The 54543-nt window shown below is 69.3% G+C and carries 55 protein-coding genes and 1 tRNA gene; 30 read left to right on the forward strand and 26 right to left on the reverse strand.

Annotated elements, in window-relative coordinates; translation table 11 throughout:
• The 5 genes from ACFQ27_RS11940 to xth form a co-directional block, all read left to right on the forward strand.
• On the forward strand, positions 1-1738 hold a 1738-nt coding region (locus tag ACFQ27_RS11940), incomplete at its 5' end, for a DNA translocase FtsK (protein ID WP_377353745.1).
• A gap of 136 nt (positions 1739-1874) precedes the next feature.
• A complete protein-coding gene (locus ACFQ27_RS11945; RefSeq protein ID WP_377353747.1) occupies positions 1875-3983 on the forward strand; it encodes a hybrid sensor histidine kinase/response regulator in 2109 nt (702 codons plus the stop codon).
• Positions 3984-4068: 85 nt separating this feature from the next.
• Positions 4069-5787, forward strand: coding sequence for an N-acyl-D-amino-acid deacylase family protein (locus tag ACFQ27_RS11950; protein WP_377353748.1), 1719 nt, complete (start codon positions 4069-4071; stop codon positions 5785-5787).
• A 115-nt stretch (positions 5788-5902) separates the two neighbouring features.
• Positions 5903-6562: a LolA family protein gene (locus ACFQ27_RS11955; protein ID WP_374343939.1), complete on the forward strand. Its 660-nt coding sequence runs from the start codon at positions 5903-5905 to the stop codon at positions 6560-6562.
• 201 nt (positions 6563-6763) lie between these two features.
• Positions 6764-7570: an exodeoxyribonuclease III gene (gene xth, locus ACFQ27_RS11960; RefSeq protein WP_374343941.1), complete on the forward strand. Its 807-nt coding sequence runs from the start codon at positions 6764-6766 to the stop codon at positions 7568-7570.
• Here the strand turns inward: xth and ACFQ27_RS11965 are convergent.
• Both ACFQ27_RS11965 and ACFQ27_RS11970 read right to left on the reverse strand, forming a co-directional pair.
• Entirely contained in the window at positions 7563-7751 is a 189-nt protein-coding gene (locus ACFQ27_RS11965; protein WP_374343943.1) for a hypothetical protein, read from the reverse strand. The genes xth and ACFQ27_RS11965 overlap by 8 nt on opposite strands.
• A gap of 107 nt (positions 7752-7858) precedes the next feature.
• Positions 7859-8545 carry a response regulator transcription factor gene (locus ACFQ27_RS11970; protein ID WP_377353749.1) on the reverse strand — a complete coding sequence of 229 codons (687 nt, stop codon included), beginning with the start codon at positions 8543-8545 and terminating at the stop codon, positions 7859-7861.
• Between the two features lie 72 nt (positions 8546-8617).
• On the opposite strand from ACFQ27_RS11970, the gene ACFQ27_RS11975 reads away from it, so the two are divergent.
• Positions 8618-9109, forward strand: coding sequence for a L,D-transpeptidase family protein (locus tag ACFQ27_RS11975; RefSeq protein WP_374344546.1), 492 nt, complete (start codon positions 8618-8620; stop codon positions 9107-9109).
• Here the strand turns inward: ACFQ27_RS11975 and ACFQ27_RS11980 are convergent.
• The gene (locus ACFQ27_RS11980; protein WP_374343947.1) at positions 9100-9762 is read right to left on the reverse strand and encodes a YggS family pyridoxal phosphate-dependent enzyme; all 663 of its coding nucleotides are present in this window, start codon (positions 9760-9762) and stop codon (positions 9100-9102) included. The two genes, ACFQ27_RS11975 and ACFQ27_RS11980, sit on opposite strands and share 10 nt — an antisense overlap.
• A 55-nt stretch (positions 9763-9817) precedes the next feature.
• On the opposite strand from ACFQ27_RS11980, the gene ACFQ27_RS11985 reads away from it, so the two are divergent.
• Positions 9818-10360 carry a thiamine phosphate synthase gene (locus ACFQ27_RS11985; protein ID WP_374343949.1) on the forward strand — a complete coding sequence of 181 codons (543 nt, stop codon included), beginning with the start codon at positions 9818-9820 and terminating at the stop codon, positions 10358-10360.
• On the opposite strand, the gene ACFQ27_RS11990 is transcribed toward ACFQ27_RS11985, so the two are convergent.
• Positions 10350-10733 (reverse strand): NtrZ family periplasmic regulatory protein, encoded by a 384-nt coding sequence (locus ACFQ27_RS11990; protein WP_377353750.1) that lies wholly within the window; start codon positions 10731-10733, stop codon positions 10350-10352. The two genes, ACFQ27_RS11985 and ACFQ27_RS11990, sit on opposite strands and share 11 nt — an antisense overlap.
• 262 nt (positions 10734-10995) lie before the next feature.
• Here ACFQ27_RS11990 and ACFQ27_RS11995 point away from each other — a divergent pair, with 262 nt between their 5' ends.
• The 4 genes from ACFQ27_RS11995 to holA all read left to right on the forward strand — a co-directional run bounded on the left by ACFQ27_RS11995 (position 10996) and on the right by holA (position 15786).
• Positions 10996-11499: a DUF3576 domain-containing protein gene (locus ACFQ27_RS11995; protein ID WP_374344548.1), complete on the forward strand. Its 504-nt coding sequence runs from the start codon at positions 10996-10998 to the stop codon at positions 11497-11499.
• Positions 11500-11618: 119 nt separating this feature from the next.
• Positions 11619-14207 (forward strand): leucine--tRNA ligase, encoded by a 2589-nt coding sequence (gene leuS, locus ACFQ27_RS12000; protein ID WP_377353751.1) that lies wholly within the window; start codon positions 11619-11621, stop codon positions 14205-14207.
• 4 nt (positions 14208-14211) lie between these two features.
• On the forward strand, positions 14212-14724 hold the full coding sequence (gene lptE, locus ACFQ27_RS12005) for an LPS assembly lipoprotein LptE (RefSeq protein WP_374343955.1): 513 nt from the start codon (positions 14212-14214) through the stop codon (positions 14722-14724).
• A 9-nt stretch (positions 14725-14733) separates the two neighbouring features.
• Entirely contained in the window at positions 14734-15786 is a 1053-nt protein-coding gene (gene holA / locus ACFQ27_RS12010) for a DNA polymerase III subunit delta (protein WP_377353752.1), read from the forward strand.
• 184 nt (positions 15787-15970) lie between these two features.
• Here the strand turns inward: holA and ACFQ27_RS12015 are convergent, their stop codons facing one another.
• From ACFQ27_RS12015 to ACFQ27_RS12040, 6 genes are all read right to left on the reverse strand, one after another.
• Positions 15971-16852 (reverse strand): ParB/RepB/Spo0J family partition protein, encoded by an 882-nt coding sequence (locus ACFQ27_RS12015; protein ID WP_377353753.1) that lies wholly within the window; start codon positions 16850-16852, stop codon positions 15971-15973.
• Between the two features lie 8 nt (positions 16853-16860).
• Positions 16861-17649 carry a ParA family protein gene (locus tag ACFQ27_RS12020; protein ID WP_374344550.1) on the reverse strand — a complete coding sequence of 263 codons (789 nt, stop codon included), beginning with the start codon at positions 17647-17649 and terminating at the stop codon, positions 16861-16863.
• A 16-nt stretch (positions 17650-17665) separates the two neighbouring features.
• The gene (gene rsmG / locus ACFQ27_RS12025; protein ID WP_377353754.1) at positions 17666-18307 is read right to left on the reverse strand and encodes a 16S rRNA (guanine(527)-N(7))-methyltransferase RsmG; all 642 of its coding nucleotides are present in this window, start codon (positions 18305-18307) and stop codon (positions 17666-17668) included.
• Positions 18308-18311: 4 nt separating this feature from the next.
• Positions 18312-20165, reverse strand: a complete 1854-nt coding sequence (gene mnmG, locus ACFQ27_RS12030) for a tRNA uridine-5-carboxymethylaminomethyl(34) synthesis enzyme MnmG (protein ID WP_374343963.1) — start codon at positions 20163-20165, stop codon at positions 18312-18314.
• Positions 20166-20333: 168 nt separating this feature from the next.
• Positions 20334-21671, reverse strand: coding sequence for a tRNA uridine-5-carboxymethylaminomethyl(34) synthesis GTPase MnmE (gene mnmE, locus ACFQ27_RS12035; RefSeq protein ID WP_377353755.1), 1338 nt, complete (start codon positions 21669-21671; stop codon positions 20334-20336).
• On the reverse strand, positions 21668-21907 hold the full coding sequence (locus ACFQ27_RS12040; RefSeq protein WP_374343967.1) for a DUF6489 family protein: 240 nt from the start codon (positions 21905-21907) through the stop codon (positions 21668-21670). Before ACFQ27_RS12040 ends, mnmE begins: the two co-directional genes overlap by 4 nt.
• A 277-nt stretch (positions 21908-22184) precedes the next feature.
• On the opposite strand from ACFQ27_RS12040, the gene ACFQ27_RS12045 reads away from it, so the two are divergent.
• Positions 22185-22880 carry a dienelactone hydrolase family protein gene (locus ACFQ27_RS12045; protein WP_377353756.1) on the forward strand — a complete coding sequence of 232 codons (696 nt, stop codon included), beginning with the start codon at positions 22185-22187 and terminating at the stop codon, positions 22878-22880.
• A gap of 3 nt (positions 22881-22883) precedes the next feature.
• Positions 22884-23855: a quinone oxidoreductase family protein gene (locus tag ACFQ27_RS12050; RefSeq protein WP_377353757.1), complete on the forward strand. Its 972-nt coding sequence runs from the start codon at positions 22884-22886 to the stop codon at positions 23853-23855.
• Positions 23856-24086: 231 nt separating this feature from the next.
• Here the strand turns inward: ACFQ27_RS12050 and rho are convergent, their stop codons facing one another.
• The 4 genes from rho to hemE form a co-directional block, all read right to left on the reverse strand.
• Positions 24087-25517, reverse strand: coding sequence for a transcription termination factor Rho (gene rho, locus ACFQ27_RS12055; protein ID WP_377353759.1), 1431 nt, complete (start codon positions 25515-25517; stop codon positions 24087-24089).
• A gap of 382 nt (positions 25518-25899) precedes the next feature.
• Entirely contained in the window at positions 25900-26358 is a 459-nt protein-coding gene (locus ACFQ27_RS12060) for a CopD family protein (protein ID WP_374343975.1), read from the reverse strand.
• Positions 26355-27392, reverse strand: a complete 1038-nt coding sequence (gene hemH, locus ACFQ27_RS12065; protein WP_377353760.1) for a ferrochelatase — start codon at positions 27390-27392, stop codon at positions 26355-26357. Before hemH ends, ACFQ27_RS12060 begins: the two co-directional genes overlap by 4 nt.
• Positions 27389-28420: a uroporphyrinogen decarboxylase gene (gene hemE, locus ACFQ27_RS12070; protein WP_377353761.1), complete on the reverse strand. Its 1032-nt coding sequence runs from the start codon at positions 28418-28420 to the stop codon at positions 27389-27391. Before hemE ends, hemH begins: the two co-directional genes overlap by 4 nt.
• A gap of 486 nt (positions 28421-28906) precedes the next feature.
• On the opposite strand from hemE, the gene ACFQ27_RS12075 reads away from it, so the two are divergent.
• From ACFQ27_RS12075 to dnaQ, 5 genes are all read left to right on the forward strand, one after another.
• Entirely contained in the window at positions 28907-29791 is an 885-nt protein-coding gene (locus tag ACFQ27_RS12075; RefSeq protein WP_374344552.1) for a pyruvate, water dikinase regulatory protein, read from the forward strand.
• Positions 29788-30378, forward strand: a complete 591-nt coding sequence (locus ACFQ27_RS12080) for a Maf family protein (protein WP_374343981.1) — start codon at positions 29788-29790, stop codon at positions 30376-30378. Before ACFQ27_RS12075 ends, ACFQ27_RS12080 begins: the two co-directional genes overlap by 4 nt.
• Complete coding sequence (aroE, locus tag ACFQ27_RS12085; protein ID WP_377353762.1) at positions 30375-31223, forward strand: shikimate dehydrogenase; 849 nt, start codon at positions 30375-30377, stop codon at positions 31221-31223. The genes ACFQ27_RS12080 and aroE overlap by 4 nt, the downstream gene beginning before the upstream one ends.
• A gap of 28 nt (positions 31224-31251) precedes the next feature.
• Positions 31252-31878 (forward strand): dephospho-CoA kinase, encoded by a 627-nt coding sequence (gene coaE, locus ACFQ27_RS12090; protein WP_374343985.1) that lies wholly within the window; start codon positions 31252-31254, stop codon positions 31876-31878.
• Between the two features lie 210 nt (positions 31879-32088).
• On the forward strand, positions 32089-32796 hold the full coding sequence (gene dnaQ, locus ACFQ27_RS12095) for a DNA polymerase III subunit epsilon (RefSeq protein ID WP_374343987.1): 708 nt from the start codon (positions 32089-32091) through the stop codon (positions 32794-32796).
• Between the two features lie 72 nt (positions 32797-32868).
• Here dnaQ and secB read toward each other — a convergent pair whose 3' ends face one another.
• Positions 32869-33357, reverse strand: a complete 489-nt coding sequence (gene secB / locus ACFQ27_RS12100) for a protein-export chaperone SecB (RefSeq protein ID WP_374343989.1) — start codon at positions 33355-33357, stop codon at positions 32869-32871.
• A 167-nt stretch (positions 33358-33524) separates the two neighbouring features.
• On the opposite strand from secB, the gene timA reads away from it, so the two are divergent.
• The 3 genes from timA (at position 33525) to ACFQ27_RS12115 (ending at position 35858) form a co-directional block, all read left to right on the forward strand.
• Positions 33525-34136 carry a TIM44-related membrane protein TimA gene (gene timA, locus ACFQ27_RS12105; RefSeq protein ID WP_374344554.1) on the forward strand — a complete coding sequence of 204 codons (612 nt, stop codon included), beginning with the start codon at positions 33525-33527 and terminating at the stop codon, positions 34134-34136.
• 68 nt (positions 34137-34204) lie between these two features.
• Entirely contained in the window at positions 34205-35320 is a 1116-nt protein-coding gene (locus ACFQ27_RS12110; protein ID WP_377353763.1) for an MltA domain-containing protein, read from the forward strand.
• Positions 35321-35327: 7 nt separating this feature from the next.
• Complete coding sequence (locus ACFQ27_RS12115) at positions 35328-35858, forward strand: Smr/MutS family protein (protein WP_377353764.1); 531 nt, start codon at positions 35328-35330, stop codon at positions 35856-35858.
• Between the two features lie 143 nt (positions 35859-36001).
• On the opposite strand, the gene ACFQ27_RS12120 is transcribed toward ACFQ27_RS12115, so the two are convergent.
• The 3 genes from ACFQ27_RS12120 to ACFQ27_RS12130 form a co-directional block, all read right to left on the reverse strand.
• Positions 36002-37252 (reverse strand): dicarboxylate/amino acid:cation symporter, encoded by a 1251-nt coding sequence (locus ACFQ27_RS12120; protein ID WP_377353765.1) that lies wholly within the window; start codon positions 37250-37252, stop codon positions 36002-36004.
• A gap of 78 nt (positions 37253-37330) precedes the next feature.
• Positions 37331-39241, reverse strand: a complete 1911-nt coding sequence (locus ACFQ27_RS12125) for a pyrroloquinoline quinone-dependent dehydrogenase (protein ID WP_377353766.1) — start codon at positions 39239-39241, stop codon at positions 37331-37333.
• A gap of 31 nt (positions 39242-39272) precedes the next feature.
• Positions 39273-40181: a CPBP family intramembrane glutamic endopeptidase gene (locus ACFQ27_RS12130; protein WP_377353767.1), complete on the reverse strand. Its 909-nt coding sequence runs from the start codon at positions 40179-40181 to the stop codon at positions 39273-39275.
• Positions 40182-40228: 47 nt separating this feature from the next.
• Here ACFQ27_RS12130 and ACFQ27_RS12135 point away from each other — a divergent pair, with 47 nt between their 5' ends.
• On the forward strand, positions 40229-40873 hold the full coding sequence (locus tag ACFQ27_RS12135) for a hypothetical protein (protein ID WP_377353768.1): 645 nt from the start codon (positions 40229-40231) through the stop codon (positions 40871-40873).
• 57 nt (positions 40874-40930) lie between these two features.
• Here the strand turns inward: ACFQ27_RS12135 and ACFQ27_RS12140 are convergent, their stop codons facing one another.
• Positions 40931-41713, reverse strand: a complete 783-nt coding sequence (locus ACFQ27_RS12140; protein ID WP_377353770.1) for a metallophosphoesterase family protein — start codon at positions 41711-41713, stop codon at positions 40931-40933.
• 136 nt (positions 41714-41849) lie between these two features.
• Here ACFQ27_RS12140 and ACFQ27_RS12145 point away from each other — a divergent pair, with 136 nt between their 5' ends.
• Positions 41850-42593, forward strand: a complete 744-nt coding sequence (locus ACFQ27_RS12145; protein ID WP_377353771.1) for a COG4705 family protein — start codon at positions 41850-41852, stop codon at positions 42591-42593.
• Between the two features lie 111 nt (positions 42594-42704).
• Here ACFQ27_RS12145 and ACFQ27_RS12150 read toward each other — a convergent pair.
• Positions 42705-42780, reverse strand: a tRNA-Ala gene (locus tag ACFQ27_RS12150).
• 137 nt (positions 42781-42917) lie between these two features.
• Here ACFQ27_RS12150 and ACFQ27_RS12155 point away from each other — a divergent pair.
• Positions 42918-43235 (forward strand): YggT family protein, encoded by a 318-nt coding sequence (locus ACFQ27_RS12155; RefSeq protein WP_374344007.1) that lies wholly within the window; start codon positions 42918-42920, stop codon positions 43233-43235.
• 5 nt (positions 43236-43240) lie between these two features.
• A complete protein-coding gene (locus ACFQ27_RS12160) occupies positions 43241-43522 on the forward strand; it encodes a DUF167 family protein (RefSeq protein ID WP_377353772.1) in 282 nt (93 codons plus the stop codon).
• A gap of 179 nt (positions 43523-43701) precedes the next feature.
• Here ACFQ27_RS12160 and ACFQ27_RS12165 read toward each other — a convergent pair whose 3' ends face one another.
• On the reverse strand, positions 43702-44916 hold the full coding sequence (locus ACFQ27_RS12165; protein WP_377353774.1) for an ammonium transporter: 1215 nt from the start codon (positions 44914-44916) through the stop codon (positions 43702-43704).
• A 127-nt stretch (positions 44917-45043) separates the two neighbouring features.
• Positions 45044-45517: a chemotaxis protein CheW gene (locus ACFQ27_RS12170; protein WP_374344013.1), complete on the reverse strand. Its 474-nt coding sequence runs from the start codon at positions 45515-45517 to the stop codon at positions 45044-45046.
• 157 nt (positions 45518-45674) lie between these two features.
• Here ACFQ27_RS12170 and ACFQ27_RS12175 point away from each other — a divergent pair, with 157 nt between their 5' ends.
• From ACFQ27_RS12175 to ACFQ27_RS12185, 3 genes are all read left to right on the forward strand, one after another.
• Complete coding sequence (locus ACFQ27_RS12175) at positions 45675-46412, forward strand: SIR2 family NAD-dependent protein deacylase (RefSeq protein ID WP_374344015.1); 738 nt, start codon at positions 45675-45677, stop codon at positions 46410-46412.
• Between the two features lie 64 nt (positions 46413-46476).
• The gene (locus tag ACFQ27_RS12180) at positions 46477-46806 is read left to right on the forward strand and encodes a DUF6481 family protein (RefSeq protein ID WP_374344017.1); all 330 of its coding nucleotides are present in this window, start codon (positions 46477-46479) and stop codon (positions 46804-46806) included.
• A 235-nt stretch (positions 46807-47041) separates the two neighbouring features.
• A complete protein-coding gene (locus ACFQ27_RS12185) occupies positions 47042-47299 on the forward strand; it encodes a hypothetical protein (RefSeq protein WP_374344019.1) in 258 nt (85 codons plus the stop codon).
• Between the two features lie 7 nt (positions 47300-47306).
• Here the strand turns inward: ACFQ27_RS12185 and ACFQ27_RS12190 are convergent, their stop codons facing one another.
• A complete protein-coding gene (locus tag ACFQ27_RS12190; protein WP_377353775.1) occupies positions 47307-49085 on the reverse strand; it encodes a chloride channel protein in 1779 nt (592 codons plus the stop codon).
• A gap of 156 nt (positions 49086-49241) precedes the next feature.
• Between ACFQ27_RS12190 and ACFQ27_RS12195 the strand changes: the two genes are divergently transcribed.
• Entirely contained in the window at positions 49242-49580 is a 339-nt protein-coding gene (locus ACFQ27_RS12195) for a hypothetical protein (RefSeq protein ID WP_374344024.1), read from the forward strand.
• Between the two features lie 60 nt (positions 49581-49640).
• Positions 49641-50159 (forward strand): hypothetical protein, encoded by a 519-nt coding sequence (locus ACFQ27_RS12200; protein ID WP_377353776.1) that lies wholly within the window; start codon positions 49641-49643, stop codon positions 50157-50159.
• Positions 50160-50165: 6 nt separating this feature from the next.
• Here the strand turns inward: ACFQ27_RS12200 and ACFQ27_RS12205 are convergent, their stop codons facing one another.
• The 3 genes from ACFQ27_RS12205 to ACFQ27_RS12215 are packed head-to-tail and all read right to left on the reverse strand — an operon-like array spanning position 50166 to position 54427.
• Positions 50166-52370 carry a CHASE2 domain-containing protein gene (locus ACFQ27_RS12205; protein WP_377353778.1) on the reverse strand — a complete coding sequence of 735 codons (2205 nt, stop codon included), beginning with the start codon at positions 52368-52370 and terminating at the stop codon, positions 50166-50168.
• Positions 52371-52373: 3 nt separating this feature from the next.
• On the reverse strand, positions 52374-53723 hold the full coding sequence (locus tag ACFQ27_RS12210; RefSeq protein WP_377353780.1) for a FecR domain-containing protein: 1350 nt from the start codon (positions 53721-53723) through the stop codon (positions 52374-52376).
• Positions 53720-54427 carry a response regulator transcription factor gene (locus tag ACFQ27_RS12215; RefSeq protein ID WP_377353781.1) on the reverse strand — a complete coding sequence of 236 codons (708 nt, stop codon included), beginning with the start codon at positions 54425-54427 and terminating at the stop codon, positions 53720-53722. The genes ACFQ27_RS12210 and ACFQ27_RS12215 overlap by 4 nt, the downstream gene beginning before the upstream one ends.
• Positions 54428-54543: the final 116 nt, after the last annotated feature.

Below are 54543 nucleotides of genomic sequence, written 5' to 3' on the forward strand. Positions count from 1 at the left end.
ACCGGCGCCCCGTGCCGAACCGGCCCCGCCGGCGGCCGCCGTCGCCACCCCGCCGGCGCCTGCGCACGAGGCCGAGATCGATGATGAGATCCAGGATGGGGACGACGAGGGCGACGCCCCGTCCCTGGCCGACGGCCCCACGCCGGCCCCGGCCATCCGCCAGCCCAAGCCGACCCCGAAGGAGTCCGGCCGCGAACTGCGCGAAGCCCAGGGCGCCTTTGACTTTGTGCGTCCGGCCGGCGGCTTCACCCTGCCCGAGCTGGCCATGCTGGCCCGGCCCAAGCCCCGCGCCTCGATGTTCGACGAAGGCGCCCTGCGCCAGAACGCCCAGCTGCTGGAAAGCGTGCTGGCCGAGTTCGGCGTGCGCGGCCACATCGACCAGATCCGCCCCGGCCCGGTGGTCACCCTTTATGAGCTGGTCCCCGCCGCCGGCGTGAAGTCGGCCCGGGTCGTGGCCCTGGCCGACGACATCGCCCGCTCCATGTCGGTCACCGCCTGCCGCGTCGCCGTGGTGCCGGGCCGCAACGCCATCGGCATCGAACTGCCCAATGCGCGTCGCGAGACGGTCTATCTCCGCGACCTGCTGGCCAGCTCGGAATACGAAAAGGCCAGCCAGATCCTGCCCATGGCGCTGGGCGAGAACATCGGCGGCGAGCCCTACATCGCCGACCTGGCCAAGATGCCCCACCTGCTGATCGCCGGCACCACCGGCTCGGGCAAGTCGGTGGGGGTCAACGCCATGATCCTGTCGATCCTCTACCGCCTGCCGCCAGAGCAGTGCCGGTTCATCATGATCGACCCGAAGATGCTGGAACTGTCGGTCTATGACGGCATCCCGCACCTGCTGGCGCCCGTCGTCACCGATCCGAAGAAGGCCATCGTCGCGCTCAAGTGGACCGTCCGCGAGATGGAGGACCGCTATCGGATGATGTCCAAGATCGGCGTGCGCAACGTCGCCTCGTACAACGAGCGCGCCAAGGAAGCCGCGGCCAAGGGCGAGCACTTCGAGCGCACGGTCCAGACCGGCTTCGACGACGCCGGCCGCCCGACCTATGAGAGCGAGCGGATCGACCCCAAGCCCATGCCCTATCTGGTGGTGGTCATCGACGAGGTCGCCGACCTGATGCTGGTGGCCGGCAAGGACGTGGAAGGCGCGGTGCAGCGCCTGGCCCAGATGGCCCGCGCCGCCGGCATCCACCTGGTCATGGCCACCCAGCGCCCGTCGGTGGACGTCATCACCGGCACCATCAAGGCCAACTTCCCGACCCGGATCAGCTTCCAGGTCACCTCCAAGATCGACAGCCGCACCATCCTGGGCGAGCAGGGCGCCGAGCAACTGCTGGGCCAGGGCGACATGCTCTACATGGCCGGCGGCGGCCGCATCACCCGCCTGCACGGCCCCTTCGTCTCCGACGGCGAGGTCGAGGCCGTGGCCCGCTTCCTGCGCGACCAGGGCCAGCCCCAGTACCTGGAAGAGGTCACCGAGGGCGGCGACGAGGACGGCGGCGGCGAGGGCGACTTCGGCGGCGGCGGCGAAGGCTCGGGCGACGATCTCTATGACCGCGCGGTGGCGGTTGTCACCCGCGACAAGAAGGCCTCGACCTCCTACGTCCAGCGCCGCCTGCAGATCGGCTACAACCGCGCCGCATCGCTCATTGAGCGCATGGAGCAGGAAGGCGTGGTCAGTCCCGCCAACCATGCCGGCAAGCGTGACGTCCTGGCCCCTCCGCCACCTTAGGCGGCGCCTGAAGGTGTAGCGCGCGGGGCGGGAAACCCATTTGCAGACAAGGGCCTATGGCGGCCCGGGCGGCGAGCGGTAACCTTACTTCAATCCAAGTAGGCCCAAGATGGGCTGAAGCAGATTGGGGCGAAGCTTGGCGGGTGGGCTTGATACAGGTCTGGGCCTTGTGCCCAAGGAGGCGCAGCAGGGCACGCCCTTGCGGATCGCCGTCTCCGCTGCGGTTGGCGTCACCGCCGCCATGGTCCTGCCTGTCCGCGAGGTCCTGATCTGGTTCGGCCTGATGGCTGTCGTCGAGGTCGCCAGTTCGGGAGCGGCCCTCGCCATGGACCGCGGCCGTATCCGCCTGGCGTTAGGCCGGCCGATCTATCTGGGCGTCTTCCTGGCAGGTGTCGTCCTCTGGATGGGCCTGGGCGCCATGCTCTGGTCCACCGGCCGGCCCGAGGGCCACCTGATGGCCCTGATCATCTGGCTCACCGTGATCTTCTTTGGTCAGACCGGCGCCTATCGGCGTCTCGCGGGCCTGATTATTGGAACGGCGGGGCCTGGCGTGGCGATGCTGGCCTGGATGGCCCTGACCCCCGCGCCCGTCGGCTTCAACCAGGCCCCGGTCCTGGTCCTGTTCGGCCTGGCCCTGCTGTTCGCCTGCGACGGCGTCTATCGCGCCCTGACCAGCCGCCGCCGGCTTGAGGAGGCCCAGGCCCAGCTCGCGGCGTCGGAGGCCCAGTATCGGCTCCTGGCGGACAACGTGAGCGACGTGATCGCCCTGAACGCTCTGGACGGACGGCGGCTCTTCATGTCGCCCTCCATCGCGCGCGCCGTGGGCTGGACGCCCGACGAGATGCGGACGGCCAACAACTTCACCTTCCTGCATCCCGAGGACGCCACCTGGCTGCCCCAGGAGTTGACCCGGCTGGCCCAGAACGGCGGCCAGGCGACCCACCGCTACCGGGTGCTTCACAAGGAGGGTCACACGATCTGGCTGGAGGCCAATTTCGGCGTCATCCCCCCGGCGACGACGGCCGATGAGCCGATGCTGATCTCCGTCTCGCGGGTGATCAACGACCAGATCCGCATCGAGGAAGAGCTCAAGGAGGCCACCCGCCGGGCCGAGGCGGCGGCGGCGGCCAAGTCCGACTTCCTCGCCAACATGACCCATGAGCTGCGCACGCCGCTCAACGCCATCATCGGCTTTTCCGGCATCCTGCGAACCTCTCCGCGCCTGCAGGCGCAGGACGCCCGTCACGTCACCCTGATCAACGAGGCCAGCCAGAGCCTGCTCGAACTGGTCAATGACGTCCTCGACTTCTCCAAGCTGGAAGCCGGCGCCGCGGAACCGGAGACCCGGGCCTTCGATCCCGCCGAGACCTGCGGGGCCGTGGCGGAGCTGCTGCGCGACCAAGCCGTCGCCCGCGGCCTCAGCCTGGACTTCAGCGCCGAGGGCGATCTTCGCCCCCTGGCCGGCGACCCGGCCCGGATCCGCCAGGTGCTGATGAACTTCCTGTCCAACGCCCTGAAGTTCACCAGCCAGGGCGGTATCCGCCTGCGCCTCGTCCAGACCCCTGGCCAGGTCCACGACTATCTGCGGGTTGAGGTCAGCGACACCGGGATCGGCATCCCGCCCGACCAGATCGCCCAGCTGTTCGACCGGTTCACCCAGGCCGACGCCTCGGTGTCGCGCCGCTATGGCGGCACCGGCCTGGGCCTGGCGATCTGCAAGCGCAACATCGAGCTGATGGGCGGCCAGATCGGCGCTGAAAGCGCACCCGGTGAGGGTTCGACCTTCTGGTTCGAGCTCAATCTGCCCCGAACCCAGGCGCGGCCGGAGCCGGACCGGGCGCAGGCCAGTCTCCCCGACACCGCCCTGCGCCTGCTGGTGGTCGAGGACGTGGCGGTGAACCGCGAACTCATCCAGACCCTGCTCAGCCCCTTCGACATCGAGATCACCACCGCCGAAAACGGCGTCGAGGCCGTGGAGCAGATGCGCCGCGCGCCCTTCGACATCGTGCTGATGGATGTCCAGATGCCGGTGATGGACGGCCTGACCGCCACCCGCGCCATCCGCGCCCTGCCGTCCGATCGCGCCCGCAGCACCCCGATCATCGCCATGACCGCCAATGTCCTGCCAGATCAGATCCGGGCCTGCGTCGAGGCCGGCATGAATGACCACCTGGGCAAGCCGATCAGCCCCGCGGACCTTCTGTCCGCCCTCTCCCGCTGGTCCCCCAACGCCGAGGCCGCCTGATCGGCGCCGCTGGCGGCAGGCAAGCTTGGACCTGACAACGCGCGTGGTCGGGTTATGGTCGTGATCCTGTCACGCCGGAGCCCGCATGAAACGCGCCGTCACCGCCCTCGCCGCCGTCTTCACCCTGGGCGCCGCCCCGGTCACCGCGCCGGCCTTCGACCTCGTGATCCGCAACGCCGAGATCTATGACGGCAGCGGCGGCGCACCGTTCAAGGGCGAGGTTGCGGTCAATGCCGACCGCATCGCCTATGTGGGTCCGCACGCGCCGGGCCCGGGCGCCCGCGAGATCGACGCCGGCGGCAAGGCCCTGGCGCCCGGCTTCATCAACATGCTGAGCTGGGCCAACGAGACCCTGATCGCCGATGGCCGCGGCCTGTCCGACCTGAAGCAGGGGATCACCCTGGAGGTCATGGGCGAGGGCAACTCCATGGGTCCGATCAACGCCGACATGCGCGCCAAGGCCCAGAACCGCCAGGCCGACATCCGCTACGACGTCGACTGGACCACGCTCGGCGACTACCTGTCCGGCATGGAGAAGCGCGGCGTCTCCATGAACCTCGCCTCCTTCATCGGCGCCGAAACCACCCGGGTGAACGTCCTGGGCGAGGATGACGTCGACCCCACCCCGGCCCAGCTGGACGCCATGCGCGCCCTGGTCCGCCAGGCCATGGAGGAAGGCGCCATGGGCGTCGGCTCCTCGATCATCTACGCGCCGGGCAGCTATGCCGAGACCCCGGAGCTCGCGGCCCTGGCCACCGAGGCGGGCAAGTGCGGCGGCATGTACATCAGCCACATGCGCAGCGAGGGCGACCGGCTGATCGAGGCCGTGGACGAGCTGATCGAGATCTCGCGCCTCTCCGGCGCGCCCGCGGAAATCTACCACCTGAAGGCCGCCGGCCGGTCCAACTGGAGCAAGCTCGACACCGCCATCGCCCACATCGAGGCCGCCCGCGCCAAGGGCCAGCGAATCACCGCCGACATGTACACCTACCCGGCAGGCTCCACGGGGCTGGACGCCGCCATGCCCACCTGGGTCCAGGCCGGCGGGGTCGAGCAGTGGATCGCCCGCCTGAAGGACCCGGCCACCCGCGCCAAGGTCATCGCCGAGATGCGGGCCGAGAAGCCGGCCTTCGAGAACCTGCTGCTGCACGCCGGCGGCGAGGGAACCCTGCTGGTGGGCTTCAAGAACCCGGCGCTCAAGCCGCTCACCGGCAAGACCCTGGCCGAAGTGGCCAAGGCCCGCGGGGTCAGCGTCCAGGACGCCGCCATCGACCTGGTGATCGAGGACGGGACCCGGGTGCAGGTGGTCTATTTCCTGATGTCCGAGCCCAATGTGGCCAAGGAGACCGCCCTGCCCTGGATGAGCTTGGGCTCCGACGCCGGAGCGCTGGCGCCTGAGGGCGTGTTCCTGAAATCCTCCACCCACCCCCGCGCCTACGGCAATGTGGCCCGCCTGCTGGGCAAGTATGTGCGGGAGGAGAAGACGCTCACCCTGGCGGACGCCGTGCGAAAGCTCTCCGCCCAGCCGGCCCACAATCTGGGCCTCAAGGACCGGGGCCTCATCAAGACCGGCTACTTCGCCGACCTGGTGGTGTTCGATCCGAAGACCGTCGCCGACCACGGGACCTTCGAGAAGCCACAACAGTTCGCCACCGGCGTCAGCGAGGTGGTGGTCAACGGCCAGCTCGCCCTGGCCGGCGGCGAGCCCACGGACGCCCGACCCGGCCGATTTGTCCGCGGCCGGGGCTGGACCGGTTGGAAGGACGGCGGCTGCCGGAAATCCGCCGCCGACTGGTCCTGGTAGCGGCCGGGCCGGGGCCCAAGGAACGGCCAGGCTCATCCGCCGTTCAGACGCCTCGCCCTATTGACGGCGCGTTCGTCTGATAGGCCCTAGACTCATGACTTCAGGAGACCGGTCCATGCGCCCGACCCGCCGCAGCATCGCCCTCGGCCTCGCCGCCCTCCCCGTCACGGGCTCAGTCGCCGGCCCGGCCCTGGCGGCCCGCCCCGCCATCGCCCCGCTCTCGGCCGAGGATCGCGCCCTGGTGGACAAGGCCGCCGCCTATCTGCAGGACCTGACCGAGGCCAAGGGCCGGTTCGTCCAGACCGACGCCCGCGGAACCATGACCCAAGGGGCGATCTATCTGAAGCGGCCGGGCAAGGCCCGCTTCGCCTATGAGCCGCCGTCAGGCCTGCTGGTGGTCGCCGACGGCGCCAATGTCTCCATCGCCGATAGCCGGCTGAAGACCTTTGACCGCTATCCTCTGATGGCGACGCCCCTGTCGATCTTCCTCGCCCGCCAGATCCGCCTGGACAAGGGCGTGGTGGTGAGCCGGGTCTCGCGCCTGGCCGACGGCTTTTCGATCACCGCGCGGGACGGCAAGCGGGAGGCCGAGGGCGAGATCACCCTCACCTTCTCTAACGACCCCGTGGCCCTGATCGGCTGGGCGGTGACCGACGCCCAAGGCTTCTCCACCCGCATCCGCCTGGCCTCGCTGGAAAAGACCTCGGGCCTGGCCTCATCCCTGTTCGTGCTCAACGACCCGCGGCCGAAGAACCCAGGCCGTGCCAAAATGTGACACAAGGGCCACAGGCAAGAATCGAAGCGGTCGAGATTGACTTTTGTAGACTCTTGTGGCCCATATGACACGCATGACGCCTGTGCGAGCGGGCGTGATCCGTGCCGGAACCTATCCCCTCCCGGCCGCGGCATGAGAGACACACACTGCGCCCGGGCTTCTCCAGTGCCCGGGCGTTTTCTTTTGGGCTAAACCCTCCCCATGCGTCTTCGCCTCTGCACCTGGAACGTCAATTCCGTCCGCCTGCGCGCCGAACAGGTCGCCCGCTTCGTCGCCGAACATGCGCCTGATGTCCTGTGCCTGCAGGAGATCAAATGCCAGGACGCCGAGTTCCCGCGCAAAGCCTTCGAGGAGATGGGCCTGCCCCACCTGCGGATCGCGGCCCAGAAGGGCTGGCATGGGGTGGCCATCGCCTCGCGCCTGCCGATCGAGGACGCGCCGAGGCTGGACGTCTGCCGCGAGGGCCACGCCCGCTGCGTCTCGGCCAAGGTGGCCGGGGTCGAGGTTCAGAACTTCTACATCCCGGCCGGCGGCGACGTGCCCGACCGCGCGCAAAACCCCAAGTTCGACCACAAGCTCGACTTCTTCGAAAAGCTGACCGCCGACATGGCCGCCCGCGATCCCAAGGCGCCCCTGGCGGTGGTCGGCGACCTGAACGTGGCGCCGGGCGAATTCGATGTCTGGAGCCACCGGCAAATGTCGCGGGTGGTCAGCCACACTCCCGTCGAGGTCGAGGCCTTCGCCCGGCTGAAGGCCAGCCTCGGCTTCACCGACCTGGTGCGCGAGGCGGTTCCCGAGCCGCAGAAGCTGTTCTCCTGGTGGAGCTATCGGGCGCAGGACTTCCGCGCCTCCAACCGGGGCCTGCGGCTGGACCACATCCTGATCTCGCCCGGCCTGCGCGAAGCCGCCTTCCGGCTGGGCGCGGCGGCGGCCCGGGTCCACGACGACGTGCGCGAATGGGAGCGGCCCAGCGACCACGCGCCGGTCAGCGCCGACTTCGTCATCTAGCCGCCGAACCGACCGCGATCCCCAGGCTGAAGGCCGCCAGCATCAGGCCGGCCGCCACCACCAGACCCAGGGCGAAGCCGAACATCAGGACGGCGTCCTCGGACGCATCCATCCTGCGCCGACGTCGCGGCCCCCGCCACAGGGCCGACAGGGGCCGCGTCTTCGTGACCGTGGGTTCCATGTTCCGCCTCCGGAGACCTTCCGCAGGCACAGTGGCGCCGCCCGACCTTCGCCGGGAGACAGGCTACGCCCAGTCCGGGCGCAGACTATGCTTAATGATTCAGAGCCTTAAGGCGCCAGGCGATAGCCGCCGGCCTCGGTCAGCAGCAGCTTGGCGTTGGATGGATCCGGCTCGATCTTCTGCCGCAGCCGGTAGACGTGGGTCTCCAGCGTGTGGGTGGTGACGCCTGCGTTATAGCCCCAGACCTCGGCCAGCAGCTCCTCCCGGCTCACCGGCTTCTCGCCGGCCCGGTAGAGGTACTTCAGGATGTTGGTCTCCTTCTCGGTCAGCCGGATCTTCTTCTGGGACTGATCGATCAGGAGCTTGGCCGAGGGCCGGAACTCGTAGCCGCCCAGGTGGAAGACCGCGCCTTCCGACTGTTCGTGGCTGCGCAGCTGGGCGCGGATGCGGGCCAAGAGCACCGCCACCTTGAAGGGCTTGGTGACATAGTCGTTGGCCCCGGCGTCGAGGCCCTTGATGGTGTCGTCGTCGGTGTCGGCCGCGGTCAGCATGATCACCGGGCAGGCGACGCCCTTGTCCCGCATCTGGCGGCAGGCTTCCCGACCGTTGATGTCGGGCAGGTCCACGTCCAGCAGGATCAGGTCCGGGCGGCGCTCCAGGGCTTCCGCCACGCCCGACAGGCCGGTGTCGGCCTGGAAGACGGTGAACTCGTCCTGGAGCTCGAGCTGTTCGGCGAGTTCGGTGCGCAGATCGTCGTTGTCGTCGACGACGAGCAGGGTCTTGCGTTGTGCCATGGGCCGAAACATGCACCGTGTCGGGGTTTTCCGCCAATCCTTGAAGGAGCCTGGGGCGTGATCTTCACGGCGATGTCAGATGGACGCTTCGATCTGGGCGGCCGGACCGTGCGCTGCGCCCTGGGCAAGGGCGGGGTCAAACCCGCCGCCGACAAGCGCGAAGGCGACGGCGCCTCGCCACTCGGAACCTGGGTCATGCGGCGCATCCTTTATCGGCCGGACCGCGGCCCGCCGCCGCTGACCGCCCTGCCCGCCCAGGCCATCGCGCCGGACGACGGTTGGTGCGACGCCGCCGCCGACCCCAACTACAACCGCCCGGTCAAGCTCCCCTACCCCGCCAGCGCCGAGCACCTGTGGCGGGAGGATCATGTCTACGACCTGATCGTGATCCTGGCGCACAATGACGATCCGGTGGTCCCGGGCATGGGCTCGGCGATCTTCATGCACATCGCCCGCGACGGCTACACCGGCACGGAAGGCTGCGTCGCCCTGGCCCGCGAGGACCTGCTGGCGGTGCTGCAGGTCGCAAAGCCCGGCGACGCCGTGGCGATCGTTCAGGCCTGAGGCGGACGCCCGCCGAACAGGGCCGATCCCACCCGCACGCTGGTGGCGCCGAACCGGACAGCGGTCTCGAAGTCGTCGCTCATCCCCATGGACAGCCTGGCGATCCCGTTGCGCGCGGCGATCCGGGCCAGCAGGGCGAAATGCGACCCTGGCGGCTCTTCGGCCGGCGGAATGCACATCAGACCCTCGATCTCGAAGCCATAGGTCTTGCGCACGCTGGCGATGAAGGCGTCGGCCTCGGTCGGGATGACGCCCGCCTTCTGCGGCTCTTCGCCGGTGTTGACCTGGACATAGAGCCGGGGCGTGCGGCCCTGCTTCTGCACCTCGTCGGCCAGGGCCTTGGCCAGGCGCTCGCGGTCCAGGGTCTCGATCACGTCGAAGAAGGCCACCGCCTCCTTGGCCTTGTTGGTCTGTAGGGGCCCGATCAGGCGCAATTCGATCTCGCCGCGATGGCCGGACCAGCGGTCCATGGCCTCCTGCACCCGGTTCTCGCCGAACACCGCCTGGCCGGCGGCCAGGACGGGCTCCACACTGGCCCAGGCCTGTTGCTTGGAGACGGCGACCAGGGTCACATCCGCCGGCTTGCGGCCACAGCCTTCGGCGGCGCGGGCGATGCGGTCTAGGATATCGTCGAGGGCGGGGGAGACGGACATTTCAGGCTTCTGGACCATGCGGCGAACGGCGCAAGCCTTAAGGCGGCGGGGCGGTTTGCGGAACCCCCTGCCCGGCCTGCTGGCCTTCACCGACCCGGCCCGGACGCCGGACGTGCTGGGGTTGGCGGCCAGCCTGAGGCCCGGAGAGGCCCTCGTCTATCGCAGCTTTGGCGCCGCCGACGCCGAGACGGTCGCGCGCGCCCTGCGCCGGATCACCCGGCGCCGCGGTGTCCTGCTGCTGATCGGGGCTGATGTCCGCCTGGCCCACGCCGTGCGGGCCGATGGCGTGCATCTGCCAGAGCGGATGGCCTACCAGGCGCGAGCCTTGCGCCGCGCCCATCCGCGCTGGCTCGTCACCGTCGCCGCCCACAGCCCGCGTGCGGCCCGCGTGGCCGCCAGCGCCGCCGTGGTGTCGGCCATCTTCCCGTCCAGGAGCCCGTCGGCGGGCAAGCCGTTGGGGGTCCTGCGCCTGGCCCAGACCGTCCGCCGCACGGCCACGCCGATCTACGCCCTGGGGGGGATCAATAACAAAACCGCCCGCAGGCTGTTGCCGGCGGGCGTGGTCGGGATGGCGGCGGTGGAAGGCCTTAGAACTTGAAGGCGGTCTCGAGCTTGACCCGCGGCGCGACTTCCTGCGGCTCGGTCTGCTTGTAGTTCGGCGCGACCTTGTCGCCCAAGGCCACGGCGCCACCGATCCGCAGCGACGGCGTCACGCGGAAATAGGCCCCGGCCTGGATATCGTTCAGTTGCGCATCACGCCCAGCCGGTTGTTCCAGGTTGAGCGTGACCCCCCAGCGCCCCTTGCGCGCGTCCCACTTCAGCGACTTCGTCCCTTGCGAGTTCAAGGTCGAGACGTCCGTGCGCACGGTGAAATCGGTGATCTTCTTGCCGGAGTCGGCGGCATGCGCGCTCGAAGCCACGCCCGCGAGGAGCGCCGCGCCGATCAGCGAAATGGCCTTCCGGTTCGACATAATCACCTACATGGGCCCCCATAGCCCCGACGCCACTCATTTCGGGTGACGCCGTTGCTGCGATTAGGCCCCGCTGTTCGCCAGGGTCAACAGGATCAGACGTCGCAGGATGGTCTAAACCCCACTTCGTTCGATTCTGTGGCGGTGACGCCACGCGATTCCTGTTTGGCGGGCGGGAAGCCGTTGTTATAGAGGGCACGGCGCGGGGCGGCGCCGCGCGGCGATTTCACCGACGCGGATCAACTGTTGGGAGCGGATGCATATGCCGTTTGTGCGCGGGTACTGGATGCGTGGCGTTGCGGCGGGGGTCCTGGCCCTCAGCCTGGCGGCCTGTTCGAGTGGTGGAGCCCGGACGTTCCAGACCCAGGAGCCTGGCGGCTTCAATCCTTTCAAGCTGGGCGGCGGCGGCGCCAAGGCCTCGACCCCTGGCGACCAGCCGGCGATCGGCGTCAACGGCTATCTGTGGCGCGCGACCCTGGACACCCTAGCCTTCATGCCCCTGGCCTCGGCCGACCCTTACGGCGGCACGGTGATCACCGACTGGTACACCAACCCGGACAAGCCGGATGAGCGGTTCAAGTGCACCGTCTACATCCTGGATTCGCGCCTGCGCGCCGACGGCCTGAACGTCGCGGTGTTCAAGCAGACCAAGGACGCGTCGGGGAACTGGGTGGACACGCCCACCGCCGGCCAGACCGAGATCGATATCGAGAACTCGATCCTGACCCGGGCTCGCCAGCTTCGACTTTCGAACATCCGGAACTAGCTTCCGCGCGTTCGGGCGAACTTCTCTAGTCAGACGGTCGAACGCGCGCCGCTGCCGAGCGCGCGTTTTTCCGTGCGCGCCGGTTTCCTATCGACCTGAAACCACGCTAAAGCCCACCCATGGCCCGTTACAATCCGAAAGAGACCGAACCCAAGTGGCGCAAGGCCTGGGCGGAGGCGGACGTCTTCCGCGCCGGCCCGCCTGCGCCCGGTCAGCCCAAGTACTATGCGCTGGAGATGTTCCCCTATCCGTCGGGGCGGCTCCACATGGGCCATGTGCGCAACTATGCGCTCGGCGACGTCAAGGCGCGCTACATGCGGGCCAAGGGCTTCAACGTCCTGCATCCCATGGGCTGGGACGCGTTTGGCCTGCCGGCCGAGAACGCCGCCATGGAGCGCGGGGTCGATCCACGCGCCTGGACCTATGACAACATCGCCCGGATGCGGGACGAGCTGAAGCAGCTGGGCCTGTCCATCGACTGGTCCCGCGAGTTCGCCACCTGCGACGCGGAATATTATGGCCAGCAACAGGCCTGGTTCCTGGACCTGTGGAAGCGCGGCCTGGTCTATCGCCGCGAGGGCGTGGTCAACTGGGACCCGGTGGACCAGACGGTCCTGGCCAACGAACAGGTGGTCGACGGTCGTGGCTGGCGCTCAGGCGCCGTCGTCGAGAAGCGCAAGCTGAACCAGTGGTTCCTGCGCATCACCGACTATGCCGATGACCTGCTGGAAGGGCTGAAGACCCTGGACCAGTGGCCGGACAAGGTCCGGACCATGCAGGAGAACTGGATCGGGCGCTCCAAGGGCCTGCGGTTCAGCTTCCCGTTCGCGGGCGCGGCCCCCGCCGGTTTCGAGGCGGGGCTTGAGGTCTACACCACCCGTCCGGACACCCTGTTCGGCGCGAGCTTTGTCGGCGTGGCGCCGGATCACCCCCTGGCCGAGCAGCTGGCGGCGGCGGATCCGAAGGTCGCGGCCTTTGTCGCCGAATGCCGCAAGGGCGGAGCCTCCGAGGCCGAGATCGAGACGGCCGAGAAGATCGGCTTCGACACCGGTCTGACCGTGTCGCATCCCTTTGATCCGGAATGGAAACTGCCGGTCTGGATCGCCAACTTCATCCTGATGGACTACGGCACCGGCGCGATCTTCGCCTGCCCGGCCCACGACCAGCGCGACCTGGATTTCGCCCGCAAGTACGACCTGCCGGTCAAGCCGGTGGTTCTGCCGCCGGGCGAGGAGGCCGCGAGCTTCGCGATCGGGACCGAGGCCTATGTCGGTCCGGGCGTGATCTATAATTCCAAGTTCCTGGACGGGCTGGAGATCGAGGCCGCCAAGGCCGAGGCGATCGCCCGCATCGAGGCCCAAGGCCTGGGCAAGGGCGCGACCGTGTTCCGCCTGCGCGACTGGGGGGTGGCCCGCCAGCGGGGCTGGGGCTGTCCGATCCCGGTGGTGCATTGCGACACGTGCGGCGTGGTCGCCGTGCCAAAGGACCAGTTGCCGGTCGCCCTGCCTATGGACCTGGACTTCTCCAAGCCGGGCAACGCCCTGGCGCGTCACCCGACCTGGAAGACCGCCACCTGCCCCGACTGCGGCGGCCCGGCCACCCGCGAGACCGACACCCTGGACACCTTCGTGGACTCGTCCTGGTACTTCGCCCGGTTCACGGACACGAAGGCCGCGGATCCCGTCAGCAAGGCCGCCGCCGACTACTGGCTGCCGGTCGACCAGTATGTGGGCGGCATCGAGCACGCGGTCCTGCACCTGCTCTATTCGCGCTTCATCACCCGCGCCCTGGCCGACGAAGGCCTGCTGAGCGTGAAGGAGCCGTTCACCGGCCTGTTCACCCAGGGCATGGTCACCCACGAGACCTATCGCCGCCAGACCGGCGAATGGGTTGAGCCGGGCGACGTCGAGATCACCGCCGAGGGAAACACCCGCCGCGCGGTCCTGGTGAGCTCCGGCGAGCCGGTGACCATCGGCGACGTCGAGAAGATGTCGAAGTCCAAGAAGAACACCGTGGCGCCGGAGGAGATCTTCGACGTCTACGGGGTGGACGCTGCGCGCCTGTTCGTCCTGTCCGACAGCCCGCCCGAACGCGACACCCAGTGGACGACCGGCGGCGTCCAAGGCGCCTGGCGCTTCGTCAACCGGGTCTGGGACGAGTTCGACAGCCAACCGGCTGACGTTCCCACCGCCGACATCGAGGCCGATGAGGGCGCCAAGACCGTTCGCCGCGCCTCACATCGCCTGATCAAGGCCATGACCGAGGCCATCGACACCTTCAGGTTCAACTCCGGCATCGCCCGCCTGTACGAATTCCTGAACGTTCTCAAGGATCACAAGGCCGCCGGCGCGAGCCCGTCCCTGCTGGCCGCCCGCGCCGAGGCCTTGTCGGCCTTCGCCCGGCTGATCTCGCCCTTCACCCCGCACCTGGCCGAGGAATGCTGGGTCCGGATAGGCGGGGAGGGGATGGTGGTCCATGCGCCCTGGCCGGTGTTCGACCCCGCCCTGACCGAGGACGCCGTGCGTGTTCTGCCGGTGCAGGTCAACGGCAAGCGTCGGGGCGAGATTTCCGCCCCCGCCGGCGCCGAACCGGCCGAGGTGGAGAAGTTGGTGCTTGCCGACCCCGAGATTACCGGGCGTCTTGAGGGCCTGACCATCCGCAAGGTAATCGTGGTCAAGGACCGCATCGTCAACATCGTGGCAGGGTGACCTGATGCTCCGCGCACCGCTCTCCGTCCTGGCCGCCCTGTCGGCCCTGGCCCTCGCCGGGTGCGGCTTCACGCCCCTCTACGGCGCGCCGGGGGTGTCCAGCACCCTGTCGGCGGTGCAGGTGAACACGCCCGAAGGCCGGGTCGGTCAGCTGATCCGCGAGCACCTGGACGACGCCCTGGCCCGCAACAGCGAGCCGGCCAAGTATCGGATGGACTTGCAGCTTTCCGAGCAGCGGTTCCCGCGCGGGGTGCGGGTCGACAATGTCGCCACCCGTTACGAGTACGTCCTGACGGCGGTCTATACCTTGGTCTCGACCTCCACCGGCGCGCCGGCCAAGACCGGCCGCGTGCGGGTCGAGGTGACCTATGACTCCGCCGACCAGCCCTACGCCTCGGTCGCCGCCCAGCAGGACGCCCAGGATCGCGCCGCCAGCGAGGCCGCCCGCCGCATCCAGCTTGAACTGGCGGTGTGGCTGAGCAACCCGCCAAAGGCGCCCAAGACCAAGGCCGGCTAGGCCGCCGCCGTGATCCTCAGCAAGCGGCCTGACATCGAACGGTTCCTGGCCCAGCCGGCGGCCGGGGTCCGGGCCGCCCTGATCTATGGCCGCGACACCGGCGTGGTCCGCGACCGCGCCAATCAGCTGGCCAAGCAGGTCTGCGACCGGCCGGACGACCCCTTCGACGTCGCCCTGCTGACCGATGGCGATCTGGACGCCGAGGCCGCGCGGCTGGAAGGCGAGCTGGCCGCCCAGTCGCTGATGGGCGGCCGCCGGCTGGTGCGCCTGAAGCTGGGCTCGGACAAGGCCGGTCCCGACCGGACCGCCACCGAGGCCCTGGCCCGGCACATGGCCGGCGAACTCAATCCGGACGCCTTCTTCCTGATCGAGGCCGGCGCCCTGGGGCGCGAATCCAGCCTGCGCAAGGCCGCGGAGAAGGCCCCCGGCTGCGCCGTCATCCCCTGCTACGAGGATGAGCCCGGGGATATCGCCCGCCTGGTCCGGGAGAGCCTGGGCAAGGATGGGGTTTCCTTGAGCACCGAGGCCTTGGCGATGTTCGTGGCTCGCATGCCCAAGGAGCGCGGCGTGGCCCGCCAGGAAATCGAGCGGCTGGCCCTCTATCTCGGCCCGGGCTCGGGGATCACCGCCACGCCGAAGGACCTGGAAGACTTCCTGGGCGTCGAGCCTGAGGCCTCGTTGTCCGACGCCGCCGCCGACGCCTTTGGCGGCCGATTGGGCGAGGCGCAGGCAGGCCTGCGGCGCGCGGCGGCTGAAGGGGAGGCGGGTCCCGCCGCCGTCCGCGCCATCGGCATGTATCTGGGACGACTGCGCCGGACCCTGACCTTGGCCAAGAGCGGCGCCGGCCTGCAGGAGGCGGCCAAGGCCTCGGGTGTGTTCTGGAAGAACGAGCGGGAGTTCCTGCGCCAGGCCCGCGCCTGGACCCTGGCTGATCTCGACAAGCTGCAGCCCGAGGTGCTGGCCGCCGACCGGGCCTGCAAGACCGCCGGATCGCCCGACCAACTCATCGCCGAGCGCCTCGCCCTGCAGATCGCCGGCCGCGCCCGTCGACTGGGTCTCTAGGGTTGAAAATCGGCTGTTTGCGCCGCTTCAGCGCCGTCCGAAATTATTCCTATATTCCAGATGCTTAACCCGAAAATCCGGCGATTTATCCACAGGCTGTCGCGGACGCGTCGTCCAGGACTACGGGGCGGGGGTCTTCTGTGCGCCACAGGGCCGATTTTCTGAGCCCCATTCTGGGGCGAGATCAGGCCTTGGTCAGGCGCCGGCAGACCTCGTCCAACTGCTCGAGGCTGGCGTAGGAAATCCGCACCTCACCGAGCCCGCCGCGGTCCAGCACCTCGACTTTCAGGCCGAGCACTTCGGACAGGTCCGCTTCCAGGGCCTGGGTGTCGGTGTCCTTCGGCGCCGGCGCCGCCTTGCCGGACGACCGGGCCGAAGGCGTCGCATCGCCCTTGCGGACCAGGGCCTCGGTGTCGCGCACCGACAGGCCGCGAGCCATGACCTGCTCGGCCAGGGCGGCGGGGCTGTCCGCGCCGAGTAGGGCCCGGGCATGACCGGCCGACAGCTTGCCGTCGATGACGTAGGACCGGACGGACTCCGGCAGGTTCAGCAGGCGCACCGCGTTGGCGACGTGAGCGCGGCTCTTGCCGACCGCATCAGCAACCTCGGCCTGGGTGCGGCCGTGGATCTCCACCAGCTGCTGGTAGGCGGTGGCCTCTTCGATGGGGTTCAGCGCGGCGCGCTGGACGTTCTCGATGACCGCGATCTCCAGGACCTGGGCGTCGTCCAGTTCGCGGATCAGGGCGGGCAGTTCGTGCAGGCCGGCCTTCTGGCTGGCGCGCCAGCGGCGTTCCCCGGCCACGATCTCGTAGTGGCCGTCCATGTCCGGATGGGCGCGCAGCAGGATCGGCTGCAGGACGCCCTTTTCCCGGATCGAGGCCGACAGCTCTTCGATCTCGGCTTCCGAGAACACCCAGCGAGGCTGCTTCTCGTTGCGATGGATCAGCTCGATGGGGATGGTCCGCAGGCCCGCGGCGCTGCTCACCGGACCGGCGACGGGGGTTTCCTCGACCTCGCCCAACAGGGCGGACAGGCCTCGTCCCAGGCCACGCTTCTCTGCCATCATCTTGGTCCTCAGGCGGCCTTGGCGCGGCGATCGCGCTCGCGCACCACCACTTCGCGGGCGAGCTTCAGATAGGCCTGGCTGCCCGCGCACTTCAGGTCATAGACGAGCGCCGGCTTGCCGAAGCTCGGCGCCTCCGACACCCGCACATTGCGGGGGATCACCGTGTTGTAGACCGTCTCGCCGAAGTGACCGCGGACGTCGCGAGCCACCTGTTCCGACAGGCTGTTGCGGCGGTCGTACATGGTCAGGACCACGCCCTGGATCTCAAGGTGCGGGTTCAGGCTGCCACGGACCAGCTCGATGGTGCGCATGAGCTGGGTGAGGCCTTCCAGGGCGAAGAACTCGCACTGCAGGGGCACCAGCACCGCATCCGACGCGGCCATTGCGTTAACGGTCAGAAGGTTCAGGGACGGCGGGCAGTCGATGAGCACATAGGTGTACTCGCCGGCGGCGCGCAGGGGCTCCAACGCATCCCGCAGCTTGAAAGAACGGCGCGCCTGCTGGCCCAGCTCCAGCTCGACGCCGGACAGGTCCGGATCGGCGGGCACCAGGTCGAGACCCGGCAGCTCGGTCTTCACGACGGCGTCGGCGATGACGCTTTCGCCCATCAGGACGTCATAGAGGGTGGTCTTGCGCTGGGCCCGGCCGACGCCGAGGCCTGTGGAGGCGTTGCCCTGCGGATCGCTATCGATCAGCAGCACCTTCTCGCCGACCGCGGCCAAGGCGGTGCCCAGGTTGATGGCGGTCGTGGTCTTGCCCACCCCGCCCTTCTGGTTGGCGACCACCAGGATCCGCAAGCGCTTACCGCCAGTCTTACCGGCCACGACCCAGCCTCCTCACACGCACGATTTGGCCTCTCACGTCACTCAAGCTCGGCAGCACATCTGCCTCGAAATCCCAGGACTTAGCGGCGTCTTCCAATTCGGCCCCAACATCTTGTCCCTTCAGGAACAGGGCGTCCGCGCCAAGGCGTAGGTATGGCCGGCCATACCCAAGCAACCGGGACAGCGGCGCGCAAGCCCGCGCCGTCACGATATCCACAGCCAGTGACAAGTCTTCCGCACGTGATTGGTGAACGGTCGCCGGAAGCTGCAATCCGGTCACCACCTCCGTCAGGAACCGGCACCGCTTGGCCATGGACTCCACCAGGTGGACATGGAAGCCGGGACGGTCTTTTCCGAGGATCGCCAGCACGATACCGGGCAAACCTGCGCCGGTGCCGAGATCGGCCCAGGTCAGGGCGTCCGGCGCCAGACGCAGCAGCTGGGCGGAGTCCCAGGCGTGGCGGTTCCAGTAGATGTCCAGCGTCGCGGGCCCAATCAGGTTCATCCGCTGGTTCCAATCGGCCAGGTATGACCGGTAGGACTCCAGGTCCGCGAGCGCCTGGTCGCTGCAGCCCGACGCGGCCTGGAAGCCGGCGGAGTCGTTGACCTCGGGCAGGGTGGTTTCAACCATGGCTTCAGGCGGCGGTGCGGCGACGGACATGGGCGAGCAAGGCTGAAAGCGCCCCTGGCGTCATGCCCTCGATACGGGCGGCCTGACCAAGGGTGAGGGGGCGGACGGTGGCGAGCTTCTCGCGCACCTCGTTGGAGAGCCCGCCGACGGCGGCATAGTCCAGGTCCGCGGCCAGGCGCAGGTTCTCGTCGCGGCGGAAGGCCTCGGCGTCGGCGGCCTGGCGATCCAGATAGCCGGCGTACGACGCGTCGATCTCAACCTGCTCGCGGACCTCCGGACGCCAGGCCGACAGTTCCGGCCAGATGCGGGCGAGGTCTTCGAAGCTGATGGTCGGATAGGCGAGCAGTTGGGTCACGTCCCGGCGCTGGCCATCGGCCTTGACCGGCAGGCCGGCCTTTTCGGCCTCATTGGGCGTGAGCGTCAGGGCCGCGGCGCGAGCGCGGGCCTGCGCCAGAGCCTGGGACTTGTCGTTCCAGGCGCTGGCGCGGGCCGAACCCACCACGCCCAGGGCCAAGCCCCGGTCCGTCAGGCGCTGGTCGGCGTTGTCGGCCCGCAGGGTGAGCCGGAACTCGGCGCGGCTGGTGAACATCCGATAGGGCTCGGTGACTCCCCGGGTGACCAGGTCGTCGATCATCACCCCGATATAGGCCTCGTCGCGGCCGAACACGGCCGGATCGGACCCACCGGCGGCGCGGGCGGCGTTCAGGCCGGCGACCAGGCCCTGGGCGCCGGCTTCCTCATAGCCCGTGGTGCCGTTGATCTGGCCGGCGAGGTACAGGCCCGGCAGACGCTTGACCTCCAGGGTCGGCGCCAACTCGCGCGGATCGACGTAGTCGTATTCAATGGCGTAGCCGTAGCGTTTCACGTGCACGGCTTCGAGGCCCGGAATGGTCCGCAGGAACAGGGCCTGGGTTTCTTCCGACACCGAGGTCGAGATGCCGTTCGGATAGACGGTGTTGTCGTCCAGGCCTTCGGGCTCCAGGAAGATCTGGTGGCTGGTCTTGTCGGCGAACCGGACCACCTTGTCCTCGATAGAGGGGCAGTAGCGGGGGCCGCGGCCATTGATCCGGCCGCCATAGACCGCCGACTCCGACAGACGCTCGGCGATGATCCGATGCGTCTCTTCCGTCGTGTAGGTGACGCCGCAGGCGATCTGCGGGACCGTGATCTTGTCGGTCAGGAAGGAGAAGGGGACCGGCTCGGCGTCTGCGTCCTGCATTTCCAGCCGATCCCAGGCGATGGTCGAACCGTCCAGGCGCGCCGGGGTGCCGGTCTTCAGCCGACCCATGGACAGGCCCAGACTGTAGAGGCGGTCCGAGAGGCCGATGGCGGGCGCGTCGCCGACGCGGCCCGCGGGAATGCGGGTCTCGCCGAGGTGGATGATCCCTTTGAGGAAGGTGCCCGTGGTCAGGACCACGCAGGCAGCGGCGTAGGTGTTTCCCGTGGCGCCAACCACGCCGGCGACCTTGTCCTCCACCACCAGCAGATCCTCGACCGCCTCGGCGCGGATCTCCAGGTTCGGCGTCGCGGCCAGTTCGGCCTGCATGGCTTCGCGATAGAGCCTGCGGTCGATCTGGGAGCGGGGACCGCGCACGGCGGCGCCCTTGGAGCGGTTCAGCAGGCGGAACTGGATGCCAGCCTTGTCAGCCAGACGGCCCATGACGCCGTCGAGGGCGTCGATCTCGCGGACCAGATGCCCCTTACCCAGACCGCCGATGGCCGGGTTGCAGCTCATCTCGCCGATGGTTTCGAGCTTGTGGGTGAGCAGCAGGGTGCGCGCGCCAAAGCGGGCGGACGCCGCCGCCGCCTCGCAGCCTGCATGGCCGCCGCCGATGATGATCACGTCCCAGGCGCTCACGTCCGGTCCCTCTGGCGTCTAGATGGGAGGGCTGGGTCTATAGCGGAAGGGCGGCGGTGTTTCACGTGAAACATCGCCCCGAACGTCCCTGGGGCGATTTAGGCGCTTGGTGAAGTGGTTCCGGACCCCGATTTTCCGCACCATCCGGAGTGTTTCACGTGAAACACCTTATTTACCAATGCAGAAGCTCGAGAAGACCCGGTCGAGCACGTCTTCAGCGCCGATGCGGCCGGTGATCCGGTCCAGGGCCCGACCGGCCAGACGCACGTCCTCAGCGGCCAGCTCAAGATCCTCGTCATGGGCCCGCGCCCGCTTCAGACGCTCCAGGGCCTCCGAGAGCAGGGCGGCATGCCGCAGACGGGTCGCGGCCGGCGGCTCAGATCCTGCCAGTTCGCTCACCACCCGGTCGGTCAGCACCTGTTCCAGCGCGGCCAGGCCTTCCGTTTCACGCGCGCTGAGCCTGTGCAGCTCCAACTCCAGGGCGCGGGCTTCCACCTGAGCGCGGCCCGTCTCCGCGCCCGGCGGCAAGTCCGCCTTGGAGATCAGGCAGAAATCACCGGCCTTCAAGCCCGGCGGCGGCGGGGCTGGGGTCTCGCCCGCACCATCCACCACCCAGACACGCAGATCCGCCGACGCCGACCAGGCCTGGGCGCGGCGCACCCCTTCGGCCTCCACCTCGTCCGCGGTGTCGCGTTGACCGGCCGTGTCAGCGAGCAGCACCTTGTAGCCGCCCAGGCGCAGGGGGACCTCAATCACGTCCCGTGTGGTGCCGGGAATGGCGGTGACGATGGCCGCCTCCCGCCGCGCCAGGGCGTTCAGCAAGGTGCTCTTACCGGCGTTGGGCGCTCCGACCAGGGCGATCCGGAAGCCCTCACGGACCCGCTCGCCCCGCTCGGCGCCTTCAATGGCGGCCTCCAGCTCGGCGATCAGCAGGTCCAGAGCCGGGCGGGCGCGGTCCGCCACGTCCGCGGGGACTTCTTCGTCGGGAAAGTCCACCGCGGCCTCGAACATGGCCAGGGCCTCGATCAGTTGGTCCCGCCATCCCGACTGGGCGCGGCCCAGGGCGCCATCTAGCTGGTCCAGGGCCTGACGGCGCTGGGCCTCGGTCTCGGCGTCAATCAGGTCGGCGACCCCTTCGGCCTGGGCCAGGTCCAGCTTGCCGTTCTCGAAGGCGCGACGCGTGAATTCTCCGGGCTCAGCCAGGCGAAGGCCCAGGCCTGCGAGGGCCTCCAGCAGGCCGGCGACCACGGCGGCCCCGCCGTGCACGTGAAACTCGGCGCTATCCTCGCCCGTGTAGCTCGCGGGGCTCGGGAACCACAGCACCAGGGCCTGGTCGATCAGCCGCCCATCCGCGGCCTTCAGGCGGCGCAAACTGGCCAGACGAGGTTGGGGCAGCTTGCCGGCCAGCGTCTTTAGAGCGTCGCCGCTGCCGGGACCGGACAGGCGCACGACCGCCACCGCCGCCCGGCCAGGCGCGGTGGCCGGCGCGAAGATCGTGTCGGTCATTTCGGACGGGCGGCGCCCATGCCGATATCCATCAGCTTGCGGAACTGCTCCTGGGCCCCCGCCCCGAAGGCCGCCCAGCTCTTCATTAGCTCATCCGGCGACAGCATGGCCATGTTGGAGGTCATGCGGGCCTGCATCTCCTCCACCAGCTTCTCATTGAGGCCGGTGACATCGGGCAGGCCGAGGAAGGTTCGGGCCTCCTGCGGGGTGCAGTCGATCTCAATGGTCATCTTCATGGGTGCGGACCCCTGGAATGGAAGCGACCTTTATGGGGGGCGTTGGGGCGGAAACGCTAGGGGGTTCGCAATCTGAACCCTCGCCCCCATGGGGGGAGAGGGCAGGGTGAGGGGGCCAGCGCGGCGCCAAACTCCTCACCCCGACCCTCTCCCCGCTCGCTGGGCGAGGGGGCAATCCAAGCTGCTCCCCGGCCGGGGAGGAACATTTTCCCGTATCCAGCTGTCGCCGTGGCGCGTTAGGACTCGCGTCCTTCACGTGAAACCCCGGGAGCCGCACATGGGCGAGACCACCACCATCACCACCTCCGACGGAAGCTTCTCCGCCTATGTGGCGCGGCCGGCCAAGGCCAAGGCCCCGGCGGTCGTCGTCATTCAGGAGATCTTCGGGGTCAATGCGGTGATGCGCGAGATCACCGACGGCCTGGCGGCTCAGGGCTATCTGGCCATCTGCCCCGACCTGTTCTGGCGGATCGAGCCCGGTGTCGACATCACCGACAAGTCCGAGGCCGAGTGGAAGAAGGCGTTCGAACTGTTCAACGCCTTTGACGCCGACAAGGGCGCCGAGGACATCGCCGCCACCATCGACGCCATCCGGGCGGATCCGGGGTGCACCGGCAAGGTGGGCAGCGTCGGCTTCTGCCTGGGCGGCAAGATGGCCTTCCTGACCGCGGCCCGCACCGACTGCGACGCTTCGGTCTCCTACTATGGCGTGGGCATCGAGGGCCTGACCGGCGAGGCCGAGAAGATCCAGCGGCCCCTGATGCTGCACATCGCCGAGGAGGATCAGTTTGTGCCCAAGCCCGCCCAGGAGATCATTGTCCAGGCGCTCAAGAACCATCCCCAGGTGACGATCCACACCTATGCCGGCCGCGACCACGCCTTCGCCCGGCCGGGCGGGGAGCACTATGACGAGGCCGACGCCAAGCTGGCCGGCGGCCGCACCCTGACCTTCTTCGCCGAACACCTGGGCTGAACCATGCGCGCCATTCGTTTCGACAAGACCGGCGGCCCTGAGGTCCTCACCCTGGCCGACGTGCCGAAGCCGGAGCCCAAGGCCGACGAGATCCTGGTCAAGCACCAGGCCATCGGCATCAACTTCATCGACACCTATCACCGCTCGGGCCTCTACCCCGTGCGCCTGCCTTCGGGCCTCGGCATGGAAGCGGCCGGCGTGGTCGAGGCGGTGGGGGAGGGCGTGACCCGCTTCGCCCCCGGAGACCTGGTGGCCTATGCCTCTGGGCCTATCGGCGCCTATGCCGAATACGCCGCGACTCCGGCCGAGCGGGCGGTCCGTCTGCCGGCGGGCGTGTCCGCGGCGGTGGGCGCCGCGGTGCTGTTGAAGGGCATGACGGCCGAGTTCCTGGTCCGCCGCTGTTTCCCGGTCCAGGCCGGTCAGACGATCCTGGTCCATGCCGCCGCCGGCGGGGTGGGCCAGATCCTGCTGCAATGGGCCAAGATCATCGGGGCGACGGTGATCGCCACGGTGGGGTCGCAGGACAAGGCTGAGCGGGTGAAGACCCTGGGCGCCGACCACGTCATCCTCTACCGCGACCAGGACGTGGCCGCCGAGGTTCGTCGGATCACCGGCGGGGTGGGCGTGCCGGTCGTCTATGACTCGGTGGGCGCGGCGACCTTCGAAGGCAGCCTGGCCAGCCTGGCGCGTCGGGGCATGCTGGTGTCCTACGGCAACGCCTCAGGTCCGGCTCCGGCCATCGAGCCCGGGCGGCTGTCCCGGATGGGCTCGCTGTTCCTGACCCGTCCGACCCTGTTCGACTATGTCGCCACCCAAGCCGAGCTCGACGACAGCGCCCAGGCCCTGTTCGGCCTGATCGCCGCCGGCAAGATCGAGGTGGAGATCGGCCAGACCTTCCCGCTGGCGGAAGCGCGGCGGGCGCACGAGACCCTGGAGAGCCGGGCGACGGTGGGAGCGAGTTTGTTGATTCCGTAGGAGGGGTCCTTCTCCCCTTGTGGGAGAAGGTGGCCCGAAGGGCCGGATGAGGGGTCGCAACCCCTTGTCCGGCCTTTCTTTTGGCTGATTTCAGCCCCGCGGTGAGGCCGAGAGACCCCTCATCCGACCTGGCTCCGCCAGGCCACCTTCTCCCACAAGGGGAGAAGGGTGTTTCACGTGAAACACGTTTCGATTCAGACAATTAGCAGCTCCCCCAAAGGGGGAGTAACTTTACGTGTTCATCGACTGGAAGAAGTCGTCGTTGTTCTTGGACTGGCGCAGCTTGTCGAGCAGGAACTCGATCGCATCCTGGGCGCCCATCGGGTTGAGGATGCGGCGCAGGATGTAGGTCTTCTGCAGGTGGGCCTTGTCGGTGATGAGCTCTTCCTTGCGGGTGCCGGACTTGAGCACGTCGATGGCCGGGAAGATGCGCTTGTCCGCGACCTTGCGGTCCAGGATGATTTCCGAGTTACCCGTGCCCTTGAACTCTTCGAAGATGACTTCGTCCATCCGGCTGCCGGTGTCGATCAGCGCGGTGGCGATGATGGTCAGGGAACCACCTTCCTCGATATTCCGGGCGGCGCCGAAGAAGCGCTTCGGGCGCTGCAGGGCGTTGGCGTCCACACCGCCGGTCAGCACCTTGCCCGAGGACGGCACCACGGTGTTGTAGGCGCGGCCGAGGCGGGTGACCGAGTCCAGCAGGATGACGACGTCACGCTTGTGCTCGACAAGGCGCTTGGCCTTCTCGATGACCATCTCAGCCACCTGGACGTGGCGGGTCGCCGGCTCGTCGAAGGTGGAGGACACGACCTCGCCCCGCACGGTGCGGCGCATGTCGGTGACTTCTTCCGGGCGCTCGTCGATCAGAAGGACGATCAGGTAGCACTCGGGGTGGTTGGTCTCGATGGACTTGGCGATGTTCTGCAGCATCACCGTCTTACCGACCCGCGGCGGGGCGGTGATCAGGCAGCGCTGACCCTTGCCCAGCGGGGCGACGATATCGATGACCCGGCCGGAGCGATCCTTCAGGGTGGGGTCGTCCAGCTCCATCTTAAGCCGCTCGTCGGGATAGAGCGGGGTCAGGTTGTCGAACAGGACCTTGTGGCGGACGTTCTCGGGGTTCTCGAAATTGGTCTGGTCGACCTTGACCAGGGCGAAGTAACGCTCACCCTCGCGCGGCGCGCGGATGCCGCCGTCGACGGTGTCGCCGGTGCGCAGGCCGAACTTCCGGATCTGGGAGGGGCTGACATAGATGTCGTCAGGGCCCGGCAGATAGTTGGCTTCCGGCGAGCGGAGATAGCCGAAACCGTCGGGCAGCACCTCGAGGGTGCCAGAGCCGGAGATCTCGACCCCTTCCTCGGCCAGCACCTTCAGGATCGCGAACATCATGTCCTGCTTGCGCATGGAGTTCGCGTTTTCGATCTCCAGGGTCTCCGCGAAGGACAGCAGGTCGGCGGGCGACTTGTCCTTCAGCTCCTGGAGGGACATGCGGGTCAGGCCCATGGCGGCGATGGCCTGGGCGACTTCGTTGGGCTGATCGTCTTCGCCCTCGGCCTCGGCCGCCTCGGCGGCGTCGCCCACCTGGGCCTCGAGGGCTTCAGCCTCGGCGGTCAGGTCCTCGCCCAGGGTGTGGGCGGTTTCGTCTTGGTTTTCTTCGGACATGATACTTGCTCGTCAAAAGGCGCAATGCGCCCGAAGAGGCGCGCGCCTGGGTCTAAACGCTAAGGGCGGGACAACAGGTCTCGCCGGAATGGTCTTTTGGGACCCGGCCGCAGCAGCGCCTAGCGCGCGGTCTCGGGGAAGAGGCGGGGCGTGCGCCGCAAAGGAGGCGAAGCACGTAGGATCAGCGGAACCACGTTTGGGGGTGGGTGGTCAAGGCATAGTCCACGACCCCCACCACCCGACGTCATCCTCCGGGACCCGCGCCAGCGGGGATCCGGGGGACCCAAGCGGCCTCATTCCAGCTTGAACATCAGCTTGGGCCCCCCGGATCGCCCTTCGGGCGACCGGAGGATAACGCGCTAGTTCAAGCGTAGCGGTTGAGTCACCCCAGGAACTCCGTCGTCACGGCGATCACCATGATCACCGCGGCGATGAAGGGCAGTTCGTTGGTGGCGCGCCAGAACTTGCCCGTCTTGGGACGTTCGCCGCGGGCCAGCTTCTTGCGGGCGCCGGCCAGGAAGCCGTGCCAGGCCGACAGGAAGATGATCCCGGCGATCTTGGTCAGCATCCAGGGCTTCAAGAGGAAGTCCCAGCCGCCGCGGATCTGGGTCGCGTCGATATAGATCAGGATCAGGCCGAAGATGAAGGTCAGGATCATCGACGGATTGATGATGATCCGCAGCAGCTTGGCTTCCCAGACCTGGAAGTGAGCGTCGAACTCGGTCCCAGGAGGCGCGGTCTCGGTGTGGTAGGCGTAGAGCCGGGGCAGGTACATCATGCCGGACATCCAGGCGATGACCGCGATGATGTGCAGGCCGCGGACCAGGTCGTACCAGTTCATGCCGCTGTTCCTTCCAGACGCTTGGGGCATTTGCCGTGGCCGGCCGGGCAGAGCCAGGCGCCGTCGGGCGCGCAGCCGCCGGCGCGGGGCAGGGCGTGTTCCACAGCCTTGGCGAGGCCGGAGATGAAGTCGGCGTCCCCGCCAAGCGCCGGAGCGCGGAGATAGGGGGCGCAGCCGACCGTCTTGGCCAGCTCAGCATATTCGTGGTCGAGCTCGACCAGGGTCTCGATGTGTTCGGAGACGAAGGCGATGGGGGTCAGGATCACGCCCTTGCCCTCGGCGCCGGCCCGGCGGATCTCCTCGTCGGTGGAGGGCCCCAGCCATTTCAGCGGCCCGACGCGGGACTGATAGCAGACCTTCCAGTCGGTGAGCCGGGGCAGATGGGCGGCGACCGCGGCGGCGGTGGCCTCGATCTGGGCCTGGTAGGGGTCACCCCCGTCCACCACCTGCTGCGGAAGGCCGTGGGCCGAGAACAGCAGGCGGACATTGGAAGGCTCACCGGCCTTGGCCCAGGCCTGGGCGATCTTGCCGGCGTGGGCGGCGATCAGCCCCTCGGCGGTGGGATAGCAGCAGACCGTGCGGCTGCGGCCCGGGCCCTTATAGTTGGCCGCCCAGTCCTTCAGCGAGGAGCCCGTGGTTGTGGTCGAGTACTGCGGATAGAGCGGCAGGAGCACGATCTCGTCCGGCGCATAGGCGGCCACCTCTTTCGCCGTCTGGTCGGCGAAGGGCTTCCAATAGCGCATGGCGATGAAGACCCGGGCTTCGTGACCGCGGGCCTTAAGCTCAGCCTCGAGGGCGCGGCCCTGTGCTTCGGTTTCCGGCAGCAGGGGCGAGGCGCCGCCCATGATGGCGTAGTTGGCCTGGGCCGACTTCTCCCGCCGCGACGACACGAGGGCCGCCAGCGGATAGCGGATCAGGGCCGGGACCTGGAAGATCGCCGGGTCCTTGAACAGGTTGAACAGGAAGGGCCGGACGGCCTGCAGGCTGTCGGGTCCGCCCAGGTTGAAGAGGACGACGGCGATCTTCTTGCTCATTTGCCCGTCACCCGGCGGATGGCGCGTTCGAGGTGTTCGACTGGCGTGCTCGGCATCACCCCGTGGCCGAGGTTGAAGATGTAGGGGCCCTGGTTCCAGGCCTCGATCAGGGCGTCGATCCGGGCTTCCAGCGCCGGTGTGCCGGCCAGCAGCAACAGGTTATCGAGCGCGCCCTGGATCGCCTTGCCGCCAGCCTGGATCTCCTGGCCGAGCTTGAAGGTCGCCTGGGTGTCGAGCCCCACGGCCTGGACCGGAACCCGGGCGGCGTAGTTGGAAACTTGCGCGCCCGCGCCGCGGGGCAGGCCGATGAAGGGGACATCCACACCAGCGGCCCGGACCTTCTCAATGATCCGGGTGTGCGGGCCGATGACGATGCGTTCGAAGACATCCTCGGCCAGGCTCTCCGACCAGCTTTCGAACAGCTTCAGCACCTGGGCGCCCGACTTGGCCTGCATGACCAGGTAGCGGGCGGTGGACTCGACCAGCACGTCCAGCAGGGCGTCGAGCTGGTCCGGATGCTTGTAGGCCCACAGCCGGGCCTCCTCGCGCTTATTGCCCCGGCCCTCGATCATGTAGGTGGCAACGGTCCAGGGCGCGCCGGCGAATCCGATCAGGGCGCGTTCGGGCTCCAGCTCGGCCCGGACCCGCTGCAAGGTCTCACCGATGCTGGCGAGGCGGCCGGTGGAAGCCTCCACCTGGTCAGCCAGGGCTTCAATGGAGGGCAGGGCGCCTAGACGCGGACCCTCTCCCGCCTCGAACCAGACCTCCTGGCCCAGCGCCTGGGGGATCAAGAGGATGTCGGCGAAGACAATGGCCGCATCCAGCGGGAAGCGGCGCATGGGCTGAAGCGTCGCCTCAGCCGCCATCTCCGGATTGTAGCAGAAGGACAGGAAGTCCCCGGCCTTCTCCCGCAGAGCCCGGTACTCGGGAAGCGAACGGCCGGCCTGGCGCATGAACCAGACGGGAGGGCGTTCCAGGGTCTCGCCAGCGAGGGCGCGAAGCAGGCGGGGTTTCACTTGGTCCGACATGAGAGCCCTTAAACCGCCTTCGCTTGCAAGGCTCAAGCCCGCGTCCTGTCCGGTTCGTCCCCGCCCAGCCTTCTTCCTTTCAAGAAAGAAGGATTTTTTAGAGGGGGTAGGGGTTGGCCCTGGGGATCATGGTGAAAAACGGGATCATTTCCGGCGCGGCGCCGGGCTCTTCCCCAGGCTTTCGACTCTCCGCCCCCAGGCCCTATGCACAGGCCGTGGATAACGGGGACAGGTTGCAACCCGTCTGAACCGCTTAATCTTTCATTAACCCTTCGGGGGATGGGTCGGCGCGGCTCGGGCCGCCCCGCGTTCACCCTTTCTTAACCTTCTCACAGCCCCGGTCCCCCGGCCCGATCGTCTGGATACGGACAGGGTCATCCGGGGCGTTCCTCCCCGTTGTTCCGCAGAGGCGCCGAAGGCCGCCGCCCTATCCCCAATCGCGTCCGGCTTCGCTAAGAAGATTTCGACTCATTCCTCCCCAGGAAAATTTCCGCGAGGCGCGCCATTTCAGATCCCCCCCTGCACCCGCCGACGGGCCGCTTCGCCACCTACTTCCATGTGCACCTGGTCTCGGACTCCACCGGCGAGACCCTGAACGCCATGGCGCGGGCGGTCTGCGCCCGGTTCGAGAACGTATTGCCGATCGAGCACATCTACGCCCTGGTGCGCTCGCCCCGTCAGCTGGAGCGGGCCCTGACCGACATCGAGGCGGCGCCCGGGGTGGTCATTCACACCATCGTCGATGACGGCCTGCGCGCGGCGCTGGAGGATGGCTGCCGCAAGCTGGACATGACCTGCATCGCGGCGCTCGACCCCTTGATCTCGTCCCTGTCGCGCTATCTGGGCGCGACCCTGACCCGGCGGGTCGGCGTGCAGCACGCCCTGGACAACGACTACTTCAACCGCATGGACGCCCTGAACTACGCCATCGGCCACGATGACGGCCAGGGCGGTCAGGATCTCGACCAGGCCGACGTGGTGCTGGTGGGGGTGTCGCGGACCTCGAAGACCCCGACCTGCATCTATCTGGCCCACCGGGGCATCCGCGCGGCCAATGTGCCCCTGGTGCCAGGCCGGCCGATCCCGGAAAAACTCTTCGGCCTGCGCCACGCCTTGATCGTCGGCCTGTCGATCTCGCCGGACCGGCTGATCCAGATCCGCCGCAACCGGCTGCTGAGCCTGAAGGAGAACCGGGAGTCGACCTATATCGACCACGAGGCGGTGCGCGAGGAGATCGTCCAGGCGCGCCGGCTCTATGAACGCATGGGCTGGCCGGTGATCGACGTAACCCGGCGCAGCGTGGAGGAAACCGCCGCGGCGGTGCTGAACCTGCTGCACGGCGGCGGGGCGACGGTGGAGGTGATCGGGTGAGCGTGATCCTGGCTTCGAAAAGCGCGGCGCGGACCGCGGTGCTGAAGGGCGCGGGCGTGGCCTTCGAGACCGCCGTCTCCGGCGTCGACGAGGATGCGGTCAAGACGGCCCTTTTGGCGGAGGGCCAGGGGGCCAAGGCCATCGCCGAGGCCCTGGCCGAGCTGAAGGCCCAGAAGATCAGCCAGTCCCGCCCGGGCCTGGTGATCGGCGCCGACCAGACCCTGGAGTTTGACGGCCGGCTCTATGACAAGGCCGAGACCGTGGAGGAGGCCCGCGCCCGGCTGAAGCTGCTGCGCGGCCAGCCGCACCAGCTGCACTCGGCGGTGGTTGTGGCCAAGGACGGCGCGCCGATCTGGCGCGACATGGTGAGCTGCACCCTGACCATGCGCGACTTCTCCGACGACTTCCTTGAGGACTATCTGGTCCGCGAGGGCGAGGCGGCCCTGGGCTCGGTGGGCTGCTACCGGCTGGAAAGCCTGGGCGCTCAGCTGTTCTCGAAGATCGAGGGCGACTATTTCGCCATCCTCGGTCTGCCGCTGCTGGGCCTGCTGGACCTGCTGCGCAACCATGGCCTGGTGATCCGATGAGCCTGTCGGGCAAGACCCGGGTGGCCGGCGTGGTCGGCCAGCCCATCGCGCATTCCATGAGCCCGGTGTTGCACAACGCCTGGATCGCCGCGGCCGGACTGGATGCGGTCTATGTCCCCTTTGGAATCGCCGAAGGCCGCTTCGCGGCCTTCGTGCAGGGACTGCGTGGCGGCAGCGTCGCGGGCCTTAACGTCACCCTGCCGTTCAAAGGCGAAGCCCTGGCCGCCGCGGACGAAGCGACCTCGCGGGCCGCGGGCGCGCGGGCGGCCAATGTCCTGGTGTTTCGCCCTGATGGTTCGATCCTGGCCGACAACACCGACGGCCTGGGCCTGCTGGCCGCTTTCGCCGAACAGGCGCCAGGCTTTGATCCCAAGACCGGACCGGTGGTGATCCTGGGCGCTGGCGGCGGGGCTCGCGGCGCCGCGGCGGCGTTTGTGGAGGCGGGTTGCCCTGAAGTGCGGATCGTCAACCGCACCCTGGCCAAGGCCGAAGAGATCGCCACCGCCCTGGGCGGGACGGTGCGGGCTTACGGCCTGGACCAGGCGGGGGCCGCCTTCGAGGGCGCCAATGGGCTGGTCAACGCCACCTCGGCGGGCCTGGCCAATGGCGGGGCGATCGACGTGCCCCTGGCGGCGACGCCGGAGGCCTGTGTGGTGATGGACATGGTCTATAAGCCCCTGACGACGCCGTTCCTGGCCGGGGCCCAAGGTCTTGGCCGGCGGACCGTGGATGGCCTGGCCATGCTGATCGGCCAGGCGATCCCGTCCTTCGAAGCCTTCTACGGCCAGACGCCGCCAGCCTCGGTGGATGTCCGGACCCTGGCGATCCAGACCCTGGGCCTCTAAGACAACCGCCAAAGGGAGAACGCCAAAGATGTTGACCATCGGCCTGACCGGCTCCATCGGCATGGGCAAGTCCACTACGGCGGCCATGTTCCGCGAGGCCGGGATCCCGGTCTATGACGCCGACGCCGCTGTCGCTGACCTCTATGTGAAGGGCGGGGCGGCGGTAGAGCCGCTGGAGGCCGCCTTTCCCGGTGTGACCAAGGACGGCGCCGTCGACCGCGAGGCCCTGCGCCAGCGGGTGCTCGGCAATGACGAGGCCATGGCCAAGCTGAACTCCATCGTCCATCCCCTGGTGGGCATGAGCCGGATGGGTTTCTTCGCGGAGGCCCAGGCGGCCAAGGCCGACATGGTGATCCTCGATATCCCGCTGCTGTTCGAGACCGGCGGCAACGCCAATATGGACGCCGTGGTGGTCGCCTCGGCCCCGGCCGAGATGCAGCGTGAGCGGGTGCTGGCCCGCGAGGGGATGACCGACGCCCGGCTGGACGACATCCTCAAGCGCCAGACCCCGGACGCCGAGAAGCGCGCCCGCGCCGACTTCATCGTCGACACCGGCCAGGGGCTGGAGCATGCCCGCGCCCAGGTGCAGGAGATCATCGCTGCCCTGCGCGATCCCCTGCGGCGGCCGCAGAAGAAGACGGCTGCGCCGAAGTAAGGCCCAGCAAGCAATTGGTGTCATCCCGGAAAGCCGCGCCAGCGGCTTGTCCGGGACCCATATGCGCGGGGGTTTGCAGGATGGATCGGTGTCTATGAGTCCCGGTCTTTCGCTGACGCGAAAACCGGGATGACACCCGTTTTTCCTGAAGGTGTGGACCCGTCGCCGCAGCGGCTTGAAGCGGCCGCCCAATCGCGCCAAGACAGAGCCATGGCCCGCGAGATCGTTCTGGACACCGAGACTACCGGCTTCGAGCCGCATCTCGGCCACCGGCTGGTCGAGCTTGCGGCGCTCGAGATCGAGGACTTCATCCCCACGGGGCGGAGCTTCCACGTCTATATCGACCCCGAACGCGACATGCCGCCGGACGCCGAGCGGGTGCACGGCCTGTCGGCCGCCTTCCTGAAGGGCAAGCCGAAGTTCGCCGACGCTGAGGTGAGCCACGCCTTCCTGGACTTCGTGGCCGACGCCCCGATCATCGCCCACAACGCCGACTTCGACCGCAGCTTCGTCAATTTCGAGCTGGAGAAGGTGGGCCTGTCGATCCTGCCGGAGACCCGCTGGATCGATACGCTGGCCATGGCCCGCAAGCGGTTTCCGGGGATGCACAACTCCCTGGACGCGCTCTGCAAACGCTTCAAGATCTCGCTTTCCGAGCGCGAGAAGCACGGGGCGCTGATCGACGCCCGCCTGCTGGCGGCGGTCTATCTGGAGCTGAAGGGGGGCCGCGAGCGCCGGCTCGAGCTGACCGCGGAGCGGACCTCGGTGGCGGTGAGCACCGTGCGCCGGATCGGCGACTATGGCGCGCGGCCGCGCCCGCTGGCGCCGCGCTCCACGCAAGAGGAACGCGCCCGCCATGCCGCCTTCGTCACCGGGGTGATGAAGAACGACGAGCTGTGGAAGAAGTTCGGGATCTGACCTTGGGTGTCATCCCGGATAAGCGCTGCGCGCTTTCCGGGATGACACCCATTGTCGCGCTGAGGGCCTCGATCAGGCGTTGCCGATGACCACGCCCTGGCCTTCGCCCTGGGCCTTGCGCGCGGCGTAGACGCCGGCGAAGTCGATGGGGTCGAGCAGGAAGGGCGGGAAGCCGCCGTCCGAGGTGACGTCGGCGATCACCCGGCGGGCGAAGGGGAACAGGAAGCGCGGGCACTCGATGAGCAGCACCGGCTCGATGTCTTCCGCACCCACGCCTTCGATGGCGAACACGCCGCCGTAGAGCAGCTCGATGTGGAACACCGGGCCATCCTCGCGGGTCGCACGGGCCGAGAGCTTCAAGTCGACTTCAAAGAAGCCGTCGTCACGGCCGCGGGCGTTCATCTCGACGCCCATCTCGATCTGCGGCTGGGCGCCGCCGGCGCGCAGCACTTCCGTGGCGCGCGGGTTCTCGAAGGACAGGTCGCGAATGAACTGGGCCAGGACGCGGACGCCGGGCTCGGCGCGGGCTTCGGTGGACGCCGCGGGATCGATATCGCTCATCTTGCAGGAAATTCCGTATGCCGGCGCAGGCCGCCTGTTATCGCCGGGCTGCTAACATGGCCCCCAGGCGGATGCAATCTCGCCCCAAACCTACGGTCTCTTTCGGGAAAGGTGTTCCGCTCTATATAATCCTCAGCCTGTTCGCAGCCCCCGAGACCCGCTTGCAAATTCTCCAGCTGATCATCTTCGCCGGCCTCGCCGCCGTGGTCCTGTTCCAACTCTACTCCGTGCTGGGCCGCCGGGTGGGCCGCCAACCGGAGGATGGGACCGGCCCGAAGCCCCTGCCGGGCGCGCCGAGCGTTCCTGACCGGCCGGCGGAGGACAACCTCGCCAGCGGTGTCAGCCTGTCTGGCCTGGCGGCGGTGAAAGGGGTCGATCCCGGCTTCGACCTGGCCCATTTCCTGGACGGCGCGCGCTCGGCCTACGCCACCATCGTGCGCGCCTATTCCAGCGGTGATCGCGAAACCCTGAAGCCGCTCCTGTCGCCCATCGTCAACGACGCCTTCGAGGCCGGCATGGCCGCCCGCGAGGCCGAGGGTCGCACAGAAGAGACCGAATTCACCCAGCCGCCGCGCGCCGATCTGGACAATGCGGCCCTGGACGGGACCACCGCCCGTCTGACCGTCCGCTTCCTGGCTGAGTTCCGCACCCGCGGGAAGGGTCCGGAAGGCGAGACCGTCGACGACCGTCGCACCGCCGAGCTGTGGACCTTCGAACGGGACCTGAAGAGCAAGGACCCCAACTGGATCCTGATCCGCGTCGACGCCGCCGAGGCGTGAGGGTGAAGCTTCCGATGTGCGTTCCTTCTCCCCTTGCGGGAGAAGGTGGCCTGGCGGAGCCAGGCCGGATGAGGGGTTTCTCGGCCACGATCGCCGCGGGCCTGTTCCTCGCCGCCTGCGCCACAACGCCGGCGCCCACACCGACGCCCGGTCCGCAGCCGAAACCCAAGCCGCCCGAGCCGCCGCCGGCCGAGCGGCTGAAGGCCGAGACCTTCGCTGATATTCCAGGCTGGGAGGCCGAGGACCACGCCGCGGCCTTCACCGCATTCCGCTCGGTCTGCGGCGCCGCGCGTGAGCCGGAGATGGCCGGCGCCTGCCGCCGGGCCCGGTCGGTGGAGCTGCTCGCCGCGCCCCAGGCCAAGGCGTTCTTCGAGACCAACTTCACCCCCTACCGCGTGGCCGGCGAAGGGGTGCTGACCGCCTATTTCGCCCCGGAGTATCCCGCCCGCCGGGTTCCGGACGCCGAGTTCTCCGCGCCTGTGCGGCCCAGGCCCGCCGACATGGTCCTGGCCGGGACCTCCGGCAAGGAGGCGATGCAGCGCCAGCCGGACGGGACGCTGCTGCCCTATCCAGACCGGACCTGGATCGAGACGCAAGGCCCCAAGGACGCCCTGGCCTGGATGCGCCCCGAGGACCTGTTCTTCCTGCAGATCCAGGGCTCCGGGGTTCTGACCCTGGAGGACGGGGTGCGGATGAAGGCGCTCTACGCCGCCAACAACGGCAAGCCCTTCATCGGCATCGCCAACCAGATGCGCGACAAGGGCCTGCTCGCCCCGGACAACATCTCCGGTGAGGCGATCCGCGCCTGGCTGGCCGATCACCGCGGCCCGGACGCCGATGCGGTGATGCGGCTCAATCCACGTTTCGCCTATTTCAGCCTGGCGCCCGATGACGGCAAGCCGCCGGCCGGGGCGGCGGGGATCCCCCTGCCGGCTGGCCGGGCCATCGCCGTGGATCCGACGCGCCACGCCATGGGCGAGCTGTTGTGGATCGACGGAACCGCCCCGATCCTCAACGGCGCCTTCCCCGCCTATCGCCGGCTGGTCACCGCCCTGGATGTGGGCGGGGCGATCAAGGGCGATGTCCGCGCGGACCTCTATCTGGGCCAGGGCCAGGCCGCGGGCGCCGAGGCCGGCCGGGTGCGTCACACCCTGCGCATGCACCTGCTGCGCCCCAAGCCCTGAGGCGGCGGTGATCAAGCGGCCCATTCGACCGGACGAGCTGAAGCTCTGGTCCATGGTGGCCGGCACCGTGCGGCCCCTGCCCGGGCGGGCGGTCCCGAAGATGGACCCGGACCATGCGCCCGCGCCGCACGACCCGGATGCGCGGGCCGCGCGCCTGCCGGCGCCGGACCGCCCGGTGCACAAGCCTTTGCGGCAGGCGAGCCTGGATCCCATCGAGCCGGGCCGCCGCCACCGGATCGCCCGGGAGCGCGAGGAGATCGGCGCCCGCATCGACCTGCACGGCTATGGCCAGGACCAGGCCCGCGCCGCCCTGGAAGGCTTTGTCCGGCGCAATTTCGACGAAGGGCACCGGGCGGTGCTGGTGATCACCGGCAAGGGCCTGCGCGGCGACGGCGTCCTGCGGCGGCTGACCCCCGAATGGCTGGCGGCCCCGGCCCTGCGCGACATGGTCGCCGGGGTGAGCGAGGCGCACCGGCATCATGGGGGGGCGGGGGCGCTGTACGTGGCCCTCAAAAGGAAGCCGCGGCCTCAGGTTTAGGTCCACGAACCTCACGAACCACACAAACCCGCTCATCCCGGCGAACGCCGGGAACCAGATGACGAGTGCGGAGCCTGGAGACCTGGGCCCCGGCATTCGCCTCGGTGGGCGGAACTTGGAATGTTCGTGTGGTTCGTGCTCCCTCAGGTCTGCGCGGCCGCCGAAGTCTTGCCCCACCGATCCGCCCAGCAGGTCACCCCCACATGGGCGGTCACATTGCCCACCGTGCGCGAGAAGTCGGGCAGGGTCTCGACCGCCAGCAGCAGGGGCAGGAGGTCCAGCGGCAGGCCCATGGCCATCGAGATCGGCACCAGGGTGGTGAAGAAGGTGACCGAACTCGCCACCCCCACCGTCGCCAGGCTGACCAGGCAGGCCACCACCACGCCGATGGCCAGGCGGGCGGGGTCGAGGTGGACGCCGTAGATGTGGGCCACATAGATGGCGACGGCCAGGTTGCCGGGCGGGCTGGTCAGGCGGAAGACCGAAACCGCCAAGGGCATGACCACCCCGCGCACGGTGGCCTTGACCCCCAGGCGCTCGGTGGTCTCCAGCATCAGGGGCAGGCAGGCCAGGGACGACTGGGTGGAGATCGCCATGGCCTCCACCGGGATCAGGGCCTGGAACAGGCGCCCGGGCGCGATCTTGCCGCCGAAGATGGCCATCAGCAGGCCCAGGCCCCCGGCCATCAGGCACATGATCGAGACCACGATCACATACTGGCCGAGCACGCCCACGGCGCCGAAGCCGGTCTGGTCGCCGACCACCAGGGCCAGGAAGAAGACCCCGAAGGGCGCAAGCTTCAGGACCCAGTCGACGATGACCATCATGGTCGCCTGGACGGCGTCGAACAGGGCGAACAGGTGGCCGCGGCGATCCTCCGACAGGCGGCTGGCGGCCATGCCGAACACCAGGGCGAACAGGCAGATGGAGGCGACGGCGCCGTCGGCGGCGGCCTTGATCGGGTTGGCGGGGACAAAGGACTTCAGCCATTCGCCCAGGGGCGGCACGGGCGGAATACCCGCAGCCTGACCCTCGGCGGCCTTGCGCAGGCCCGCGGCGGCTTCGGCCGGCGGCGGCCAGACGGCCAGCAGGGCTGGCGTCAGGATCGCGGTCGCGGTGGTGGCGATCAGCAGCATGACCCCGAAGGTCAGCAACGCCCGGCCGGCGACCCCGCCGCCCGCCACCGTGCCGGCCGCCTGGGCCGCGCCAACCACCAGAAGGGAGAAGACCAGCGGGATGATGGTCATCCTCAGGCTGTCCAGCCAGACCCCGCCGAGCGCGCTCGCATAGGTGACCAGCTGGTCCTGGAACGGCGAATGCAGGGCCGCCAGGGTGGCGCCGATGGCCAGACCCAGGATGAGGCCGGCGAGAATGCGAAGGGTCAGCGAATTCATGACCCCAGACTTACGGGCGCGGAAGCTGCTGACTAGAGAGAATTTCTTTCCCGCGTCCGCTCATTCCCGCGCAGACGGTTACTTCGGCAGGGCGAAGGCGATGAGCTGGTCGCCGGCCTTGGTGCGGGACTTGGCGTGCCCGCCGGCGGCGATGACCACGTATTGGCGGCCTTGCCAGACATAGGTCATGGGCGTCGCCTGGCCCCCGGCCGGCAGGCGGCCCTTCCAGACTTCCTTGCCCGTGCGGGCCTCGAAGGCGCGCAGGTAATTGTCCATGGCGGCGCCGATGAAGACCAGTCCGCCGGCGGTGACGATGGGGCCGCCGAAGTTGGGGGTGCCGGTGCGGCGCAGGAGGAATTGTGAACCGGGAACAAGGTCGCGGGTGGTCCCGAGCGGAACCTGCCACAGGATCCTGCCATCATGCAGATCGACGGCGGCCAACTGGCCCCAGGGCGGTGGATTGCAGGGCAGGCCCAGGGGGGACCGCAGCAGCTCGCGCTTCATCCCGTAGGCCGCACCCGCATTGGGGCTGATCTCCAGGTCGGGCCGGGCCGCCTTTTCGGCGGCGTAGGCCCTGCGTGGGATCAGGGTCACTTTGTGCAGGGCGCTGGAGGTGTTGACGATGGCCACGCCCAGGCCGGGATCGAAGGCGATCCCGCCCCAGTTCGAACCGCCGCCCGTAAAGGGATAGACAATCGTCCCTTGGGTCGACGGCGGGGTGTAGATCCCGTCGTTGCGGGCGCCCCGCATCAAGGCTGCGCAGGCCTTTCTCTCCCAAGGCGTGATCCCGAAGGCCTCGGCGGTAGTGATCCGTTGGGGCGCAAGGGGCGGCGGGGCGACGGGAAAGGGTTGGGTCGGCGAAAGCTGGTCCCCGATCGCGCCGCTCCGCGGAACCGGGCGCTCCACGACCGGGATCAGGGGCTGGCCGGTCTCGCGGTTGAGGGTGAAAAGCAGACCCTGCTTGGTGGGCTGAATCACGGCGGGTGCGGTCACGCCCTTCCAGGTGACGGTGGCCAGGGTTGGCTGGGCTGGGAGGTCATAGTCCCAGACGTCGTGATGCGTGGTCTGGAACGCCCAGACCACCTCGCCGGTGGCCGCCCTCAGGGCCACGACCGAGTTGGCGTGGCCGGCGTTTCCGGGCCGGGCCGCGCCGTAGAAGTCCGGGCTGGGGCTTGAGGTCGGCAGGAAGACCAGGCCCCGCGCCTCATCGACGCTCATGGGCGCCCAGACATTGGCGGCGCCGGACCGGACGGCGGGCCGGGCCCCAGCCAGGGGATCGAAGCGCCACTTCAACCTGCCGCTGACCGGATCAAAGGCGTGAACCGCGCCGGAGGTCTCCACCTGGCGCTGGTTGTCGTCGATGGAGGAGCCTGTGATCACAACACCCGCGACCACCACCGGGGGTGAGGTGATCTGGGCGCTGCCGGGCCGGGAGAGGCTGACGCCCGGTATGGCGTCCACGAAGCCGGCGGCGCCGAAACCCCGGCAGGGCATGCCCGTCCGGGCGTCCAGGGCGAACAGACGCCGGTCGTTGGTCGCGGTGAAGATCCGCTCGGCGCAGGGGGCTCCCGCGGGCGCCGTTGGGTCCCGCCACCAGGCCACCCCCCGACAGGCGTAGCTGTTCGGATAGTGGACGCCCGCCGCGATTTTCGGGTCGAAGGTCCAGAGCGGTCGGCCTGTTCCGGGATCGAGGGCGAACACCGTGTTGAACGGCGAGCAGGCATATAGCCGGCCGCCGGCCAGGATCGGCGTGGCTTCGAAGGCGGCCCGTTCGATATCGCCAGCATGGGTTTTCAGGACGCCGGTGGAAAAGGACCAGGCCGGCTTCAGCCGGCCGACATTGGCGAGGTTGATCTGGGCGGCCGGCGAATAGCGGGTCCCGCCAGCGTCGCCACCATAGTGGGTCCAACCAGCGTCGGCGGCTCCAGCCTCCGAAGCGGCGAGTCCCATGGTCAGGACAACGGCGGTGAACAGACCCGGTTTCAGCACCGCATGATGAGGCGTCCGGCGCCGCTCCGGGTCAAGAGGTTGTAGGCCGCCGCCGCCGCAACAGCTCCGCGCAGCCGGCCAGGTAGAGGGCGATGGCGATTTCGAAGGCCACGCCGGTGGCGTCGCCGGGATCGACCGGGTCGCCGGGCAGCATGGCCTGGCCGAACAGGGCGATCATCATGTTGTTGGCCAGGTGGGCGCCGATGGCGAACTCCAGCCCGCCCAGGCGAATGGCGGTCCAGGCGAAGGCGGCGCCGATGATCGCCCGCGCCACCAGGGCGTAGGGGCTGAACTCCAGGTGGACCAGGGAGAACAGCAGGCCGGAGACCAGTATGGCCAGGTAGGGCTTGCCGGTCAGGGCCTGGGCCTGTTGCAGGACATAGCCGCGGAACACCGCCTCCTCGGCCCAGGCGGCCAGCAGGAAGCCGACGGCGCTGGCCGCGACATAGATCATCCGCACCTGGAACGCCGCGCGGTCGTCGAAGATCGGCGCTCCGGCCGACAGGGAGGCCTCGCCGTGCATCAGGCCGGCCACCTGGGACAGGACTACGGCGCCGGCCAGGCCCAGGCCGAAGCCCAGGGCCAACTGGCGCCAGCGGAAGCGCGGCGCGGCGGTGATCCAGCTGCGCAAGGGCCGGTCGAAGATGCGGGCCGCCGCGATCAGGGCGCCGAGCGCCGCCGCCCCCAGGGCCAGGCTGATCTCCAGCACATAGAGCGCCGAGCGCAGCAGGGGCGGTGGCCCGGCGATGGGATCGGAGTTCAAGAGGTCGATCCCCAGGGCCGCCAGGGCCTCGACCATCACCCCTGTCGCGATGACCCCCAGGATAAAGGCCAGGGTCAGGCCCGCCGCGGCCATGGCCAGCACCCGCGGCCAGGACCGGTCGCGGGGACCGGCGGCGGCCAGGAACGGAGCCTCGTCGAGGGCGGGAAGGGCGCTCATGCGGCGAAGGTTAGCCTGGGTCGGGGTGAGCCGCTATGCTCAGGCCCATGCGTCGCACCCTGCCCCTGATGCTCGTCCTCCTGACCGCCGGCGCGGCCCATGCGGCCGACCCCGGCGCGGATCCCAGGGCGGATCGGGGAACGATGCAGCAGAAGGACACCTTCCGCGACGCGGCCCTGGCCCCGCTGGAGGATCTGAACCTCAAGCAGCAGGGGGTGCCCGACGTGCTCGCGCGGGCCAGATCCAATCCTTACGACCTGACGGGCCTGGACCGCTGCGAGGGGATCGCCGGCGAGATCGGCCGCCTGGACGGCGCCCTGGGCCCCGACCTGGACGAGGCCCCGCCGCCCGATGAGCGCACGAAGCTGCAGAAGGCCGGCGGCGCGATCAAGGACGCTGGTGTCGCCGAGGTGCGCGCCGAGACCCGTTCGGTGCTGCCGTTCCGGGGCTGGATCCGCAAGCTGACCGGCGCCGCGCGGCACGAAAGGAAGGTGGCCGAGGCGATCCGCGCCGGCGAGGTGCGTCGGGGCTATCTGAAGGGCGTTGGCATGCGGATGAACTGCGCCCCGCCGGCCGCGCCGTCCTGGTTCACGCCCGCGCCGCCGCCCAGCGCGCCGGAAAAGGCCAAGGGCGCGCTGGAGGCCCTTTGGCTCAAGCTGCTCGCCTGGTTCCGGAGCTGGTGGCCGTTCTAGAGCGCGTTCCGATAAGTGGACGCCGGTTATCGGATCAAAACGCGCGGGTCCAAGCTCTCAGGCCGCGGCGGCGCGGCGGGCGCGGGCCTGCAGGATGCGCGGGCCGGTGTCGTCCAGCCGCACGGCGGTGAGCACCCCGGTCGCATAGACCCCGGTGTCGATGCCGATCCGGGCCGGCAGGACCTGCGGCTCCTCCATCGGCGTGTGGCCGTGGACAATGATCTTCTCGAACCGGCCGGGCGCGGTCAGGAACTCCTGGCGGATCCAGATCAAGTCCTTCTCGGACTGTCGGGACAAGGGCACCCCAGGCCGAACACCGGCATGGACAAAGGCGTAGTCGCCAACCTCGATCATCAGTTCGAGATTGCGATAGAACTCCAGGTGCTCTGCCGGCAGGGCTTCAGCCAGGGCTTCGGAGGCCTTGATCCAGGCCTCGGTGTCGGTGCGCTGGGCCGGCGGCTGGACGCCGTAGGAGGCCAGGGTGGTGTTGCCGCCGAAGTCCGCCCAGGTGGCGCCGAAGCTCGGCTCCTCCAGGAACTGCAGCAGGGCCTCCTCGTGGTTGCCCTTCAGGGTCCGGACCTCGAAGGCGGTCTCCCGCATCAGGCCAAGGATCCGCTCCACCACCCCGGCCGAGGCCGGGCCGCGGTCCACATAGTCGCCCACAAAGATCAGCATTGGCCGCTCGGCCGGCTGCGAGGCCAGGGCGTCCTCGGCGATGGTCAGGATCAGGGGATCGAGGGCGTCCAGATGCCCGTGCACATCCCCCACCGCATAGACGAGCCGTCCGCCGGTGGAGGCGGCTGCAGGCTTGGCCTTGGGTTTGAAGAGATTGCGGAACACCGACGACAAACTCCTTGAACGCACCGCAACATAGGCGCGCAGGGCTTAAGCTTCAACGAAGGCCGCGACCTTGAGGTTGCTGGCGGCTCGGCCCTGCCTGGCCTAGCCTCACACACCCCGACGTGCGGAGCGGTCCATGAGCAAGGTTCCCCAGATCACCCTGGCCTTCTGGGTGTTGAAGATCCTCGCCACCACCCTGGGCGAGACCGGCGGCGATCTGGTCTCGATGACGCTCGGCCTGGGCTATGCGGCGGCGACGGGCCTGTTCTTCGCGGTCTTCCTGGCCCTGGCCAGCGGCCAGGTGCTGGCCCGCCGCTTCTATCCGTTCCTCTATTGGGGCGTGGTTCTGGCCACCACCACCGTCGGCACGACCATCTCCGATTTCCTCGATCGCACGGCGGGGCTCGGCTATCTCGGCGGCGCGGCGGTGCTGTCGGCGACCCTCGCGGCTGTGCTCGCGGCTTGGCGCCTGACGCTGGGCGCCATCGCCTCGGATCACATCTCGGATCGGCGCCATGAGAGCTTCTACTGGCTGACCATCCTGGTCTCGAACACCCTGGGCACGGCGCTGGGGGATTTCCTGGCCGACGATTCCGGCCTGGGCTACGGCGGCGGCGCCCTGCTGATCGGCGCGCTCATCGCCGCCGTGGCCGGCGCCCACCGCTTCACCCGCCTGCCCAAGACCCTCCTGTTCTGGGTCGCCTTCGTCCTCACCCGGCCCCTGGGCGCGACGGTCGGCGACCTGCTGACCAAGCCGCACGCCAAGGGCGGCCTGGACCTGGGCACAATCCCAGCCTCAGCCCTCATCGCCCTGGCGGTGGTGGTCGGGGTGACGGTGGTCTATCGCGGGGGGCGCGGGGCGGCCGGGGCCTCAGCCTAGGCGTCCGTCCCGTCCCTCAGTCGGCCGATCACGTGCGGTGATCCCCCGCAAAGGGTGACTGACCGTCGATTCGGGAAGTTTCCTGGGACAATCCAATCTCTTGAGAGAGATTGGTGGAGCCGAGGGGAATCGAACCCCTGACCTCCTCATTGCGAACGAGGCGCTCTACCATCTGAGCTACGGCCCCAGGAAGGCGCGGAATAAGCGTTTTCGCAGGGGCCCTGTCAAGCGGAAGAAAGCGGCTGGGCTGTCGCAGGCGGGGCGGGGCGCTTGCCAGTGGGCCGCAAGCCCCGCTAAACCCGGCTCAACAGACCTGGAAGGCACATGGCCACCCTCATTCTCTTCGTCTTTGGCGTGCTCAACGCCCTGATCAATGTCCTGGTCTTCGCGGTGGTCGCCAGCGCGATCCTGTCCTGGCTGGTGGCGTTCGATGTCATCAACCTGCGCAATCCGCTGGTGAACCAGGTGGTGCGGTTCCTGGACGCCATCACCCGGCCGATCCTGCGGCCGTTCCAGCGGATCATTCCGCCGCTCGGCGGGGTCGACATCAGCCCGGTGGTCGCCCTGATCATCATCACCGTCGCCCAGAGCACCCTGCTGCCGGGCCTGCGGAACTGGCTGCTGGGCCTGGTCGGGGGCTGAGGCGCGTGCGGCTGGCGGTCCGGGTGACGCCCAAGGGCGGCCGGGACGCCGTGGACGGCTGGGGGCTCGATCCCGCCGGCCGGCCGCTATTGAAGCTGCGGGTCAGCGCGGCGGCCTCGGATGGGGCGGCCAACGCCGCCGTCATCGCCCTGCTGGCCAAGGCCGTGGGGCGGCCCAAGTCCGCCCTGACCATCGTCTCAGGCGAGACCTCGCGGGTGAAGCTGATCGAGATCGACGGGCTGGAGGCTGAGGGCTTGGCGGCCAAGCTCGGGGCCCCGCCTTCCTGAGGGCGGGACTACTCGTCCACGAACCACACGAACCATACGAACATCCAAAGTTCCGCTCACCCCGGCGAAGGCCGGGGTCCAGGTCATAGGGCGCGGCGACCGTCATCTGGTTCCCGGCGTTCGCCGGGATGAGCGGCTATATATGTTCGTGTGGTTCGTGGACCAAACCCTGCCAACCCTTACGGATTGTACGCCCGCTCCCCGTGGGTGGAGACGTCGAGGCCTTCCTCGATGTGCTCGTCGCGGGCGCGCAGGCCCAGGGTGGCCTTCAGGGCCAGGGCGAGGATCAGGCATGCCACGCCGGACCACAGGCAGGTGATCACGACGCCCAGGGCCTGGACGCCGAACTGGCGGCCCATGTCCATGCCCTCGGCATAGCCCGCGCCGCCCGCGGCCGGCGAGGCGAGGACGGCGACCAGCAGGGTCCCCAGGATGCCGCCGACCCCGTGGACGGCGAAGACGTCCAGGCTGTCGTCGATGCGCAGCTTGTGCTTCACCAGCTCCACCGCCTGGTAGCAGACCAGGCTGCCGGCGGCGCCCAGGACCACGCCGCCCAGGGGGCCGACGAAGCCGGAGGCCGGGGTGACGGTGGCCAGGCCCGCGACCACGCCGGTGACCAGGCCAACCATGCTGGGCCGACCGAACCGGCGCCATTCGATGAAGGCCCAGACCAGGCCCGCGGTGGAGGCTGACAGGTGGGTGGCGATCAGGGCCGAGCCCGCGTCGCCATTGGCGGCCAGGGCGCTGCCGCCGTTGAAGCCGTACCAGCCGACCCACAGCATGCCGGCGCCGATCATGGTCATGCCTGGATTGTGCGGCGGCGAAAGGTCCCGCGGATAGCCGTCGCGCGGCCCCACGGCCCAGGCCATGACCAGGGCCGAGACGCCGGCCGTGGCGTGGACGACCAGGCCGCCGGCGTAGTCCATGACGTGCAGCCCGGCCAGCCAGCCGCCGCCCCAGACCCAGTGGCAGACCGGGGCATAGACCAGGAACAGCCACAGGCCGGAGAAGACCAGCACGGCGGAGAACTTGATGCGCTCGACAAAGGCGCCGACGATCAGGGCCGGGGTGATGACGGCGAAGGTCATCTGGAAGCCGAAGAACACGCTTTCCGGCAAGGCGCCCACCACCGCATGGCGGGCGTCGTGCATCAGGCCGAACTTGGCGAGGTCGCCGATCCAGCCGCCGGTTCCGGAGAAGGACAGGCTGTAGGCGCCCAGCAGCCACAGGATCGAGGCCAGGCAGGCGATGGCCACGCAGTGGGTCATCACCGACAGCACGTTCTTGGACCGCACCAGGCCGGCATAGAACAGGGCCAGGCCCGGCAGGGTCATGAACAGGACCAGCGCGGTAGCGCTGAGGATCCAGGCGGTGTCGCCCGCATTGACGGCCATGGTGTCGCTTCCCCCCTCGCGTGACCGGGCGCCGGTCTTCGAACAGGGTTATTGCCAGAGCCGCGCGCCGGAGGGCGCCCGGTTTTTCAGCGGCTCAGCGACTTTTTTGGCGGAGTGTGACCGGAAACTAGGCCGCTTCGGCGATGGCGTCTTCGGCGCCGGCCGGGATCACCTGGTCCAGGGCCAGCAGGCTGACGATGGCGGCGTCGATGGTCATGACCCCGGCCACAAAGGCGTTGGAGTCGCGACTACCCACTTCCGGGGCGGCCTGGATCAGGCCCTCGGTCACTGTCAGGATGTCAGAGACGGCGTCGACGACCAGGCCCACCTGGGCCTCGCCGATCTGGGCCACGACGACGACGGACGAGGCGCCGGGATTGGACGGCCCCAGGCCCAGACGGGCCGACAGGTCGATGACGGGCAGGATGGCCCCGCGCAGGTTCATCATCCCCAGCACATGCGGCGGGGCATGAGGCAGGGGGGTGGCGGCGGACCAGCCGCGGATCTCGCGGACGGCCATGATGTCGATGGCGTAGGCCTGGTCGCCGATGCGCACCGAGATCAGCTCGGCGCCCGGCGCGGGGATGCGGGTGTCACCCATGGGACATGGAACCTTTCAGGTCGAGCGCGTCTTGATCGCGTCCAGTGTTGGGGGACAGAAACACACTTGGCCTTTGCGCCCGGTTAACATGCTGGATGTTCACGCTTTTTTACCATAACCCTTGTGGGCGGCGCGGGGGCCGTGGCAGGAAATAGCCATGAGCCGCGCCGACCTCGCCCGCAAACTCGCCGACGCCCGCCGTATCGTCGCCTTCACCGGGGCGGGAATCTCCACCGAGTCCGGCATTCCCGATTTCCGCTCGCCGGGCGGGGTGTGGAGCCGGATGAAGCCGATCACCTACCAGGAGTTCGTAGGCTCGGAGGACAAGCGGCGCGAGGCCTGGACCCGGGCCTTCACCGGCAAGGCCGGCTGGACCGGCCGGGCGCCCAACGCCGGTCACTTCGCCCTGGCCCGGCTGCATGACCAGGGCCGGCTGTCGGCGGTGATCACCCAGAATGTCGACAACCTGCACCAGGATTCCGGCCTGCCGGCCGAGAAGGTGATCGAGCTGCACGGCAACGCCAGCTTCGCCACCTGCCTGGCTTGCGGATCGCGGCATGAACTGGAAGAGCTGCGCGGCCCCTTCCTGGATCACGGCGAGATTCCGCACTGCCGCGATTGCGGCGGGCTGGTGAAGACCGCGGTGATCTCGTTTGGCCAGTCCATGCCCTCCGGACCCATGGCGCGGGCGGAGTTCGAGACCCTGGCCTGCGACCTGTTCCTGGTGCTGGGCTCGTCGCTCACCGTGTTCCCGGCGGCTGACTTTCCGATCCTGGCCAAGCGCAACGGGGCGACCCTGGTGATCCTCAACCGCGAGCCCACCGACATGGACCAGATCGCCGACCTGGCGCTTCAGGATGAGATTGGACCCGCTTTGAGCGAAATCATCGCCTGAAACCGCCAATTTTCAGGCTTTCGGGGGTTCGCAAGCGGACGCTGAGGCAGTATGTGCCTCGGCCATGATCCATCCCAAGAATAACAGCTTCAACGACCGTCAAGCGGCGAGCGCCGCCGCCAAGAAGGCCCTCCTCGAAAAATTCAAGCCGAAGCCGCACGTTCCGGACCTGCAGCTGGAGCAGCGCAAGGCCGAGCGCGAGCTGGAGCTCGAGCTGATCCGCGAGGAACGCCGCAAGGAACGCGAGCAGCGCCGTGCGGTGAAGGCTGTCGAGGACGCCAAGCAGCGCGAAGAAGAAGAGCTGATGGCCGAGGCCCGTGAACTGGCCCTGCGCGCGGCGCAGAAGGCCGCCCGCGACGCCCGCTACGCCGCCCGCAAGCAGCGCCGCAAGTAGACCGCGGCGCAAGAGCCCTTTCCGATCTGACTGAACCCGTCAGATCGGATAAAAAAGGGCTCGAATTCAAAAGTTCAGAGCATTTTCGACCCGATAGCCGTTTCGCACTTATCGGAAAACGCTCTGGTCAGCTTCGACCCCCTCATTTTGGGTTAATTGTGCGGCGCCGCATCTTGGCTTGCCGGGGGGCGCGTGCATAGATGCTGGCAATTGCAGCCCCTAGTTGGTGAACCCCATGTTTGTCGCCTTGATCCTGTCCGCCGGACTGGTCGTCGCCGCCGATGCGACGCCCGCCGCCTCGACCACCCAGACCACGACGGCCGCCGCCGCCGCCACCGCCAAGCCGCAGAAGATCTGCAAGAGCATCAAGACGCTCGGCAGCCGCCTGCCGGTGAAGAAGTGCCAGACTGTGGAAGAAGCCGCCGACGAAGAGGCCCAGGCCCAGCAGGCGGTGCGCGACATGCAGCGCAGCGCCCCGCCGCCCAACCAGTAAGATCTGCTCAGGCCTCGCCGGTGAGATCCCGGCGGGCCTTTTCCAGTTCCTCGGCGTAGCGGCGGGTGGCGTAGGCCTCGGTCAGCACGCCCAGGACCTGGCCGTCGGCATCGACCACCGCGAGCTCATCGCTCTGGGCCCGGTCGAAGGCGGCCATGATCTCCTTGATCGACATTTCCGGCGCAAGAACCGCCTGGGCGTTGACCGCCAGGGCGGCCAGCTCGCCCTCGCCCCCGCTATCGTTCAGGTCGGCTGACCAGGCCGCCGCCACCGGCGCCAGACCCGCATAGCGGCCTTCCGCGTCGGTCAGCACCACCCGCTTGGCGGCGCCCAGGGGGAAGCGGCGGCGGAACTCGGCCAGGCCGGTGTCGGTGGGAACCGCCGGCACATCCTTTCGCATCATGCGGCCCGCGGTCAGGGTGCGGATCCAGCCCACATCGTGGGCGGATCGGATCGTCTCCCCGCGCAGGTGCAGTCGCCAGGTGGAGAAGGAATAGCCAAAGGTCTCGCGCACCACGGCCGAGGCGATCAGCGAGGCCACCAGGGTGGCGGCGGTGACGCTGAAGTCGCCGGTGGTCTCCAGCACCAGAAAGGACATGGTCAGCGGTCCGCCGATGATGGCGACGCCCAAGGCCCCCATGCCGACCAGGGCGGCCACCGTGCCGTTCAGGTGGGGCAGGCCGGGCGCCAGGTTGATCAGTTCTGCGAAGGCCTGGCCTTCCAGGGCGCCCAGGAACAGGGCGGCGAAGAAAAGGCCGCCCCGAAAGCCGAAGCTGAGCGAGATGATCGAGGCCGCCGCCTTCATGGCGATCAGGAGCAGCAGCATCTTCAGGCCCAGGTCGCGCTCCAGGTCCAGAGCCAGGGCGCCGTGGCCCGCCGACAGGGTCTGGGGCGTATAGAGGGCGATCCCCGCCAGCAGCATCCCGCCCAGGGCCGGCCGCAGCCATAGGGGAACCGGCAGCTTCACCGTCCAGCGCTCGGCGGTGGCCACCATCCGCATCAAGGCGACGCCGAACACCGCCGTCGCCAGGCCGAGCAAGGCGTAGAGGCCGTAGACCGGCCAGTTCTGGATCGCCTCCACCGTGCTCGACAGCTTGTAGGTGTCGCCGCCCAGGCTGCGGGCCACCAGGACCGCGGCCAGGGCCGCGGCGGCCACCGGGGCGATATTGGCCACGGTATAGGCCCCGATGACGATCTCGAAGGCGTAGAAGGCCCCGGTCAGGGGCGCGCCGAAGGCCGCGGCGATGGCCGCGCCGGCGCCCGCCCCCACCAGGGTGCGCAGGTCGGCCCGGCGCAGGGCCAGGGCCCGGCCGATCATCGAGCCGGCGGCTCCGCCGGCCTGGGCGTAGGCCGCTTCCAGCCCGACGCTGGCGCCTGATCCGTTGGAGACCAGGGTCTGTGCGCAGATGAAGGCGCTGTCGCGGACCGACATGGCGCCGCCATGCAGGGCGTTGGCCTCCACGGGGTCGACGGCCCGGGTGGTGCGCCAGCGCGACCAGGCCCAGGTCATCAGGCCCAGCGCCAGGCCCCCGGCCGGAATGAACAGCACCCGCCAGGGTGTGATGGCGGCCTGGGCGCTCAGCCTCTGATCGGGATCGAAGGCGAACAGCAGGATCTGCAGCCCGTGGGCCAGCTTGGCCTGGACCACCGCCAGGCCGCCGGCCGCAGCCCCGGCCAGCACCGCCACCGCGATCAGCCATAGCTCGCTTGAGCGGATCTGGCGCCGGACAAAGGCGAGCCCGCGCAGCGGCAGGGAGACGGAGCGGGCGGTCGAGACCTGGACCATGAGTGTCCGTAACAGGCTTTCGTCACCGCCGGAACACCTGCCCCCCACGCCCCAGGCGACTGTAAACAATAGTAAAACCCTAGGAATTTCGGCGCCCTGGCGGCCCGCCAAGGGTTAAGAGGCGGTGAAGAGCTTGAGCGACGCCGGAGGGATGTCATGTCGGAGAAACTGGTTGAACTGGCGGCCGCCCGCGGATCGCGACTGGCCCGCACGCCTGTGGCCCACCCCTTGAGCGCCGAGATCGCCGAAGCCCTGATGTCGCTGAGCGGCGAGGCCCACCGCGACGTGGTCATCTCCCGCATCGCCCAGAACCGCCATCGCGACGCCAAGCTCGCCAGCCCGGCCCTGCGCGAGGAGATCCTCACCACCTTCGACGCCCACTGCCAGGTGGGCGAGGCGCCCGGACTGTTCCGGCTGGTGTTCGGCCCTGGCTCGCACCGCTGGGCCCTGACGCCTCAGGCCCGGATGTTCCTCGAGACCCGCGGCGAAGCCTGATCCCAGCTTGAATTCGGGGCCGGACAGGGCGAGGGTCGCCGCGACCTTCGCGGAGAGCCCATGTCCGTCCCAAGACCCTTGTCGACCACCGCTGTCCCGATCCTGCTTGGCCTGACCCTGGCCGGTTGCGCGGGACCGCGGGTGCTGACCAGCCTGGCGCCGGAGAGCGGCGCGGTTCCGGCCGGCAAGACCGTAGTCCTGCTCACACCGCCCGAGGCCTCCAGCGCCGCGGCCGGTCTCGCCCAGACGCGGCTGGCCGCCCGCGGTCCCGTCGCCGGCCAGGCCCCTGACCTCTACCTGCAGGTCGGCGACAGCGCCCGCCCCGGGACCATCGGTGTCATGGGGCCGCTCGCCACACCCGCCGCAGCCCCCGCCTGGATCGAAATCCCGCGCCGCAAGGCCTGGATCGGCGGCGCCAAGCCGGTGCGCACGGTGGAGGTGGCGGTGCTCGACGCCAAGACCGGCGCGCCCCTGGCCCGCGCCCAGGCCAGTGACCGCAAGGCCGGGGATCGGCAGCCGTTGTCCGTCCTGGTCGACGCCGCCCTGGCGCGCCTGGGCCTGGTCGCGCCCGCGTCCTGAGCCAGATCAGGCCTGAGGCACGCCAAGGCTGAAGATCGCCCCGCGGCCCGGCGCGCTGTCACAGGCCACGAACCCGGACTGCCGTTCGGCCACCACCCGCACAAAGCTGAGGCCCAGGCCCGCCCCGTCGCTGCGCCCGGCGTCGAACCGCTGGAAGGGCTGGAACAGCCCCGCCAGGGCCGCCTTGTCCAGGCCCGGCCCCTCGTCGGCGATGCGCAGCACCCATTGGCCCGCCCGGCCGCCGCGACCCTTGGCCAGGGTGCAACGGATGGTCCCGCCGGCCGGGCTGAACTTCACCGCATTGCCCAAAAGGTTGCCGACGGCGCGGGCGGTGAGCGAGGCGTCGCCGCGGGCCAGGGCCTCGTTGGGACCCTGGGCCTCCAGCTTCAGGCCCTTGGCCTGCCATTGCGGCCACAGGTCGTCGGCGGCCTGGGCGACGATGTCGGCGAAGTCGAAGGTCTCGGCGCGGACCGGCCCGCTCTCGGCCCGGGCCAGCTGCACGAAGCCGTCGGCCAGGGCCAGGGTCTTCCTGGCGTAGCCGGCGATCCGGTGGGCCAGGCCCTGGGGGTCGGCGGCGGCGTCGGGATTGTCCAGCAGGGCCAGGATCGAGCTCTGGGGCGAGCGCATGTCGTGGGTGAGCAGCTGCAGGGCCTGCTCGCGCTGGCGATGGGCGGCTTCCAGGGCGGTGACATCGGCCAGCCGCAGGATCAGCCCGCCCGCCTGCCGCGCCGCCAGGCCGACCTGCAGGGTGCGGCCGTCGGCCAGGCGGACCTGATGGCCCTCCAGCGCGGCCGGCGGCCCGTCGAGCGGCTCAGCCGACGCCAGCCGACCGGCCACCTCGGCCCAGGCCTTGTCCGCCAGGGCCTCGTCGAACAGGGCGCGGGCCGCGTCATTGGCCATTTCAACCTGGTCGCCGACCCCCAGCACCAGGGTGGCGTCCGGCAGGGCGGCCAGGGCCTCGGCGGTGAACCGGCGCAGGGCGCTCATCCGCACGATGGCCCGGTCCAGCAGCCAGGCCTGGCGGCCCACCAGGTCGCCGCCGGCTGGCGGGGCCTTGGGGAGGTCGGCCATGGCCGGGTCGGCGGCCAACCGGTCGATCTCGGCGGCCAGGAAGGCGCTGGCCGCGGCCAGCCTGCGCCAACCCCAGAGCGGATAGGCGACCAGCAGGCCCAGCAGGGCCGGGGCAGGCATGAGCCAGATCCTTAAGCCCGCCAGCAGACCGGCGCTGAGGCCCAGCACGCCGACGCCCAGCGCAAGGCCCACCACCATGGCCCGCCGCGGCGACAGGGTCAGCATGGCGGTCATCAACAGCCAGACGGCGCCCAGGCCCAGGCCCAGGGACCAGAGCGGCCCGGCGGGGCGGACCTCGCGCCCCTGCAACAGGCTCGACAGCACATTGGCCTGGAACTCGACCCCCGACAGGTCCCCGCCTCTGCCGCCCACCGGGGTTGGGAAGCGGTCACCCATCCCGGCCCCGGTCGCGCCCACCAGGACGAGGCGGTCGCGGAACACCTCAACCGGGACCTCGCCGGCCAGGACCTGGGCGAAGGAGACGGTGGGAAAGGCGCCGGGCGGGCCGGCGAAGGGAACGATCAGCTCGTCCGGCGGCCGGGCCGCCTTGGGCCGGGCCAGGCGGAAGGCCTTCAGGGCCAGGTGGTCGGTCCAGGCGCCCGCCCCGCCGTCGCGCAGGTGGACCCGGCGCAGCATGCCGTCGGGATCGTAGCGGACATTGACCTGACCCAGCCCCGCCGCCGCGCCAGCCAGGGGCTCCGGCGGCCGGACCAGGGTGAAGGGCGCGCCGTTCGGCCCCGGCGCCTGCATGGTCAGGGGCAGCAGGGTGCGCACGCCCCGCATGGACTGGGCCAGCGCGTGATCGTCGGCGGAGGGCTCCAGGAACAGGATGTCATAGACCACCGCCTTGGGCTTCGCCTGGGCCAGCTGGTCCAGCAGCCGAGCGTGGACGGCGCGGCCCCAGGGCCAGCGGCCAAGCTCAGCCAGACTGCGGTCATCGATGGCGACGATGACCAGCTCCTTGGCCGGCGGCGGCGGGTTCAGCAGGGCCAGCCGGTCATAGATCAGGTTGTCCGCCCGCCCGAGCGCCCCGGTCAGGGCGCAGGCCGCCACGGCCAGCGAGGTGAGCAGACCCACCAGCAGCCATTCGCGGCCGAGACGCCACCGTTCCCCGGCGGCCACAGGGCGGGACCGGGGCATGGCTTACTGGCCGATCTGCAGGTCCTGGAACGCGCCCACCTTCACGCTGGGCGGCTGGCCCGGCTTGAACCGGGTGGCGATCACCCGCCAGCGATAGGCGCCGGGCGGCAGGTCGGTGAGGCTGACCTCGGGCTCGGCCAGGCCGGGCAGGTCGGCATAGGGCGTCGGGCTGTCGCTCCGGAACACCTGCAGCTGGAAGATCCGGGTCCCGGCGCCGGCCGAACTCCAGCGGAACTTGAATTTCTTCATCTTGCCGGCGGTCTCGGCCTGGGGCTGGCCGGCGTCCAGCACGTTCAGGTCGCGCTCGAATCCATAGTCGCGGGGCAGGCCTTCCAGTCCCTCGGCGTCGATGGCGGTGGCGCGCACGAAATAGACCCCGTCCGGAACCTGCTCGAAGACGGCGGCGGGACCGTCGGTCTCGGTCTCGGCGAACACGTCGACGAAGCCGGCGTCATTGGCCAGTTGCAGATGATAGCGTGCCGCGCCCGCTATCGGTTCCAGGGTGAAGGTCACCTTCGGGTCTTCCTGGGTGCGGCCGCCGCGCACCAGGGCCGGAGCCGGCAGCAGGGCGCGCGGGGCGGACACGCCGGACGCCGCGGCGCGGGCGCCGAACCCGGCCGGCACCGGTGTTTCGGTGGGCGCGGAGGCGGGAGCGACGCCCACCACGCCCTTGATCACCTCGGCCTGGGCGGTGGCGCGGCCCGGATCATAGGACACGCGGTATTCGGTGCCGCGCACGGCGGCGACGCTCAAGGGCGTGCGGATCAGGAACTGGCTATCCGGGGTCGGCATCGGCGTGACCTGGGCCGCCCCCTTGCCAAGCTGGATGTCGAAGGTCCGCTTCAGCCCCCCGGTCAGGAGGACCTGGCGCAGGCGTACGATCGCCAGGGTGGAATTGGACGGCAGGCTGACCCGGCTCTCGTCGGGCAGGGCCAGGGTGGCGAAGGCGTTGGGGCCGGTGGCGATCTGGTCGCCCTCCTGCAGCACCATGTCCCGGGCGGGCGTGATGGCCCGGCCGGCGCGGGTGATCGTCACCCGGCCGCTGAAGGCGGCCAGGGCCGCGGGGATCGGCTCGGATTTCAGCAGCGGATAGGGAATGGTCAGGGAGGAGCCCGCCGGCAGCCGACGCGGATCTTTCACCCGGTTCAGCTTCTGCACCGCCCGATAGTCGGCCGACTTGACCAGGTAGCGCCCGCCCAGGCCGATCAGGGTGTCGCCGGCCTGGACCTTGTAGGTCACAGGCGGCTCGCTGGGCGCAGCGCCGGCGCGGGGCTGCGCCGCCGCCGAAGGGGCCGCCAGCACCATGACCGCCAGCATGGGGGCCGCGGCCAGTCCTGCTGTCATGGTCCTCATGCCGCGCCGTCCCCCTGCAGGCCTGTCGTCGGCTCCAGCCGATAGCCGAAACCGTAGATGGTCACGAGGCGAAATCCATGTTCAGGGCGAAGTTCAAGCTTGGTGCGCAGCTTGGACAGGTGGGCGTCCAGGGTGCGGGTCTCCAGGTCCGGGCTGTGGCCCCAGACGGTCTCCAGGAGATAGTCCCGCGACAGGGCGCGGGCGGCGTTGCGGAACAGCACCAGGGCCAGCTGCAGCTCCTTGGCGGTCAGGTCGCGGCGTTGGCCGTTCAGGTATATCCGCTGTTCGCCGGCCACATGCCGATAGGGGCCGAAGTCCTCCGGCCCGGCGGGCGGCGGAGCGGGAAAGGCCCGGCGCAGCAGGGCGGCGACCCGGGCGGTCAGCACCGCCGGCTGGATCGGCTTGACCACATAGTCGTCGGCCCCGGCCCCCAGGCCCTGGACGATGTCGGCCTCCTCGGCCCGGCTGGTGATCAATAGCACCGGCGGCGGCGCCGGCCCCTGGCGCAGTTGCTCCAGCACCTCGATGCCGCTCATGCCCGGCATGTTCCAGTCCAGCAGCAAGAGGTCGAAGGTCTGGCGGCGCAGGTCGCGCAGGGCCGCGTCTGGCCGCTCGAAGAGCACAGCCTCATGCCCGGCGCGGGCCAGAATCCCCGCGATCAGCTCATTGTGCGCGGGGTCGTCATCCAGGACGGCGATTTTCATAGGGCGGGGGAGAACCCTTGGGGGACGAGGAGGGACCCTTCGGAACGAAGCCCCAGCTTAGGGGCTTTGCCCCCCGGTATGAAGCCGCCCTACCTAAATTGGGCCTAGCGCGCCAG

The sequence above is a fragment of the Phenylobacterium conjunctum genome, from assembly GCF_042679085.1.
GTDB lineage: Bacteria > Pseudomonadota > Alphaproteobacteria > Caulobacterales > Caulobacteraceae > Phenylobacterium > Phenylobacterium conjunctum.

Excerpts from the sequence above, each read along its gene's own strand:
- ACFQ27_RS11950 (WP_377353748.1), top strand. The coding sequence starts at position 4,069 with ATGAAACGCGCCGTCACCGCCCTCGCCGCCGTCTTCACCCTGGGCGCC.
- ACFQ27_RS11955 (WP_374343939.1), top strand. The coding sequence starts at position 5,903 with ATGCGCCCGACCCGCCGCAGCATCGCCCTCGGCCTCGCCGCCCTCCCC.
- xth (WP_374343941.1), top strand. The coding sequence starts at position 6,764 with ATGCGTCTTCGCCTCTGCACCTGGAACGTCAATTCCGTCCGCCTGCGC.
- ACFQ27_RS11965 (WP_374343943.1), bottom strand. The coding sequence starts at position 7,751 with ATGGAACCCACGGTCACGAAGACGCGGCCCCTGTCGGCCCTGTGGCGG.
- ACFQ27_RS11970 (WP_377353749.1), bottom strand. The coding sequence starts at position 8,545 with ATGGCACAACGCAAGACCCTGCTCGTCGTCGACGACAACGACGATCTG.
- ACFQ27_RS11975 (WP_374344546.1), top strand. The coding sequence starts at position 8,618 with ATGTCAGATGGACGCTTCGATCTGGGCGGCCGGACCGTGCGCTGCGCC.
- ACFQ27_RS11980 (WP_374343947.1), bottom strand. The coding sequence starts at position 9,762 with ATGTCCGTCTCCCCCGCCCTCGACGATATCCTAGACCGCATCGCCCGC.
- ACFQ27_RS11990 (WP_377353750.1), bottom strand. The coding sequence starts at position 10,733 with ATGTCGAACCGGAAGGCCATTTCGCTGATCGGCGCGGCGCTCCTCGCG.
- ACFQ27_RS11995 (WP_374344548.1), top strand. The coding sequence starts at position 10,996 with ATGCCGTTTGTGCGCGGGTACTGGATGCGTGGCGTTGCGGCGGGGGTC.
- leuS (WP_377353751.1), top strand. The coding sequence starts at position 11,619 with ATGGCCCGTTACAATCCGAAAGAGACCGAACCCAAGTGGCGCAAGGCC.
- lptE (WP_374343955.1), top strand. The coding sequence starts at position 14,212 with ATGCTCCGCGCACCGCTCTCCGTCCTGGCCGCCCTGTCGGCCCTGGCC.
- ACFQ27_RS12015 (WP_377353753.1), bottom strand. The coding sequence starts at position 16,852 with ATGATGGCAGAGAAGCGTGGCCTGGGACGAGGCCTGTCCGCCCTGTTG.
- rsmG (WP_377353754.1), bottom strand. The coding sequence starts at position 18,307 with ATGGTTGAAACCACCCTGCCCGAGGTCAACGACTCCGCCGGCTTCCAG.
- mnmE (WP_377353755.1), bottom strand. The coding sequence starts at position 21,671 with ATGACCGACACGATCTTCGCGCCGGCCACCGCGCCTGGCCGGGCGGCG.
- ACFQ27_RS12040 (WP_374343967.1), bottom strand. The coding sequence starts at position 21,907 with ATGAAGATGACCATTGAGATCGACTGCACCCCGCAGGAGGCCCGAACC.
- ACFQ27_RS12045 (WP_377353756.1), top strand. The coding sequence starts at position 22,185 with ATGGGCGAGACCACCACCATCACCACCTCCGACGGAAGCTTCTCCGCC.
- ACFQ27_RS12050 (WP_377353757.1), top strand. The coding sequence starts at position 22,884 with ATGCGCGCCATTCGTTTCGACAAGACCGGCGGCCCTGAGGTCCTCACC.
- rho (WP_377353759.1), bottom strand. The coding sequence starts at position 25,517 with ATGTCCGAAGAAAACCAAGACGAAACCGCCCACACCCTGGGCGAGGAC.
- ACFQ27_RS12060 (WP_374343975.1), bottom strand. The coding sequence starts at position 26,358 with ATGAACTGGTACGACCTGGTCCGCGGCCTGCACATCATCGCGGTCATC.
- hemH (WP_377353760.1), bottom strand. The coding sequence starts at position 27,392 with ATGAGCAAGAAGATCGCCGTCGTCCTCTTCAACCTGGGCGGACCCGAC.
- hemE (WP_377353761.1), bottom strand. The coding sequence starts at position 28,420 with ATGTCGGACCAAGTGAAACCCCGCCTGCTTCGCGCCCTCGCTGGCGAG.
- aroE (WP_377353762.1), top strand. The coding sequence starts at position 30,375 with ATGAGCCTGTCGGGCAAGACCCGGGTGGCCGGCGTGGTCGGCCAGCCC.
- coaE (WP_374343985.1), top strand. The coding sequence starts at position 31,252 with ATGTTGACCATCGGCCTGACCGGCTCCATCGGCATGGGCAAGTCCACT.
- dnaQ (WP_374343987.1), top strand. The coding sequence starts at position 32,089 with ATGGCCCGCGAGATCGTTCTGGACACCGAGACTACCGGCTTCGAGCCG.
- secB (WP_374343989.1), bottom strand. The coding sequence starts at position 33,357 with ATGAGCGATATCGATCCCGCGGCGTCCACCGAAGCCCGCGCCGAGCCC.
- ACFQ27_RS12110 (WP_377353763.1), top strand. The coding sequence starts at position 34,205 with ATGAGGGGTTTCTCGGCCACGATCGCCGCGGGCCTGTTCCTCGCCGCC.
- ACFQ27_RS12120 (WP_377353765.1), bottom strand. The coding sequence starts at position 37,252 with ATGAATTCGCTGACCCTTCGCATTCTCGCCGGCCTCATCCTGGGTCTG.
- ACFQ27_RS12130 (WP_377353767.1), bottom strand. The coding sequence starts at position 40,181 with ATGAGCGCCCTTCCCGCCCTCGACGAGGCTCCGTTCCTGGCCGCCGCC.
- ACFQ27_RS12135 (WP_377353768.1), top strand. The coding sequence starts at position 40,229 with ATGCGTCGCACCCTGCCCCTGATGCTCGTCCTCCTGACCGCCGGCGCG.
- ACFQ27_RS12145 (WP_377353771.1), top strand. The coding sequence starts at position 41,850 with ATGAGCAAGGTTCCCCAGATCACCCTGGCCTTCTGGGTGTTGAAGATC.
- ACFQ27_RS12155 (WP_374344007.1), top strand. The coding sequence starts at position 42,918 with ATGGCCACCCTCATTCTCTTCGTCTTTGGCGTGCTCAACGCCCTGATC.
- ACFQ27_RS12165 (WP_377353774.1), bottom strand. The coding sequence starts at position 44,916 with ATGGCCGTCAATGCGGGCGACACCGCCTGGATCCTCAGCGCTACCGCG.
- ACFQ27_RS12170 (WP_374344013.1), bottom strand. The coding sequence starts at position 45,517 with ATGGGTGACACCCGCATCCCCGCGCCGGGCGCCGAGCTGATCTCGGTG.
- ACFQ27_RS12175 (WP_374344015.1), top strand. The coding sequence starts at position 45,675 with ATGAGCCGCGCCGACCTCGCCCGCAAACTCGCCGACGCCCGCCGTATC.
- ACFQ27_RS12180 (WP_374344017.1), top strand. The coding sequence starts at position 46,477 with ATGATCCATCCCAAGAATAACAGCTTCAACGACCGTCAAGCGGCGAGC.
- ACFQ27_RS12185 (WP_374344019.1), top strand. The coding sequence starts at position 47,042 with ATGTTTGTCGCCTTGATCCTGTCCGCCGGACTGGTCGTCGCCGCCGAT.
- ACFQ27_RS12190 (WP_377353775.1), bottom strand. The coding sequence starts at position 49,085 with ATGGTCCAGGTCTCGACCGCCCGCTCCGTCTCCCTGCCGCTGCGCGGG.
- ACFQ27_RS12195 (WP_374344024.1), top strand. The coding sequence starts at position 49,242 with ATGTCGGAGAAACTGGTTGAACTGGCGGCCGCCCGCGGATCGCGACTG.
- ACFQ27_RS12200 (WP_377353776.1), top strand. The coding sequence starts at position 49,641 with ATGTCCGTCCCAAGACCCTTGTCGACCACCGCTGTCCCGATCCTGCTT.
- ACFQ27_RS12205 (WP_377353778.1), bottom strand. The coding sequence starts at position 52,370 with ATGCCCCGGTCCCGCCCTGTGGCCGCCGGGGAACGGTGGCGTCTCGGC.
- ACFQ27_RS12210 (WP_377353780.1), bottom strand. The coding sequence starts at position 53,723 with ATGAGGACCATGACAGCAGGACTGGCCGCGGCCCCCATGCTGGCGGTC.
- ACFQ27_RS12215 (WP_377353781.1), bottom strand. The coding sequence starts at position 54,427 with ATGAAAATCGCCGTCCTGGATGACGACCCCGCGCACAATGAGCTGATC.